The following is a 57,671-nucleotide window of genomic DNA, read 5'->3' as shown; positions in this document are numbered from 1 at the left end:
CACGATACAGCGCATAGTGAAGCGACACAAATCAATCATCAAACGAGCCTTAGCCATTTACAACAAGGATTACAGAAATTAACTCTCACCACTTATCCAACACAAACTAATTTTGTCTGTGTCGATCTAAAAAAAGCAAGTTTGCCTCTTTGCCAACAACTTTATAAACGAGGGATTCGCGTTCGCTCGCTTGATGATCACGGAATGCCAAATCATCTCCGTATTTCAGTGGGCTTACCAAGACAAATCTCTTATTTTCTAGAAGTTTTACAACAGATTCTTATTTAAACTCTATTTATATAACGCCTATAAAGTTTAATGTATTATTAAACACCTAAAACAGCCAAGATTATTGAACATTTTAAATTTTTATTAATCGCCCCGACTAAAGCATCGATTCATAGTCAATACGCTTAGACCTTGTTTATTCAGAATTCGATCATGTCTCTTAGTTTTTTATTCCAAATAAACCACGTCTCAATAGAAAAAATCGCGAAGTTGCGCGCGCGTAACCCGTATAAATAAAGCCATCTAAATTATTAAAAATAGCTCAAAGTCTTTGTGGTAATTTAAATAGATTAAATAAGCGTTCCAAAAAAGAATACGGTATAACACCCGCGATCAATAAAAAATAGTCAAAGCTAACCAAACAAGATTAGGGCCATAATGGTAAGCCCAGCTCACATCATACCACATCGGTAATTTATTGGAGAAAAATCCATAATAAGTTGAATAATGGCTGAAGGAAGGCAAAGAAGATTTGTTATAGAGATAAGGAACGATAAAGCAATACACATTGCAAAAACAGCTAACCAATGCTGAAAAAGATGGGTATTAAATCACGCCGATACTTGTCAAGTAGTTAGCAAAATAAAGCTAAGGAATGGTAAGCAATAAAGGTAATCCAATATTATGTATATTAAATAAACCATGCGGTCCCCATACCGCGTGTGTATTTTCTGGAGAAGGATTCGCATGATAAAGAGCCAATCCTGCTATAAATATTTTTCGAATGTCTGATCACGGATGAGACCTTGTGTCATCACTAAATAATGTGGCTCATTGCCCGTAATCGGGTAAAAATTCCTTTTATTCCAGATAAAGAGTGTTATCAAACGCTAAAATAAGATAAATCAAAACTAGGCGCGATACAGTGTAAGACTTTATAGACTTATTTCCTTGTCTTCTAAATAAATGAACCACACAAATTAAAGGACTTCCTCTCTTTCTCGGCCAGGTATCTTATGTCCATTTTTTGCTTTAAACTGTAGCACTAACTTTTATTGAGTTTCATCTTTTTATCCGTGAAGCGATTACCAATCCTTTAGGGATCGGGGCCTTGGTACCGAGCTCTAAACGACTAGCACATACCATCGCCCAACAAATCACACATTATCCTTTTCAGCAAGAATCGGGGCTCATTGTCGAATTAGGTGCGGGAACCGGCGCAATTACAGCGGCACTCGCTCAACAGAAAAATAGCCAGCAAGAACTGATCATTATTGAAAAATCGGTCAAAATGGCTCATCACCTGAAACAGCGCTTTCCAACGCTCACCACGATTCAAGGTGACGCGCAGGTATTACAACAACTACTCAGTCCCTACCAAACCCCTGTACAAGTGATTATCTCGAGTTTACCTTTGCGCTCCCTACAAAAAACTATCGTGCAACGTATTGGAACTGAAGTTGAAAATCTCCTCAAAACGGGAGGTCTTTTTGTCCAATATACGTATAGCCTGTGGGGCAAACCAACGGTACTTTCCGAACATCTAAAGCTGGTTAACCAATACTGGGTTTGGCAAAATCTTCCTCCGGCACGAATTGATGTCTATCATTATCAATAGTTTTGCGAATAAAGTGATGTCTGAACATAGCGCTTGATTCAAATTATCTTTTTTATAGCTTATGGTAAAATATACCCTACAAAATACAGACACTGTTAATCCGCCTACTTTTGCCGTAAGCTTTTCAGAAAATACCTTACAAGATCGTGCAAAAAATTTAGCGGAACAACTCGTCCTACCTCTTATCTCTGTAACAGAAGCCTGTCATTTTACCTTTGTTTTATTATTGACCGAGAATGGTTTACATTTACAAATGCCGCAACATCCAGAAATGAAGGATTTAAAAGTCGATTTTTTAACAGGTGAAATGGGCTATCGTCTGCGCCACCTTAAAAATCAAACTCAATTACTCGCCAAAGCCATCAAATTAACCCCTCCAAACACCACTGTCCTGGATTTAACCGCTGGGTTAGGGCACGATGGTTATGTGTTAGCACGACTCGGTTACAACGTAACGTTATTAGAACGTTCCCCGATTGTTGCTGCACTGCTGCGCGACGGTCTAAAACGTGCGGCAACCGTTCAATCCAATACCCACGTTACTTTAATAGAAGAGGATGCACACACTTATTTAATAGCTATAAAAGAAGGGGGATTAAAACCAAACGTTATTTACATTGACCCAATGTATCCGACCCATCATAAAAAAGCGCTGGTCAAAAAAGAGATGCGTATTCTTCGCCAAATCGTAGGGGCCGATACCGATGCGGAAACACTGTTACCGTTGGCCATCGCGTGTGCTCAACAACGTGTAGTGGTTAAGCGGCCACGCTGGGCGGATCCATTCGCCAAACAAGCGCCGCATCACTGTCTCTTCGGAAAACAACATCGCTTGGATATTTATTTAAAAATAAACTAAGAAATTCATTATTTCTACATTCACTTCAGCTGTCATCTTCACAAAATGTGCTCGAATAACGCGATTAAACCGTTGCAAGTGGTATATCAAGGTTCGTCGATTCGCTCTGGATAGGGCTCATCCCTTCATCTCTACCTGATTCTATGTAAAAAATATTACATTACACAATTGACGACCTCAATACACAATTGACGGCCTCAATATTCTGTTGGATTCCTTTTTCTGTTTTTTGACAACTATAAAAACCTCCTCTAATCATTGGCTGAAATGATTTATGTAATAATTGATCACTATCCCCATTTTCTTTTATAGTTACAGTTTGACCCAATTCATCTAACTCTTCAGGTAAATCAGGGTAAAGAGTTTCTACTGGAGGAATATTAGGCTGGTCTAACGTTGAGGCAATCTCTTGTGTAACAACTTTATTTGTCGATGTAGACAAATCAGCCCTTGTTTCTTGGGCAAGGTTTTGTTTCTCTAAGTCAACTACAACTTCCTTCTCAGAGTCTAAAGGCTTTGTATCAGCCCAAGAATTCTGCCTCTGCACAGGTGTTTTTTCTTTAGATTGTTCATCAAGCAAACGATAGTTTTTCCAAACATCCCAGGCACCGTAAAGTAAACCACCCACCACAAGAAGACCAACTACTGCAATTCCAATATATGCCGCGGGAAACCATGCAAGCGCTACACCCATTGCTAATAACTTCAAGAAAAGAATACCGCTTCCCGTCGCAGTTAAGAAAATGAAGGCCAATTTAACTTTTAACCAGAATGAACCCTTGCTTTGTTCCGGTTGTTGCTCAGGATTCAATTTAATTGATTTTAACTGATCAAACTTAAGAACAAGCAACTCGTTTAATTTTTCTATTTTTTCTTGGGGGATACCCGCTTCTTTTTCAATAAAGCTTCTAAAAGACTCCTTAAATTTCTCAACTATTTGGTCACTTTGTTCTAAACTGAGGAAAAGGTACACTTTCATTGCGCTCGTTTTGGAGCTTTATTTTGAGCGCCTCTTGCAAATCAGTGGAACTATTTTTTAATACTGAAGTACATTGCGCCTCAAGATCGTCATAAAATTTATTGATGACCCTATCGTATTGTTCCACTTTTTCATTATGGAATTTTTCTCGCAAACGATCGATATCACGTCGAGTTGCTTTACAATAATTAACAGCCTTATAAATACCGTAGCCAATGGCTATAAAAAGCACTGCTGTCGTTAATATCGCGGATACAAAGGGATTGATTAATACGGCTATACCAAAAAAATACGAGGCCACCCAGCCTGCCATGGTTGTAGAGAACCATAAAATGAAAAAAGGCGCTAAACTACCACGAACAAAACCTTCTAAGATCGAATCAACATAGATCCAAGTTTCCTTACGTTCGAGCATTTGTGCTCTTACAGATTTTAATTCTAAGAGTTGATTTAATTTCGCGATTTCTTGATCTAAAGTCAAAGATTCTAATTCTTCAGAACGCCATTGCGCTCTAATTAATTCGTCCTTTATCTCTTCGTCGGATTTTTTACGAGCATTTAAACGTCTAAAGTAGTTATATAATTTTGATGTCCAAGTTGCAACAAGATAAATACTGGCTACCGTTACGGCGATAGGGGAGGAAGCGGTCGCACAAAGTGCCAAGAAGTAACCTATCCAAAAAACAAAACTCGCAGTAGCAATATCTCGGATGAGGTGATCCTCAATAAAACCACCCACCACCCTCATCCATCCTCGATGAACTTGCTTATTTAACTCAGTAATTTCACGCTCTTTTATATCACAAAGCGCTTGAATATATGCCAGCCTATTACACGCAGCTTTACTTTCCTGATCCTTACTTTTTTGTGTTTCTTTATTTAATCGAGGTAACTCTCTTTCAGAAAATGATAATGATTCTGTTCTTAATTGATATTGGTAATCATTCTTATATTTGTCTAATTGACTTTTTGCCTCCTCAATCTTTCGTCTTAATGTCTGGCGTTCATCTTCACTATTTTCGGCTTGTGCCTTATTAAATGCTTTCCCTAATTTTTCATCAAAGGCTTTTTCTGTCATTGTAACGTTAGGGTTACCATTCTTAACGTCAACAAACCAAATACCTGGCTCTCGTTGATTACGGAACGTAACTATCTTATTAAGAAGTTCAAAACGCAAATCACCTAACGATAATTGTTTAAGTGCTGCTCTCGCCTCTTCAAACCCATTTTTCCCAAAAAAATATCCCTTTAAAAACCGAAACTTCCGAATGAGCCAATGCACTGAGTCGTTATAGTAGTAGGCAACGCCATACAGATGGAGATGTTTTTTTCTTTCGCCTTCGTCATATAGCTTGTCGTATATGTGGGTAAACAGATATTGATCACTTTCCTTTTCCCTTGCGCGCACTTGCTCATATTTATTAAATAAATAATTAATAACAACAATTGGGATAATAAGTAAGAATGTCTTAGAAAAAGGACTTTCATGCGGATGATTTTTGCTAGGAAAAGGATTTCCATACGGATGATCCTCATTAGGGGTAAAATGATACTTAGAAATATCCCAAAAAGAGATGATATTATTTAAGATCGTTGCTAGCCAGCTATCAATTGGGACGACAACATTAGTGATAACCCAATCATACCAAGGCGTATAATCATTTGTTGGCATAAAAACACCTTAAAGCTTATTTAAAAGCAAGCTTTTTCCCATTATATCCGATTTTCAGGCTCTTTTTATTAAAAAAAGCTTAACACTACGGGCTAATTAATTTATAATAAGATAGACAAAAAAAGATAGGCTTACCGCGGAAGGATGAAATCTTTTATAAAGTGGACAGGAAGTAAATACCGGATTATCGAAAAAATAAAACCTTATTTTCCTGCCGCTCATCGGTTAATCGAGCCTTTTGTCGACTCCGCTGCGGTATTCCTCAATACCACCTATGCTTCCTACCTTCTGGCCGATACCAATCACGATTTAATTCACTTATATCAATATCTAAAAAAAGACGGGCGGATCTTTATTAATTATTGCCGATCTTTTTTTAGGCCTGAATTTAATGATCCAGAAGCGTTTTACCATTTGCGTTCGGTTTTCAATAACAGCAATAACTCACGAAAAAGAGCGGCATTGTTGCTTTATCTCAATAAACATTGTTTTAATGGCCTGGCACGTTTAATCAAAAAGGACAATTTAATACGCCTTTTAGCCCTTACAAACAACCTTATTTCCCTGAAAAAGAAATGCTTTTCTTTTATCAAAAAGCACAGTACGTCACCTTGCTACACGCCGATTTTCATGAGACATTAAACTAAGTTCGTTCTGCAGACGTCGTTTATTGTGATCCGCCCTATGTGAGTCTCTCAAAAACCGCTAATTTTAATGGTTATACAGCCCAGGGATTTAGTCCGCGACAACAAATTCAGTTGGCTAATATCGCAAAACAACTTGCTGAACAAGGTATCCCTGTTGTGATTTCAAACCATGATACCGAATTTACCCGCCACATTTATCAGGATGCGTTATTACTTAATTTCTTCGTGCAAAGAAATATTAGCGGAAAAAACACAGGCCGAAAAAAAGTAGCTGAAATTCTAGCCATTTTTAACAAATCTTTAGCAAGCAAACATATGGCCGACTAGTGAAGCAGGCTTGAAATCACTTTACATATCAGGCAAAGCATTTCTGCTTGGCTAACTGATCAATACTTAAGATCAATGAGGTTATAAACCCATTGCGCGCTCTAAACTTTGTTTGGTTTGTGAGCCCGTTAAAAGTCGTTTAAACCGTCCATCTGGACCAATTAAAATCGCAGCAGGCAAACCATTAATATGTACCCGCACCGGTAAATAAGGCCGTGGATCATAAGCCAGAGTCGGGAACATCGCGCCACTTTGCCGAATGTGTTCAGGCAATGCGTCGGCAGAACCATCTTGGTAATTGACGCCGAACATAACGACTTGATCGCGATGTGCTCGATAAAAAGCATTGAGATGCGGAATTTCATTCATACAGTAACCACACCACGTCGCCCAATAACTGATGAGTACCCAGTGACCACGGTATTTCGCTAACGAAATAGGTTCACGGATGATCCGATGCTCGGGAAACGAAGCCGCTTGCGCGAGCAAAGAAAAAGAAACAAGGATACTGATCCCTAGTAATAAACGAAGTGCTTTTAACATAAAATCCCCAATGTAAGCGATTCAATCGATTCACGCGCGTTTTTTAGGATAGCTTATTTCCAAATAAAAAACACAACGAGCGCAGAGATAAACACCTTCTCTAATTCTACGCTGTCTTCAGAGTTTTTGCATACTTTTTGATAAAAAAGTTGCTTCTCACCGTTACCTTGTTAAGATATTATATAAAATAATAAATTTAATTCAAAAATAAAAAATTAAAGGGCCCGTTCTTCATCGGACTTAAGGTTAGACTCGCGCAGGAAAAGAGGTTATGTCAGCGCCCGCTATTTTTATAAAAAAAGCTTGCTTATCCCGGCAAGGTCAATGGCTGTTCCGCCAACTGAATTTTGACTTACCCGCGGGCGACACCACCTGTCTACTGGGGCCAAGCGGTGTCGGCAAAACCAGCTTACTGCGCTTGATAGCCGGATTAAACCCCGACGTGGATGCTACGCTGCAAACGAGCGATGGTCTTTCTTTATCTGGACGAATGGCTTATATGACACAAGCCCATTCGCTTTTGCCCTGGCTAACTGTGCTCAACAATGTATTACTCGGTTACCGCTTGCGTCGTGCAAAAAATCTTCCGCTCAGCCGTGCATACACTTTACTTGAACAATTCGGTTTAAAAAACGCTTTACAAAAAAAGCCCGCTCAACTCTCTGGCGGAATGCAACAACGCGTCGCTTTAGCGCGTGTTCTATTAGAGGATCGTTCGGTACTGCTGATGGATGAGCCCTTTTCTGCGCTCGATACGATTACCCGTTTTCAACTCCACGAAATAGCAGCGGATGCATTACGAGGTCGAACCGTACTTTTAGTCACGCATGATCCATTAGAAGCGTTGCGTTTAGGGCACCATATTGCGATTATGTCGGGACATCCCGCACAGATCGAGCACCTTAAATTGCCTTTTACCACCGATCCACCGCGTCCTTATGATCAAGGAAACCTCCTTCAACAGCAAAGTACACTCTTAACACGACTTCGTGAGCGTGCACAATGAATGGTTTTCTCCGTAGCTTAACAGTCATGCTGGTTCTAATCGGTTTATGGCAAGGGCTTATTCTACTCTTTCATCCCGCCCCTTATTTATTCCCCGCACCGTGGGACGTATTCAAAACACTGCTCACTCAATCTGCATTAATTGGACAGCAGCTTCTCCCCACACTTATTGAAATCGTCACTGGGCTCGTATTAGGTGTTGCTTTAGGAATGGGGTTAGCCCTTATTCTGTGTCACTCCAAAACATTGTATACCTTTGTTTTTCCACTTTTGTTAATTAGCCAAGCGTTACCTATTTTTGCGATAGCGCCTTTACTGGTTGTCTGGCTGGGTTATGGATTGCAAGCCAAAATCTTCACAACGATGCTGATGTTATTTTTCCCGGTGGCAAATAACTTATTAACGGGACTAAAAGAAACACCGGCTGAATATTTAGATATGGCCAAGCTGATGAACGCTTCAGAACGACAACAACTCTGGCAAATTCGATTTCCAGCTTCTTTGCCGAAGCTCGCCGCGGGTATTCGTTTAGCGACTACTTTTGCACCCCTGGGCGCAATTATCAGTGAATGGGTAGGCAGCAGCCAGGGTTTAGGATTTTTATTGCTGAGTGCGAATGCGCAGATGAAAATTGATTTGATGTTTACTGTGCTTTTTGTTTTGGTCTGTTTGAGTCTCACACTTTATTTTTTGGTGAATAAGCTTTTGTTATTTTTTTTAACCTGGCCATTCGAAAAATAAATTAAATTATCGAATATTACCTCTTTTTTTGATCCGCTAACTCAGTCATTCTAATCATTTTATGGTTAAATCTATTATGCAAAAAATAAGTTCACTTTTTTTTATTTTATTTATTCTACTCTACGCACCGGCAAGTCTTTCCCAAAAAAAATCACTCACCCTGATGCTAGAATGGCTTGCTAATCCGGATCATGCCGTTCTGTTTATTGCCAAAGAGAAAGGTTTCTTTGCAAAAGAAGGGCTAAATGTAAAAATTATTGCCCCGCTGATCCCGATGATGGCGTTAAACTCGTCGCCGCCGGGCATGCGGATTTAGCCGTGACCTATCAACCGCAGTTTGTCCGGCAAACCGCGCAGGGCCTACCCTTAGCGCGAATAGCGACGCTCATTGATAGACCGCTAAATTGCTTAATTGTTCGAAAAAACGAAGGTATTCAACAATTGGCTGATCTAAAAGGAAAGACCATCGGCTACAGTTCACAAAGCGAGGGAACGTTGGCTTTAAGTCAACTGTTAGCAAGTGCCGGCTTGAAACTAAGTGATGTCCATCTCATTAATGTGCAATATAATCTCGTGCAAGGTTTACTCACTCGCCGTTTGGATGCGGTCATTAATGCCATGCGCAATGTCGAGCCGCTGGAATTAGAAGCATTGGGTCAACCGGTCACGGTGTTCCCGATTGAACCCGCTATGCCGGCCTATGACGAATTAATTTTAGTTGTCCATCAATCCACACTTCACGCGGCATACTGGCCTCACCTCCTAAAAGCCCTGCAAGCCGCTACCCACTATGTGCTTGAGCACCCTGAGCAAAGCTGGCGTATCTTTGCTCGCCATCATCCCACATTGAACAATGATCTCAACCATAAAATTTGGTATGCCACCTTGCCTTATCTTGCTAAACATCCCGCCACTTGGGATAAAAAACGAGAGGAAACCTTTACGCAGTTTTTAAAAGAACATGGCCAACTAACCTAATTAATAGCGATCATCCTAGGTTGTGAAGTATTACACTCTCTTCCTCAGCGCTTCGCACTCTAAAAAAATACTTCTTTCAACTTATAAAGGAAAAAGAATTATGTTGATCAGATTACCTGATAGATTTTGCAAAAATATCCATGCATCCTGTTGAAAATTTGGTTACAATGCCTCCCATGCCGGATCATCCTTTACTTCAAACTCTCAACGACGCACAAAAAAACGTCGTCCAAGCACCACTTGGACACTTGCTCATTTTAGCCGGAGCAGGAAGTGGTAAAACACGGGTATTAGTACACCGTATCGCTTGGCTGATTGACGTTGAATCCATTCCTCCACAACAAATTCTGGCGGTAACGTTTACCAACAAGGCCGCAGCAGAAATGCGCCATCGTTTGGAAACATTGGTCGAATTACCGATAAAAACGATGTGGGTCGGAACGTTTCATGGGATTGCACACCGCTTACTCCGTCATCACTGGGAAGCAGCGGGCTTACCACAGGCGTTTCAAATTATTGATAGTGATGATCAACATCGAATTATCAAGCGCTTACTCAATCAACTCAATCTGGATGAAAGGCAGTGGGCGCCGAAAAAAGTACAATGGTATATCAATCAACAAAAAGATGAAGGGCTGCGTCCGCATCAAATTCACGCGACGGCAGATCCTTATACCAAAACCTTAATTCGTGTTTATCAAGCCTATGAAGAAACCTGTGCGCGCAACGGCGTTATTGATTTTGCAGAAATTATTTTGCGTAGCTATGAATTATTACTCAAAAATCCAGAACTGTTAGCGCACTATCAAAATCGTTTTCAACATATCTTAGTAGATGAGTTTCAAGATACAAATACGATTCAATATGCTTGGCTAAAATTACTCGTTGCTCAGCAGAATTATCTAATGATTGTGGGCGATGATGATCAATCGATTTACGGTTGGCGGGGAGCTAAGGTTGAGAATATTCAACGTTTTGTCCAAGACTTTCCGCAAAATCAAGTGATTCGTCTTGAACAAAATTACCGTTCAACCGGGACGATTTTAGCCGCTGCCAATGCGCTGATTGCCCATAATGACGGTCGTTTGGGTAAAAAATTATGGGTGCTTTTAATGATTTAGATGAAGCGCGTTTTATTGTTGAACAAATCAAGCAAGGACTCAATAAAGGACTGGCTTATCGCGATATGGCCATTTTATATCGTTCTAATGCACAGTCACGCGTGCTTGAAGAAGCGTTAATTCGCGCACAAATTCCATATCGTATTTATGGTGGATTGCGCTTCTTTGAACGTGCTGAAATTAAAGATGCCTTAGCTTATTTGCGCTTAATTGCTAATCGCAAAGATGATCCAGCCTTTGAACGCATCGTCAATACCCCAACGCGTGGTATTGGTTGACGCTACACACTCTCCGTCAAAATGCACGCACACGTGGTGTTTCTTTATGGGAAGCGGCGGAACATCTTCTTGAAAATCCGATTTTTGCGGCACGTGCTGCCAACGCATTACGGGCCTTTTTAGAGTTGGTCGAAAAAATGGATGCCGATACCCAAGCTCTGGGTTTGGCTGAGTTAACCGAACAAGTACTTTATAGCAGTGGTTTATTTGCTTATTTTAAAAAGGAAAAAGGTGAACGTGGCCAAGCACGGATTGAAAACTTAGAAGAACTGGTCCATGCGACCCGCCAGTTTGTACCCGAAGAAGATACGGCTTCCCCCCTATCGGCCTTTTTAGTGCACGTTGCACTCGAAGCTGGGGAACAACACCAAAATACCGAATCGACGCAATGTGTACAATTAATGACTTTACATTCGGCGAAAGGTTTAGAATTTCCCTGGGTTTTTCTCTGTGGCTTAGAAGAAGGTTTATTTCCACATCATATGTCGCATGATGAACCAGGACGTCTAGAAGAAGAACGTCGTTTGTGTTACGTGGGGATGACCCGCGCGATGCAAAAACTTTACTTGAGTTACGCAGAAGTCCGTCGCTTACATGGGACTGAAAGCCATCATCGACCCTCACGTTTTATCAGTGAAATCCCAAAAAATTTATTTGCCGATCTTCGCTTACGCACACAAAATACACGTCCTATTTCCACACAACCGTTAAAACCGAGTACGCAAAAATCCACCACGATTGGTGATACCGGATTACGCTTGGGACAACGTGTCGCCCATCCTGCCTTTGGCGAAGGTGTGATTGTCGATGCAGATGGACAAGGCAGCCACGCGCGAATTCAAGTCAAGTTTACGCGTGTAGGGACAAAATGGTTAGTCGCCAGTTTTGCTAAACTAAGCGCCTTAAATTAATCAATAAAAATTATTTTTTAACGGCGCGCCTGTCAACATGTTTCAACCCTTGCACAATGAGGCCTGAAAGTTTCTTCGGTGCAACTATTTTCTAAGCACAGATTAAAGTTACAATCATAGTAATCAGGCGTGGGCACTCTTTGATAAGCTCTTTTCAATTCGCCAGTTTTACGTACATCCTTTTCCTTTTTTCACAACTAAATACGATACGTTTCATTGGTTATCTTATTTAACTCGTTCTATTACTGAATTACCTACATAGTTTTTAATATAAATTTCTTTCAACTCTTGATCAAGTTACTTTAATTTTTGCATTGACTCAGGAATGGATCTACATAAGTTAGCATTTTAATAATTATTTAATTTTATCCTGTTATTTTATATCTAAAAATACATGTCATTAACGTTTTAATATAAGAATAACTAATGAAACATCCTAATATTGACTCTATATTAGAAATCCTTCAGAAAATAAACTTGCAAGCATAGAAAACATAAAATGGATTACAAATCACCCTGACTCGGAGATGTTGATCACGACACTCGATAAACTCAATAAGGTCAACCTTTTAAATAACGAATACATAAATTTTATCAAACAACTGAATACTTTAAATAAAAGTATCGGTTTTAGAAAGTGAAAAGCACGTTAACTGTGAATATTGACTAGACACTGGGAAAAATTTTAGTATATTATACTAATCATAATCTTCACAGTTAACTGTGACTAATTGATAAAGATTTTATTTACTACAAAATACCAGTTACCAATAACTTGTTGAATTACATTCCTTAGATGCCGTGACAAACTGATTGAACCAACTTTGTTAAACGATACCAAATAATTAAGAAAGTTAGATTAGATTGCAATAAATAATTAAGTATTCAATGTACTTTATATGTAACGATAGAGGTGAAAAACTCTATTTATCAATTTAGTTATTCAAATCACTGTAACTATAAAACTTTATTTTTCTAGACCTTAATATAAGCTTTTCTTATTCGCCAAACGTTTATAACCTCACCTCTAAAATGAAAACAAACGTTTAGTTTTACGCAAAAATTTCAACTTACCCTATTTTTCATAAACAAAGCACTTAGTTTAGCGCTTTGTTTTCTTTTTACGAATCTGCATCTCATTTTCTTTATAATCTACCGTAATCGTATCATTAGGTAAGAATTGTCCTTCAATCAAACCGCGGGCAATCGGATTTTCTAAAGATTGCTGAATTGTGCGCTTTAAGGGGCGCGCACCATACACCGGATCGTAACCTAACATCGCTAATTCATTGAGCGCGGCTTGACTCACTTCTAAAGCAATCTCTCGCTCACTTAATCGTTTGCGCAATTGTTCGAGTTGAATCGAGGCAATTTTATGAATTTGTGTTGAAGTCAATGCATGGAACACAACCACTTCATCCACCCGATTAATAAATTCTGGTCGGAAATGCTGCGCAATTACTTCCATCACTGTATTTTTCAAGGTCGTGTAATCTTCCTTAGGTGCCAATTCTTGAATCAATTGTGAACCCAAATTTGAAGTCATGACAATCACCGTATTCCGGAAATCAACGGTTCGACCTTGGCCATCGGTTAAACGGCCATCATCCAACACTTGTAGCAAAATGTTGAACACATCCGGATGTGCTTTTTCAATTTCATCCAGCAAAACCACCGAATACGGTTTACGACGTACCGCCTCCGTAAGATAACCCCCTTGCTCATAACCCACATAGCCCGGAGGCGCACCAATCAAACGGGCAACGGAATGCTTCTCCATAAATTCCGACATATCTAAACGAACCATTGCGCTTTCCGAATCAAATAAAAAGTGCGCCAAGGCTTTACATACTTCAGTTTTACCAACCCCGGTTGGCCCGGAAAAAATAAATGAACCAATCGGTCGTGCGGGATCCGATAACCCCGCCCGTGAACGACGAATCGCATTCGCCACCACTGCAATCGCTTCATCTTGGCCAATCACCCGCCCATGAATTTCGGCTTCCATATTTAATAATTTTTTACGTTCACCCTCAAGCATTTTTGAAACTGGAATACCCGTCCATTTCGAAACAATTTCAGCAATTTCTTTTTCAGTCACTTTATTGCGAACCAGATGTGTTTCTTGCTGTTCAGCCTGTTGAACCGCTTGCAATTGTTTTTCAAGTTTAGGAATTGTTCCGTACTGTAATTCCGACATTTTGTTGAGATCACCCGAACGACGTGCTTTTTCTAATTCAAATTGAGCTTGCTCTAAATCACTTTTAATTTTTTGTTCACCCTGTAAGGTCGCTTTTTCTGCTTTCCAAATTTCATTTAAATCCGCATATTCTTTTTCTAATTGGCTAATTTCTTCTTCTAAAGTTTGGCGGCGTTTTTGCGACGCTTCATCGGTTTCTTTTTTGAGAGCTTGACGTTCCATTTTCAGTTGAATGAGACGACGATCTAGGCGATCCAATGCTTCAGGTTTTGAATCAATTTCAATACGAATTCGGCTCGCCGCTTCATCAATGAGATCAATGGCTTTATCTGGTAATTTTCTATCGGCGATATAACGATGTGATAACGACGCCGCAGCGAGAATCGCCGAATCGGTAATATCCACTCCATGATGAATTTCATAGCGTTGCTTTAAACCACGCAAAATTGCGACGGTGTCTTCGACATTAGGTTCTTCAACTAATATTTTTTGGAATCGTCGCTCCAGCGCGGCATCTTTTTCGACATATTGACGATATTCATTCAGTGTTGTCGCACCAATACAATGTAATTGGCCACGTGCTAAAGCGGGTTTCAGCATATTCCCCGCATCCATCGCTCCCTCTGCTTTTCCTGCGCCCACCATCGTGTGCAATTCATCAATGAATAAAATGATTTGTCCTTCTTGTTTAGCTAAATCATTGAGCACCGCTTTGAGACGCTCTTCAAATTCACCCCGATATTTTGCTCCTGCAATCAGTGCGCCCATATCTAAAGCGAGCAAGCGTTTGTTTTTTAAACCCTCAGGCACCTCACGATTGACAATACGTTGTGCTAAACCTTCCACCACGGCGGTTTTACCGCAATACTGGATTATTTTTTTGTGCGCCGTTGTAACACTTGAATAGTACGACGAATAACATCGTCACGACCAATGACGGGATCTAATTTTCCTTTTTGCGGCTTGTTCGGTTAAATCAATCGTGTACTTTTCAAGCGCACGACGTCGTCCCTCTGCCGCCGGATCCGAAACGCTTTCTCCGCCACGAATCGCTTGAATAGATTGCTCAAGCATCGATTTCACGGCACCGGCTTTCTTGAGTAACCGACCTAATTTGTCCTTATCCTCTACCGCGGCCAAAACAAATAATTCACTGGAAAGATATTCATCTTTACGTTGTTGAGCAAATTTATCGGCAACATTAAGCAGCTGAATTAAATGTGGGGAAGGATAAATTTCACCTGGCTTCGCCGCTTCGACCGTAGGCAAACGGTCAATTTCTTGATCAAGATCGGCCAATAATTGTGTTACGTTGACACTCGCTTGTGCAAGTAATGGTTTAACGGTTCCGTTGTCTTGGGTTATCAAGGCTTTCATTAAATGAATCGGCTCAATAAACGCGTGATCACGTCCTATGGCTAACGATTGTGCTTCCGCTAACGCCGCTTGAAACTGGCTAGTCAGTTTATTTAGACTCATGATATCCTCTTCATTATAAAATCGTTTCTTCTCAATAAGGGACACTTACTTGATTGATAGTGTAGTCAAATTCGAAAAATTCAAGCATCGAAACAATTTACCTTTACGTCTTTCGTGCTAACAAAACATAAACCGCTCCGCTTCCCCCTGCTTGTGGCCATGCTGAAACAAAAGCCAATACCCAAGGAATTTGCCTCAACCAAGCATTCACATGATTTTTTAGTTTCGGTCCGGCGGTACTCGAATGACCTTTACCATGAATCACCAAAACACTACGATGATCTTGCATATAATGTTTAGCAAGAAAAGATAATAATGTTGCGCGTGCTTGTTCTACAGTTAAACCATGTAAGTCTAAACACTCTGCTGGATAAAATTCACCACGCATTAATCTTTTCATTACTTTATGCTGCAATCCAGGACGTTTAAAAAATAATTTTTGATCCGCCTCAAGCGAGCAAATTGTCGGATCTTGTAATGAAATATGTTCAATTTGTGTCAGCCACGCCTCTTTTTTATTTTCAATCCTTTCTTGTGGGCTCACTCAAGGTTTCTCACCGCTGCTCAGATGAACAATGGACCACATCCCCAAATTAACATAATCGATACCACAACAGAAGCTTCGATTGAAGCGGCTTATCATAAAGCGCTTTCACAAAAAGCACAGCTTATCGTCGGTCCTTTACTGCGCGCACAAGTCCAACGTATCGCCGAACTTGATCTTAACGTACCGGTCATCGCACTCAATTACGTTGACCCCAATGTGCGAACCGCGTCTAATCTGTACCAGTTTGGTCTTTCACCCAGAGACGAAGCACGACAAGCTGTACACGCTGCATGGGAACAAGGTTATCGTCAAGCCTTATTGCTCGCGGTGAGCACCGCTTGGGGAACACAGCTTGCGCAAGCATTCCGTACCGAGTGGGAGCAATTAGGTGGCCACATCGTTGAACAAGCCTCCTTATCTCCTCGTCCTCGCGATCTCACTGCACAAATACGACATCTTTTGCAATTTACAAAGCCTAACCAGCGAAGAACTGACTTCGATGTCATTTTTCTCGCGAGCGATAAAACGATTGCCCGCCAAGTAAAACCACTTTTAAAATTCTTCTACGCGGGCGATGTGCCAGTGTATGCAAGTGCCTCAGTTTATGAAGTGAATTCGAGTCGCCAAAGCAATAATGATTTGAATGGCCTGATTTTCTGCGCCGCGCCCTGGATGCTCGGCCAACGTACCGCTTACGCAAATGTCTATGCGCAATTACAAACGACGACCCCAGCGGTTTTATTAAATCGTTATCGTGCCTATTATGCACTCGGCGTCGATGCGTTTGTACTGAGTCAAAATCTCGCGTCGCTACATGCTACCCCCGAAACATCGTTATCCGGGGCCACGGGCCAACTACGGTTAACCGCGCAAAGATCCGTGACACGTCAGCTACCTTGTGCCCAGTTCAAACAAGGGCGTCTTGTCACGCTCAATCGCAATTGAGTTGATGAATAAAAAAAAGTGTGGCCAACTTGCCGAACAATTTGCTTGCGTTTATCTGAAAAAACAAGGTTTATCCCTATTAGCACGGAATTATCGTTGTCGTTTTGGAGAAATCGATTTAATCATGCAAGAACGTGAGCAAATTGTTTTTATTGAGGTTCGTTATCGTGCTCGGAGCATGTTTGGCTGTAGCATTGAAACCATTCATCGTGCCAAGCAAGCGCGCTTACTCAAAACAGCAGAACACTATTTGCAACGACACACTCCTTATGATGAACCCCCTTGTCGTTTTGATGTCATAGGCCTTTCCCCTACAACTACTCAAACTGATTTTTCTATCGTCCGTGCTTCCCTCACTTTCTCTGCTCAAGTAGAATGGCTCAAAAAATGCATTTTCTAGGTGAATCATGGATTCTATTGAGCGTATTCGAGCGAATTTTTTTAAAAATAATTCTGTAAATCAATCCGTGATTGAGCGTATGGGAACGCATTTTGCAGAGAGCATTCGTGTTAAGCAGCAAACGTTAGCCGAATTAGCCCCAGAAATAGCGATTGCCGGCGAACTCATCGTGCATTGTTTTTTAAATAACAACAAAATTCTCGTTTGTGGAAACGGCGGCTCGGCAGCCGATGCACAACATTTTGCCTCGGAAATGATCAACCGTTTTGAAAAAGAACGTCCGAGTCTTCCAGCAATGGCGTTAACAACCATCCATTGCCAATGACTATCGTTATGAAGATATTTTTGCCAAACAACTTCGTGCCCTAGGTCAAGCGGGGGACTTATTGTTTTTAATTACGACTACGGGCAATTCTAAAAATTTAATTGAGGCGTGGAAAGTAGCGGAAAAACGCTCCTTATATACCCTAGCTCTCACCGGAAAAGATGGCGGCTTACTCGCACAGCTGTTGAATCCAGCGCGCAGCATCGAACTCCGTGTGCCAAGTCATTCAACCGCCCGTGTTCAAGAAACTCACTTACTGATTATCCACTGCTTATGTGACTTTATTGATCAAAAATTATTTGATTCTTGTCAAACAAAAAGCAAATCGAATACTGAATGACAATAATCTACTCTGTCGCGATAGCAGTATAATATCACTTAAAAGATAATCTGCATTCTCACCACATCCTAATAAAACCCAGGCGCTACATTTTATTGTGGCGGAATTTGACCGTAAATAATCTTGGACTGCTCAATACCCGTTCCCCATCCTAGAAGCGTATCGACACCAATGACATTCCCCCATGGTATAGGTTGGACTTTGTGACAAGGTATAGAAAAGTCGGTGTGAATTTCGACTCGATAATTGACGTAAACACGTCGTTGCACACTCTCCAGCACCTTGATCCAAACTCAAGATGTAGGGCGTATTTAACGTACACAATACGGTAACACACGCAATACTTTCTGTTGAAAACCGAGAATGTGGTCGACGACATCAACGGGAACAGCTAAAGATTGCACTTCTGCAAACGTAACCGGGCAATAAAATCCTGAACAAAAAACAATCAGAAAAGAATATTTCGCTAAACAACGCATGATGGATCTCCTGTTGCACAATAGTTGACCATTATAATAATCGGATCCTTTTCTTTTTCGTTTAGCTTCCCTAAGAATAAGCCTATGATAAGAATTCAATATTATCTAATTTTGTTATTATCAGTCTGATTAAAAATAAATCATTTTCTCTAAACTTTCTTTTAATTGAAAATAAAACAAAATGTCTACAAAACAGATTGGCAACAAAAACTTCCAATACAGTATTTTTAACTATCGAAAGCATTCAAATCACAAGCTTTTAATAAATGCCTAGATTGGTGAAGATAGCCTGCTACTTAAGAGTTGTTCTGGTTTTTTATTCCAAAAAACGAGTTGCCATTTTCCCTGAGTATAGGTTAATAAACTAATCTGACCGGTTGCAACTTTAAAGTTTTGATCACGTACGTGCTGCGCAAAAGCACCGGGAATTAAGTGTAAAAAATAACGCAAGCACCCATTGCTCGCAACCACAAGAAGAGTATCCTTCTCGGCATGTTTTTTACGGAGATCCTCAGCAAACGCATGGGTTTGTTCGATAACTTCCGCCTCAGACGCACCCCAACCGGCCTCGAGGGGCCATTGACTTTGTTTTTCCCAATTTAATAACGCTTCACCTTGACCTTGCTCTTTAATTTGCTGACTACTTAACCCGGTCCAACGGCCATAATCGAGTTCAATTAAGCGAGAGTCCACGATCGGTTGCGGAGCATGATCTAAAGACTCAACAACTATCTGCGCATAATCCTTGGTTCGTTTTAACGGCGCGCAATAAACGCCGTGTAAGGTTATGTTTGTTTCTCTTAAGGAATGTGCCAGCCGTTGTGCTTGCTCCACACCGGCCGTGACTAAAGGTAAGTCTTGTTGTGCACCCACCCAGACGGCAGGTTGAGAAGGTTCAAAGGTGTTACCGTGTCTTGATAAAATTAAGTGCATGCTTTATTCGCCTTTATTTTCAGGAAAAGAGATTAACTCACTTTCTTGTTCAATAAGCTGTTCTACAAACGTTACATCACGTGGGCTGTCGATAGAAGCGTGTGTCCGGCCACGATAATCAACAACCGTCACATGAATCGGAATTTGATTTTCTAATGCGCGTAACTGTTCTAATCCTTCGACCTTTTCCAGGCGAGAAGGAGGCAAACCGACATACTTTTCCAAAACCGCCATTGAATAGGCATAAAGACCAATGTGCCGATAACAAGGCAAGGCTTCATCCCCAGCTTCTCTTAAAAAAGGAATGATACTTTTTGAAAAGTATAATGCGCGCGCCGCGTTATCAAACACAACCGTTGTCCCACCGACACATCCCTCTGATTTAGTCGCTTGCAGCGCCAACATACTGTCTTTGGTCATCTGTACCGCGAGGGTATGGATCACCGAAGAAGTCATGCGGTGTCAGCACCGCATCTCCCTGCAGATTAATCACATAATCTTCCGCTTGCAGACCTAATGTCGTGGCCGCTGCAAACACGCGTTCCGTACCATTAGGATGATAGCCGGTTGACACCACTCGCGCGCCAAAAGTCGCAGCGTGTTGTGCGATGTGTGGGTGATCCGTCGCAATATACACTTCATCGATTTGTTGAACTTGTTTTGCAATCGACCACATTCGGTAAAGTAACGTTTGTCCTTTTATTTTAGCTAACGGTTTACCCGGAAAGCGGCTCGAATCATAACGTGCAGGGATGATAATAACCGTTTTCATAGTGTTTGCTTTTTATCATCCGCTTTTTGTAATGCTTGCAAGGCTGAAAAATCTTCTAAGGTTGAAACATCTTGTTCAACCTGCCGATCCATCGCGACGTCCCGTAGCAAGCGTCGCATAATTTTACCCGAACGAGTTTTGGGCAATGCCGCCGTAAATATTAATGATTTTGGTTTTGCTAAAGGACCGATAGTATGACGGACTTGCTGGACAATTTCCGCTTTGAGTTTCTTTGAAGGAGAAGCACCATCTTTAAGCGTCACAAACGCAGTGATGGATTGCCCCGTTGTCTCATCGGGAATCGCCACCACCGCTGCTTCGGCAACGAGCGGATGACTTGTCAACGCCGCTTCCACTTCTGCAGAGCCCAAACGATGCCCAGACACTTTAATCACATCATCGACACGACCGACAATCCAAATATCGCCGTTTTCATCGTATTGCGCACTGTCTCCAGAGAAATACGCATGGGATACCGGCTGCCAATATTGTTCTGAATAACGTTTGGGATCATTCCAAATCCCGCGTAACATACTCGGCCAAGGTTGGCGAATCACAAGTGATCCCCCTTTTCCAAAGGGCGCCGGTTCGCCGGTGACCGGATCAATAATATCAATAACCACGCCTGGGAGCGGCTTGGCAACGGATCCGGGTTTTGTCGGCGCCGTTGCACCGGGGATCGGTGAAATCATAATGGCTCCGGTTTCGGTTTGCCACCACGTGTCGACAATCGGACAACGTTCTTTACCAATTTTTTTGGAATACCAGTTCCAGGCTTCGGGGTTCAGGGATTCACCCACACTCCCTAATACACGCAAAGAAGACAGATCATATTTATCGACCCATTCATCGCCCCATTTCATAAAAGAACGAACCGCTGTGGGTGCCGTATAGAAAATATTGACTCGGTAGCGATCAATGAGCTGCCAAAAACGATCCGGGTTCGGGCAATTAGGCGCTCCTTCATAAATGACAATACTCGCCGCATTTAATAAAGGGCCGTAAATCACATACGTGTGTCCAGTAATCCAACCCACATCCGCGGTACACCAATAAATATCGCTGGGCTTCAGATCAAATACTACTTTAGAAGTATAGTAAGCGCCCACCATATACCCGGCTGTCGTATGATAAATTCCTTTCGGAGTCCCGGTTGAGCCGGAAGTGTATAAAATAAATAAAGTATCTTCACTATCTAAGGGTTCCGCCGGACAGTGTTCGCTCACGCCTTCCAACAAGGTATTCCATGCAATGTCTTTGGGTGAAATAACAGAACACGGTGTTGGTAATCGCTGATAAACGACCACTCTTTCAACGTCTGGGCACTGCATTAACGCTTGGTCAACCACCAACTTAAGAGGAATAATTTGACCACGTCGATACCCCCGTCACCACGACGCGACTTTTCGAATCACGGATTCGTGATGCTAACGATTGTACAGAATAACCGGCAAAAACGACGTTATGAATCGCGCCGATGCGTGCGCAAGCCAATACTGCGATAATTAATTCTGGTAAGAGCGGCATATAGAGCGTGACACAATCACCTTTTTTTACACCAATCTTTTTTAGGCCATTCGCAAACCGGCACACTTCATGATGGAGTTGTTGATAACTAAATTGACGTTGTTCACCGGGCTCCCCTTCCCAAAATAAGGCAATCTTATCGGCAAACTGTGGAAGATGACGATCCAGACAATTAAACGCCAAATTGGTTTTCGCTTGTGCAAACCACGTGGCAAACGGTTCCTTCCAAGTTAAGACCGTTGTCCAAGGTTGAAACCAGTGCAAATCACTCGCGACTTCTGCCCAAAAGGCTTCGGGCTGCTCAATCGAGTACCGATAAATTTCTTCGTAATCAGCGATTGAATTCATTGTAACCTTCGCTTTTCTTTTTTCTGGCTTTTTCAGCACAGTGCTCTTTTTTATAGGAAACTTATTTCTAGGTGCTAAATTATCAGACATCCAACTTTTGCGCAATCGAAAAAAGACTTAACCCGCATTGTTAGCAAAATAACGTTTTATACTGATTGTATGTGCCACGTTTTACCTCCATTTATCTCCCTTATATCGAGATACCTTCTGATTCATTGTTCCACTTAAACTCATTTCACATAAAAAAATAACCAACTTGCGACTCTTTCATTCGTCAACTACCCTAAAACTTGAGTCAACTTGTGAAAAGGAGATAACTCAATGTTAACTTGGGCCTTTATATTTTTAATCATTGCCATTATTGCCGCAATTTTCGGATACACGGGTGTTTTTGTGGCCGCTTCGGGTATTGCAAAAACAATTTTTTCATTTTCGTTGTACTCGCCATTATTTCGTTTATTGCCTCGTTATTTCGGAAAAAACATTAAAAGTCATTCTGAGCATTCAAGAATCGATGCACGCATTTGGTCACACACGGCCTGCATCACTGTAATATTGTGAATACAAGCGAGTTGACTATAAAAAGACGATCGTTGTTTAAATAAAAAATGTAAATAAGCGCGGGTAAAGTGCCGGCAAGTATAACATACGCAACCCTCTAAAATAGGCCGGTCGTCTTTTGCGTAGTGGCTTTTTTTAATGAGAATTCGCCCATTTTTTTCTTCGCTCACAAAAGTGAACCAATCGTCTGTACGAACCAAAGTCCCGTGATAAAGTGCGCCATGGCGCGCGTTGCGGGTCGGAGCAACACAGTCGAATAAATCAATTCCCTGGCGCACGACTTCAACTAAATCTTGCGGGTTTAACCCAACACCCATCGTATAACGGGGTTTATTTTCTGGTAATAAGGGCCGCACCCAATCAATCACTTCCACCGTTTGTTGAATATCAAATCCAATCACTTCGCCTCCGAGCGCAATCCCATCTAACTCCGCGTCGACAATCACTTGCCCCCCCTGAATAATGCCAAATAAGGCTTGTTTTTTTCCGTAAGTCGAATACGGCGAGGCTTCGTATGCGGCTTTTGATTCAAGTAACCAACGATGAGTCCGTGCCATCGCCGCCAGTGCCGCCGCTCGACCGCCTTGTTCTGGAGTACATTCATCAAAGGCCATAATAATATCCGCACCAATCACTCGTTGAGCCTGAAGTGAACTTTGCGGAGTTAAATGCAAGATTTTACCTGTCAGCGGATGTTTAAAGTGTGCGCCTTGTTCATCAATTTTACAAATTTTACTGTTTTTAGAAAGACTGAATACTTGATAACCACCGCTATCGGTTAACATCGGTCCCTGCCACGCCATTAAACGATGCATTCCACCGTTGGTTTCAATCACTTCCACCCCAGGACTGACTAACATATGGTAGGTATTACCACCCAAAATAATTTGGGTATGGGTATCCTGTAAATCGTGTGGCGTCATATGATTGACAAAAGCACGGGTCCCTACAGGCATAAAAGTCGGTGTGGTCAACGTTCCATGCGGTGTAGTGATTTCAAGTACACGCGCCGCATTGTGCGAATTGGATTTAATCAGGCGAGTTGTAAACAGATTGGCATTCATTCTCTTTCTCTTTGCTTTGCCCCTTTACCGAAAAAGCGATTTTTTTCTGAATAGCGCTCAAAATACCGCGCAATAGTTTAACTTCGATTGTTTCTAATTCGACACGACTGAACAAACGACGTAAACGTCCGATAATTTGTTGACTCCGTCGTGGTTTTAAAAAATCCACTTCATCTAGAACCGTATTAATATGTTCATAAAGTAGTTCTAACTGATCAACCGCAGCCAACACTTTTGGTTTGGTTGCAACCATCACTGGCGTTTGCAACGCCAATTGCAATTCGTATGCGACAATTTGTACCGCCGCTGCAAGATTGAGGGAACTGTAATCTGGATTGGCTGGAATGGTCAACTGAAAATGACAACGTTGTAATTCTTCGTTAGTTAAGCCGTGTCGTTCTCGACCAAAAAGCAACGCAATTTCATGCTGTGGGACCCATGTCGCGACTTTTGCGGCGGCCGCACGCGCGGTGCAGGAAACCCAATTTAATTCTCGCGGGCGCGTACTGGTTCCTAATACAAAATGGCAGCCTTGCAGCGCCTCATCCAGTGAATCGACAACGATAGCCTCCGCTAAGACATCCAGTGCGCTACTCGCACGTAAAGAGGCTTGAGGATGAGGGAAGTGTTTGGGATTGACTAAATACAAGCGGCGTAAGCCCATGGTTTTCAGTGCGCGCGCGACCGCCCCAATATTGCCGGGGTCTGTGGTATTAACTAAAACGAAGCGTATTTTTTGTATTAAATCAGAACAAAGCATCAGTCGTATTATTTATACCTCAATAACTTATGGTATCATTCCTGATGCCTTAAGAACATATAATTACTTTCTTATTGGCTTACGTCGCTTAGAACGTTCTCGATTTTGTGGAATACAAAACGCTTATCAACGAGAATTTTGTAGGCGTTTTATCTACCCTATTTTAATGATAAACGATAATGCACCCATTTTTAACGATTGCCGATCGTGCCGCACGTCAGGCTGGTAAAATTATATTAGACGGCCTGGAACGTTTAGATCGACTGAACGCACAACAAAAAAAAGATAACCGTGGCGTGGTCACTGAAATCGATAAACGCGCCGAACATGCAATTATTTCCATTGTACAGGATGCCTATCCCCATCATGGTATTTTTGCCGAAGAAAGTGAACCGACCACAGGAAAAGAATATACCTGGATCATTGACCCATTAGATGGCACTTCCAATTTTATTCACGATTTTCCGCATTTTGCCGTCAATATCGCGATTCGAAATGAAGAAAAAGGGATTATTGAACAGGCCTTAACTTACGATCCACTACGTCAAGAAACGTTTTTAGCGACGCGCGGCCAAGGCGCTTTTTTAATGACGGCACAACGTTTTATGCGGCGTTTACGGGTCAGCAAACGGAGTCGGATTGAAGAAGCCTTACTCGGCATCGCCATCCCCTCACGCGGCTTAGGGGTTTTAACACCTCCTTTAAATAAAGAAGCGTTACGGCACACCATGGCCCAAGCAAGTGGTATTCGGCGCACTGGCTCGGCAGCGTTGGATCTCGCTTATGTTGCCGCCGGCCGACTGGATGCCGCCATTGAACTCAATCTTGAAATTTGGGATATGGCCGCCGGAATTCTTTTAATTCGCGAGGCCGGGGGAATCGTTTGTGATTTACATGGTGTTGAAAATTACTTCGCAACATTGCGCAATGCCCGACCTTAAATTAAGGACGGGTATCAATTTCTTTGGTCGAGGGCAATAGATTTTCTCGCGAGAGTCCCAACGCCACGGCTAAGGCTCCGGCTACATAAATCGACGAATAAGTCCCCACCACAATCCCAATAATTAATGCTAACGCAAAACTGTGAATCATCGGCCCCCCGAATAAACACAACGATAACACGACCAGTAATGTCGTTGCGGAAGTCATAATCGTTCGCGACAAAGTTTGGTTAATCGAAAGATTAACCACTTCTTTAGCATCGGCTCGACGTAACTTCCGAAAGTTTTCGCGAATACGGTCAAAGATCACGATAGTATCATTTAAGGAATAACCAATCACCGCTAAAATCGCCGCCAAAGCGGTTAAGTTAAATTCGATATTAAATAACGAAAAGATACCGAGAATCAAAATCGGATCGTGAACCAAGGCAATCGCGGCGCCCAGAGCAAAACGGTATTCAAACCGCAAAGCAATATAAATCATGATGCCGATCAACGCGATAAACACAGCAAACGCGCCTTGTGTCGCTAATTCATGGCCGATTTGCGGACCAATAAATTCTAACTGAACATTTGGGTCGCTAATTCATGTTGCGACGTTTGGGTCGCCAGACTAATCAAGACATCGTGTGAAGTACCATAACTTTGCACCAAGGTATCTTTGAAGCCTGCCTGCTGTAAATTCTGCCGAATTTCAGACAGATTTGCAGGCGTGTCAAAATGAACTTGTAATTGACTGCCTCCTGTAAAATCTAAACCCCAGTGCAATCCTTTTGTTAAAAGCGCCGCCACCGAAATCAATAAAAGTAGCAAAGATAAGCCTACCGCCCAGCGTTGCAGCCCTAAAAAATCAATCGTCGTTTCTTTTTTAAAAAATTCCACAGTTAAATGCTCGTTACGTTAGATACCAATCGGTAGTTTCTTGAGACGACGCCCACCATAGAAAGCGTTAATGAGCGCTCGGGTAAGCATAATTCCAGTCAACATCGAGGTCAGTAACCCTAAAGTTAAGGTCACAGCAAATCCTTTAATTGAACCGGTGCCCATGCCAAATAACACTAACGCAGCAATCAAGGTCGTCACATTTGCATCAATAATCGTTGCCAACGCGCGATCATAGCCCGCATGAATACTGGCTTGTGGCGCAACGCCATTACGAATCTCTTCACGAATACGCTCGAAAATTAACACATTTGCATCCACCGCCATGCCAACGGTTAGGACGATTCCAGCCATACCCGGTAAAGTCAAAGTCATACCGAGTAACGAAAGGAGGGCCACCAATAAGATTAAATTGACGGCTAAAGCAATGTCTGCGATCCAACCAAAAATACCATAATATATTCCCATAAATAAGACCGCTAACAAAAAGCCAACCACAATCGAAATCAATCCTTTGTGAATGTTTTCAGCACCCAGTTGCGGACCAATGGTTCGTTGTTCCACCACATAGATCGGTGCAGGTAACGCCCCAGCACGGAGAAGAAGCGAAAGATTCAAGGCTTCTTGCGGATTCGTGAGCCCCGTTACTTGAAAAATTTTGGTGGAAGTGCCGTTTGTATGGTCGCAATATTGATAATTCGCTCCACTTTATGAGGAATATACGCCGTATTTCCAGAAATTATTTTTTTGGTAGCCTTGGTTTCAACATACACGATCGCTAACGGTTTCCCGATATTTTCCCCCGTCACCCGGTGGAAATAACTTTCACCACCACCTCCCAAGCTAATACTGACTGCCGCACGGCCGGTTTCATCAAAACTGGTTGACGCATCGGTGATCGAATTTCCGGTTAATATCACGGTTTTATTGAGTAAAACTGGTTGCCCCTGATATTCAAACAATTGTGAACTCACGGGGGTAATACCCGATTTTTGAGCCACTTGTGGATCATGATTTAAATCAACCAAACGAAACTCAATGGTTGCCGTCCCACCTAAAATTTGTTGGGCACGTGCAATATCTTGTACACCGGGTAAATCAACGAGAATACGATTTCTACCTTGTTGTTGAACAATCGGTTCCGCAACACCCAGCTCATTAATGCGATTACGCAAGGTGTTCATTGTTTGGTCTAAGGCGGTTTGTTGGAGCGCCATGCGTCCGGCTTCTGTCCAGGTTAAAACCAATTGGTACCCAGGTTGGGTGGTCACTGTGAACTGCGGAAATTGGGGTTCAAGGAGATGACGTGCGCGTTCAACGCTGGGTTGATCCCGAAAAACGACGCTTAGCTGCCTTTCATTCGGGTGCAATTCCGTGTAGCGGAGGCGTTCTTTTTGTAATTGTTCACTGACATTCTTAACAACGCCTTGCATGCGCTGAGCAAAGACAGTCTGCATGTCTACTTCTAAAGCAAAATGTACACCACCACGAAGATCTAAACCGAGCTTCATCGGCACCGCGCCTAACGTCTGTAACCAGTGCGGCGCAGAAGAGACTAAATTGACGGCCACGGTGTACTCATCGCCCAGCGCTTCAGCTAAGATATCTTTTGCTTTGAGCTGGGCGTCGGTATTTGAAAAACGCAGTAATAAAGTTTGATGATCAACACTTTGTGAAAGTGGCGCTAAATTTTGTCGTTGTAAACTTATTTTCACTTTCTGAGCTAAATCATCCAAGTTTACTTGGCTCAATGGGTTCGCTGGAGAAATTTGCACAGCAGGTTGTTCTGGAAATAGATTCGGAATGGCATACACCATCCCGATAAGAACCAGCAAAATAAGCAACACATTTTTCCAACGCGGATACTGATTGAGCATATTGTTTTTGCCTTAACTGCGGTTACATCGTTCCTTTTGGAAATACATTCACGATTGCGGCTTTTTGTACTTTTATGTCGACATTCTCAGCTATTTTCAATGTCACAATCTCTCCTTTTATTTCAACAATTTTTCCTAAAATCCCCCCGGTTGTACTGACCTCATTACCGATAGCCAAACTTTCCATTAACTGGCGATGTTCTTTCGCGCGCTTCGCTTGTGGACGCCACAAAAGTAAGTAGAAAATCACGACAAAACCTAATAACACGAGAATTTGAGATAATCCTCCGTTTGGGGCCGCCGCGGTTGTTGTTGCGGCATCCGCCCACGCTTCATTAATAAAAACACCCATTGTGCTCTCCTTTGATTAAAACAAAACACAGATGCCATGCAATTTACCTGGTTCGCTGCAGATTCGCAAATGGGAATATGGGTGGTTTATCCTGCATGATAGGGGTGGTTTATCCTGCATGATAGCCGTAAACACTGCGCTTTCTAAGCAAACTAAACCACTTCCACATTACCTAACACCTCATTCTGTTAATCGATCACCGATATTCATTCATCCAAATCACTGAGTTTGGATCAATTTTTCTCATACCTAGGTCACTGACTGCGCTTTGGATTATAATTATGTTTAAATTATTCTCTACTTCAAGGACCGAATTTATGCCCAACTTTTTTTACCAATTACTTCCCTTTCTAAGATGCATCAATCCCTATTCTCGGTTAATTTCCAGACGAAGACGCCATAGTAGCGGAATCAGTGTACAAGAATTTGCAGGGACAACTTGTTCTCCGATAAACAATACAATTTCTTTACCGCCCCCAGAACAGCAACCGGTATTCACCCGAATCAACACTCAACCCCGATCCACACCAAGTCCTCGATCGCAGCAATATATTGATGATAGTTTGGCACGCTTTTTCAGCCCGAATCCAAATGGTTCGCCACGGATTCCGTACGCGCAGGTCTGTCCAAGTGCACGGCTTAATCGTCCTGAAAACATGGAGAGTGGCTTGGGAGACTCATTAAAATTAGGCGCTTAGGTGGTCTGCGCACGCTATCCACATTGCGTCCCCATAACTAAAAAAACGATACCCTGCAGTGATCGCTTGTCGATACGCATTCATCACCGCGTTATGCCCTGCAAAGGCAGAAACTAGCATCAACAACGTTGATTTAGGCAAATGAAAATTGGTTATGAGCGCATCAACGCATTGAAAACGAAAACCAGGATAAATAAACAGACGAGATTCACCCTGATACGGCCGAATTTCACCTTGCAGACAAGCGGTTTCCAAGCTACGAACGGTGGTCGTTCCTACGGCAATGATGCGCTTCCCTTGCTGTTGTGTACGCTTTATTTTTTCACATAACTCAGCGGAAACCGTCACCTGTTCGGCATGCATAAGGTGATCAGTTAAGCGAGTCACCCGAACCGGTTGAAACGTGCCCGCGCCGACATGCAGGGTGACAAAATCAATCTCAACTTTTTTGTCGCGCAATTGCTGTAAAAGTGACTCATCAAAATGCAGGCCGGCGGTCGGCGCCGCGATGGCACCCGGAACCTGGGCATAAACCGTTTGATAGCGCTCTTGATCTAAGCCCTCCTCATCTCTTGCCATATAAGGCGGCAAAGGCATATGCCCGACTTCATTTAACACATCAAGAACCGGCTGATCGTGCTCGACGAGTTGTAACTGAAATAAGTTTTCCACACGCGTTTGGATCCGAAATTTTTGGCCATTTTCGAGTAACAGCTCGGTATCCGGTTGTAATGATTTATTCGCTTTCGGATGCGCCAACACAAAGCCCTTTTTCTAAAATACGCTCAATCAAAATCTCGACTTTGCCCCCGGTATTCTTCTGGGCAAACAAACGTGCCGGAATGACTTTGGTATTGTTTAAAATTGTTTAAAATCAACAAATCCCCAGGTTGAATAAACGAGAGAATCGCTGAAAAAGAGTGGTGTGCAATCTGTCCTGTGTCTTTATCCAGACAAAGCAAGCGACTTTGCGTACGCTCCGGCGCGGGGTATCGTGCAATCAACTCTGCGGGTAACTCATAATCAAAGTCATGAATCGATAAAGGGGGATGGGTCATGAATCTGGCTCAGAAAACGGATAATTAAAGAGACAGGCATCATAATCAACTCTGTTTTGTATAGCAAACCGAATCAGGCCGTTTTTTCAGATAAGATTGAATACGATAGGTTTCTCTCCAAGCGCCGTTCTAAAACCCCAATAAATATATGTTCACAAACTCGTTTATTCGACAGAAGGTTGATAAGTACGCTTTAATTTCGCTTGACGGGTATAGCGAGCCATGGCTAACTCCAGCAATCGACTTAACAAGTGAGTGAAAGACAATCCTGAAGCTTCCCATAATTTTGGATACATACTGATTTGGGTAAAGCCAGGAATCGTATTGATTTCATTGAAATAAAGGGCATCGGTCTGTTTGTCGATAAAAAAATCGATGCGCGCCATCCCCTGACAAGCTAACGCTTCAAAAGTACGCTGCGCAAAATCCTGTAATTGCACAAGCTGTTTTTTCGATAAATGAGCCGGAATGACAAGTTTTGCCCCGTTGGGATCAAGGTATTTGGCCTCATAAGAATAAAAAGCATGGCGGGGAATGATTTCACCGCATACACTCAATAACGGTGACTGCCCCCATTGTTGATTTTCTAGAACCGCGACTTCAATTTCACGTACTGACAAGGCTTGTTCAACAAGCACTTTACTATCGTAAAGCAACGCCGTTTCAATTGCCGAGGCAAGCGTTTCAGGAGAAACGACTCGCGTAATCCCAACACTCGAACCTGTATTCACCGGTTTAACAAAAAGAGGATAACTCAGCTCTTGATGAATTTTTTGTGAATAATAGGGGGCATTTAACTCCCATTGTCCTTGATTAAACGCTACAAAAGGCACAACTGGCACGCCACTTTCTACCACGAGACGCTTGCTCAGCACTTTATCCATAGCGACTGCGGAACCTAAAGTATTTGCTCCAACATAGGGAATATCTAGAAACTCAAGTAACCCCTGTAATGTTCCGTCTTCACCATAGGCACCATGTAACACAGGAAATATGACATCACAAAAATCAAGATTTTTTTTAAGCGTCGCCGCAAAATACAAGTTTTTTTCCGGAGAAAGCAACATTTTTTTCTCTGGCGAACCCGGTTTACTATTACTGAGGGAATCTGCTGCGAAGAGCCACTGACCTTGCGAATCAATTAACACAGGGGTCACATCAAACCGTGATCGATCCAAATTTTGCATCACTACCGCAGCAGATTGCAGTGAAATAGCGTGTTCGCTTGATCGTCCACCCGATAAAACCACCACATTTATTTTTGAATGGGTCATGCTAACATGTCTTCCGCTTTGAGATAGATTGAACTTAGACAGTAGCAAAAATTTGCTGTCTCGGGAATAGTCAAGATTTATTCGGTATTCCTATCACAAAGATAAACCATCCTCCTTATCACAAAAATTAACATTAATCGTTTAGATAAGGTACACAAATATGATAGCGATAAGCCCATTTTAACTGCAAATAAAGCAAACTATATTCATAGTTGTGAGTACCATTCCTCTTTTCTTTAATAAATTATTACAATACCTATCCCATGAAAATTTACTAAAAAAACAAATAAAAAATAACTGAATTTATTGAAAGCCAAGTGGACAAAAAACGCTATTTATTTGTCTTTACAGCAGGAATTAATTCTTTTCCATAAAGCGTTGACGGATGACTCTCTTTTTCTTTTTCAAAAAAAGTGAGGGGTTGGTGTGTGGTTTTACCGATCTCATTTTCCGATTTATTTTCTATTGAAAAATAGTTCACTTGTTTTTTATTGTTTACAGATAATTTTTCGCTATTTTAAATTGGAGCCTCTCTTTTAAAGACCCCAAGTAAAGTGGAAGCGGCTTCAACAATAGTAAGGCTCGCCAACATTGCTAAACCATTTGCTAGGTATAAATAAGAATTTATATTTGTCGTAAAAAAGATTAAAAAAAGGGTGAATATGTGATGAATTAATAAAAAAATAAAGTAGTTAATATCATTAAGAATAATAGTTTTATTGGAGTAAACATTGAGATAAAGTTTTTTTAGCTTTGGGTTTTTCCTTCGAATTTTTAGCTATCGTCACTGAAGCTTGTTCAATAATTTTTTACATTCGTTATCTTGCAGTAAACTTATATAATTATATCGATACAATAAACTGATACCAATAAAATTAAATATAAGATAAATAAATATCTAGAAGCGACTTTTCTATTGTTTACGCTCTGAAGTTTATTATTTTTTACAAAACAAAATTGAAAATATATAAAAATAAAAAATGATAAAAAATTGTGAATTCTTGAAACTCAAATTATTCTTAAGATTTTTATATAGTTATAACGATCTTTGTAAGATTAGCTATTTTTGTTTTTCCGTAAAATCAATATCGCACAGAAAAAAATCAAGGGAAAATAGCACTTAGTTAAACAACGATTAATCGATAATTGTGTATTTTTTAACGATTAACAAAGAGGGTCGTGCTATCAAAGCGAATTCGCGTGATGGGTTGTATCTTACACTGAGAGTATACTTGTTTACACTGAAATATATTATGTCTAAAGTGATATGCTAGTACGCTTATACAACGTTACATACGTCATAGCGAGATGGCGGCGCGCCACTCTTTCAATGCCCTTATTTTCGCAATACACTCTCTTTTTCACTGCAAAAAAAACACATTCTAAACCTAAGAAAAAAATAGTTTATCGCTAAAAATCTGTTAATAATTGCTTATTTCAAAATCTTACTTAATTATAAGATTATTAATCTATAATATTTTTCTGACACAGAAAAATTATCTATTTTACGGTAACTTAATTGCGAAAAAAGGAAGGGAGCGGCAATTCTACTTATAAAATGAACAGCTGGTTATAGCCATACAACCGTATTAAATCCATGATAAGTAAATTATTTAGACAATATTCGCTATTTACAGAATAATCACTCAATAATTTACATTTTTATAATCAACTAACCCGTCACGATCGCTTTTAACTTAAATATGCTGAATGCTTAGTGCGCAGAAGCGAGACAAATAGATTTTAGATTTTTCGCTCGGAAACATGCTCTTGTGCCTTTCTTCTGAGCGATAATTCAATTACCTAAACAAAAAACGACTTCTCTACGAGTAGTGACCAAACGAAGAAACACTGACGTGGTCTAGAGACTCCGACGCATCAGAATCTGAGTCTAATGATAATCGATGCCCAGAGGAATGATGGTTAGCCGTCTCTTGGGACTGTTGCTGCAGAGGCTCGGAAATAGGCTCCACAGGCTGCGCAGTAGAGCTCGCTGGAAGCGTTTTTTGACTTATTTTTTCCTGTATTTCTTGTAGCCCATGGACTACCTGCTGAACAATGATTTAACTTTACTGGACCATGATTTAACAAAACCACCGACTCGGTCAGAAAATAGAGCGCATCCTAACAAACCTAAGACTCCAACACTTATAGCAAGCATGCATAATGGATAATAAGCCGCAATTGTCGCTGCGCCAGCGAACAAGCAACCGATAATAGCCACAAAACCAAGGGCCAACAGCGCTACCCAACCACCAGTCGAATATTTGGACTTAAATAAAACCTGGATGGGCATAAATAAAAACTGGGCGCCCTTTTTTAGGGCTGACCAAGTTTTATTTCCTTTAAACTGCTTTTCAATTTCCTTCAGACCAGAAAGTGTATTTTTTACTAACTGCTCATCTACCTGTTGGTCTTCATTTAATAATAGTTCTTCATCTTTTCGGTTTGCAGTTAGGTGTTCAATGATGCTCTTTAGATCATCTAGTTGCTCTAATAGTCTTTCATCCTTTATCTTTTTTAGCTCTTCATCAATAAGCCTGCTTATTTCTTTCAATTTACCTATAGTTATATTGCTCATAATTATACAATTTGTTGTTTTATAAGTAGGATTAACAAAAAATTATACTGTAATTTCTTATTAAAGCAAACTAACATTAAGATAAAAAATAAAATTAATAATCCAGAATGTACATGATAAGCACTCGCTCAGCAAGCCTATAGAAACTTTCTTCGAAAAAATCTCTTTATTCGAACCTTCCTAGAAGCCAACCCACTTATTAGGGAAAAACAGTTAAAATAATTGGTATATATTACATTCAATATAGTTTTTTAATTATCCAAAATCTTTCTTTATATGGTTCATCAACTCTTTGCCTTAATTTCTAATAACGGATAAATAGCCCTCGTTTTTTATGTAAGACAAAAAACTTTCACCTAAGTCGAAACCGATAATTAAAATTTAAAAACATATTTTTACCTTTAACTGACTAAAAACAGCATAGCAAGTTGCCTCTTTTCAAACCTAATTTTCCTTAAACGGACATAATGCGTTCAATTAAATCAAGTTTCTAGTATTTTTATATCTTAAAAAGATTTTATAAGCTAATGTTTTATCTATATAGCGTGTTTTACACGGAGGGTATCCATGCAACTTAAACGGCATTATCTTGCAACAATCGGATTCACAGCATTATTCTGTGCTACACCCTCGCTCGCCGATAAACCTCAACCTCGTTTCTCAGCCAATGGCTATGTCAGTGATTATGCGGTGGATGAAATGGATTTAATGCCCCCCCTTTCAGGCGATCAGCTCCGACACACGTATTTTAATTCCGCTATCGCCTATGGTTCCTCGGTCATCACTGATACAGAATAATAAAACTCTGCTCGGCGTTTATCTCTTTGGTGGTTATACCCGCTCCGAATACCACGCTCATTTATGGGTTGCGAATCCCGGCCTCGAGGTCATCGGTCGACGTTGGGATGCTCATCTCAATGGCTATCTATTGATGGGCAATAAACATTATCACTACTTCGATGGCTTACAAGATATGGCTTTTTTTCGTGGTCATAGTCTCTTGGCTTCTGAACAACCTTTTAATTTCGTTCATTACACTGGAAATGGCGCCGACCTCAAATTGGCTACCAACTTTTACCCACGTACCCCTTCGTGGTTATATCGGCAGCTATTATTTTCATGCCCACGCAGTGAATAACATTGGTGGTGGCGCTGTGGGTTTAGAATATTGATTCGATGATCACATCAAGACTTTTGCTCATTATACTTACGATAATGTGCATCATAGTACCGGAGCGATCGGTTTAGGCATTGAACTCGGTGGCACACGTTATCATCGTAGTGATCCTTGTATTGAGGAACGTCTGACGGATCCGGTCGAACGTTATCTCGCTAAATTGGGTCATGGCTCGGCCCTTCCAGGTAAAACAAAAGAAAATCTTATCGGAAATCCTTTTACAGTTGAAATCCTCAATAATATTACCTTTTTCAGTCAAACCGGATCACCCAACGATAGTTCAACACGGACACTTGCAAGCTGTGCCTTTGAAGCGCCCTGTGGACCGAGCGACTTCATTCAAACCAGTGTCGATCAGCTGAATACGTTACTCCCAAATACAATAATGTATTTTAATGCTGACGACTACCCTGCTCTTAACTCTACATCGGATTGCACAATTATTTTACTATAGAATCAAAGTATTTACTCACAGAATAGTGATTATTCGCTGCCTGCCATAGCCAGCGAGTGCTCTCATTTCTTAGGTGGGTTTTTGTTAGAGGGAAACAATATATTAAGCCGTATTGTCCTTCTACCGACTCCTGAAATAAAACCTCAGGGGATTTTTTATAATGATATACTTTTGAGCAATACTTGTAATATCTTAATTGAGCATAGTCAAATCGGCGGCCCTTCTAATCTTTTTGAGATAGGAATCGATTTAAATGGCCCAGGTTTTAATTATTTTAATGATAACAAAGTATTTTCTAGTTTTCAGGCAGTCGCTGCTGGTAATTCTGCTAATTTTTTAATTGAGAATAGTATTTTAAATGTGATAGATCGTACAGTAGATACTGCTACCACCACAGTCGTCGCAGGTTCAGGCGCATCCGTACAATTAAATAATGTTAAACTAAGCACCACTGGCAATTTGAATGGAGCACTGACGGGATTCCTCACTCAAATTGGGACGATTACCGCTAATAATGTCGATATTTATACAAATAATCAATTGGTCTCTTCTTTTGCCATAAACAATACAGGACTAGGTGGTTCTGTTTCAATAAATAATAGCTGTTTAAACATCAACGGCCAACTAGATACAAATATATTCACCAATGATCCAGTTTCATCTGGGGTTACAATTACCGACTCAATCTGTCAATTAAATGGAGGATTCGTGTCTTGTATTTAATGAATTACAATCGCTAAATATTACATTACTAAAAAAATAAACTACCTGCTTGCTTTTAGCAGCAAGAAAACATTTCAACAAAAAGTTGCTGGTCGAAAAGATGGAAATCCTATATGACCATTCATCCTCCTTTAAGCAAGGAGGCTCCTTTATGGAAACGTAGTCTAATTGAAACTAAGATGGCTTTTGTTATTTTTTAGAATATCTTTCCAAGTATAAGTTTTTTCTATGCCCCATTCCCCTGTAATTGCTAGACTTGCGGTGTTTTATCTTTTAAAAAATGCTCTATTATTTTTTTAATATCTTTTAATTTGGTAACTTTGTTTCCAGGCATTTATTATCCTTAATTTAATGTAAATTTTATTAATTCCGATAAAAAAATTATCGTTAGTTATATTTTCCTCAAAAAATCCGTTATTTTTGACTATTTTATAATAAAAAAGAAGGGTGGCTATAGGGCGACGTAAACCAAGCCAGGGGTTGCTTTGGCATACTGATAGAGGCAATCAGTATGCTAGCGATTTTCATCGGCAAATACTACAGCAATATGGTATTAGACAAAGCATGATCCGTAAAGGTAATTGCTGGGATGATGCTGTATCAGAAAGTTTTTTTACACGATGAAAACAGAATAGATTTATCATTTTAACTTTGAAACTAAAGAGGAGGTAAAACAAGTCATTTTTGAATATATTAAAGTTTTTTATAATCGTTTAAGGATGCACTCTGCCAATGATTGTTTATCACCGGTAGAATTTGAGAAAGCTCATAAATTTAATTAAATTTTTGTCCGGATTAGTGTTGCCAGGTCAACCTATGTTAACTAAACTGTTGATAGAAGCTATTGAAGAGAGTTTATTAAAGGAAGATTCATAAATAAAAATTATTTATTCAGTAAAAATTTTACAAAATAAGTTAAAGCCCTATTAGGCAGTTAAACAGGCGGTTAAAAAGTATGTTTTTTATGGAAAGGAGAGTACATGAGAACAGAAATCTATAATTTAAATGAACTTGATGGAAAACATATTGATTTTAAGAGTAGTGAACTTGTTAACAATGCTCTAATTATATTGTTTGATAATGAAATAAATTTAGTTGAAATAACTCATAAATGTAATAGAAAAATCAATAATGAGCTCTATTTACAATCACGTGAAGAAACTTGGAATAATCTTAAACAAGAGTATTCGAATAAGTTGTGGAATGGGATCGTTTATACCATTGAATCTCTAAGGTTCAAAAAGCAGAAGCTCATTATTGAAATGGGTATATGTGAATATAAGGATATTATTCTTAAAAATAAACTTGGTTTTAAAAACATAAAGGCTAAATTTGGAAATGATGCTATAGCTATTCATACATTTACAGCTGGAATGCCAGTAACTCGAGATGGCGATTTAGCTTTAGGGATAGTTGGAGAGGGTACCTATCAAGCACCAGGCGAAGCAGATTTTATAGGTGGTACATTAAATGTAGATAGTCTACAAATTATTAATATCAATGACATTAAAAAATTTACAGCGCAAGAATTCGAAGAAGAATTAGGTCTGGATATTCCCTACTGTGATTTTAGATTATTTTCATTGAATTATTATAATGGCTGCTGTTTTTTCTTATTTAAGCTTATTATTCAGGATAGAAATGTATTTTTATCTTTTAAAGAAAATAAAGAGATAAAAGATATACTCTGGGTCCCGTTTGAAAAGTTGAATATTTGCTCCCCTGTTACTAATGATGTTCGCTTTTTTATGGAAAATTTTCAACGTATTAAGGATAAATGCCATGTATACAATACCAAGCTTTAAATCCTCCTATACACAAGCAGATGTAGATGCATTATTAGCTGTTGTAAAACGCTCAATGTTTTGGGCAGATAGTCCAGAGATAGATGAACTCGAGCAGAACATGGCATCCTATTTAAATATTAAGCATACCCTTTTATTTAATTCAGGAACCTCCGCATTACTTACTTTATTGTTAGCACTAGATGTTAGGAATAAGGAAGTTATATGTCCAAGTTTTACGTTTATTGCAACCGTAAATACCATTGAATTAGCAGGGGCGATACCTGTATTTGCGGATTCAGAATCTGAAACGTTTGGCTTAGATGCGGAAGATGTAGAGAAAAAAATATCGGATAAAACAAAGGCTATTATTACAATTAATTATGGAGGCTGTATTTGTCGCGATGTGAAATTATTACGTGCGCTAGCAGATAAAAACGATTTGGTATTTATTGAAGATGCCGCCCAATCATTTTCAGCTACCGTAGATGGGAATCATGTTGGTTCATACAGCGATGCTGCAATTTTTAGCTTTTGTCAGAATAAATTAATTACCGCGCTTGGAGAAGGAGGAAGTATAGTAACTAACGATAGAAAAGTGTATGAAAAAACAAAAGGCTTACGTTCTCATGGGCGTGTTGATTTGCCTGGAAATAAGCACTTTGATAGCGTTGAAGATAATGACTACCTTTACCCGGGTTATAACTTCAGAATGCCTAGTGCTTCTGCGGCATTTCTCAATTCTCAACTGAAACATATAGAGAAAAATTTATCTAAAAGAAGAGCTATTGCAGAATATTATAATAGAGAGCTTTCCAGTATTAGAGACATTAGAACTCCAAAAGCACCTAAAAATTTTACACATATTTATCAAATGTACACTATACGATTACCTTCAAATGAAATACGGGAAGGATTAAAAAACCACTTATTAAACCAAAGCATTATGGTGCGTTGCTATTTTGAACTTGTACATATTAAGCATTATTTTAAGAAAAAATATGCTGATTTATATTTACCGATTGCACAAAAACTTAGCCAGGAAGTGTTGACGCTTCCTATGTTCCCGCAACTCTTGGAAGATGACCTGGTATATATTATCAAATCGATTAAAGAATATTTTAGCCACTAAGGAGTGTGATATTAATATGGACAACATAGTAGTAATAGGTGGTGCAGGATATTTAGGAAGCGTTCTTTGTACCCGCCTTGTTGAAATGGGGATGAACGTTTTAAGCTTAGATACGCATTGGTTTGGAAATAACTCATTATCACACTTGGATAAGTGCCCAAATTTTTTCTAGTACAATTACGAGACTATTTACATGGTGCCGATGCAGTCATTAATTTAGGTGGAATTGTTGGTGATCCCGCATGTAACCTTGATCTTGAATTTACTTCACATTGTAATTATAAATCTACTGTTGCTTCGGCGAAAATTTGCAAAGAACTACGTATTTCTCGTTATATATTTGCATCTAGTTGTAGTGTTTATGGGAAAACTGAAGTAGCTAAAGCCTCAGAAGAGGCTTTAGCTTTTCCATTATCTTATTATGCTAAGGATAAGTTAGAATGTGAACAAAGTATTCAATTATTAGCTGGAGAAAATTTTTATCCGACGATACTTCGATTAGGAACTTTATTTGGCTGGTCTTATCGTATGCGTTTTGATTTAGTGCTCAATTTATTAGTCGCGCACGCCTATTTGAATGGAACCATTGATGTTTATGGTGGAAGTCAATGGCGACCTTTTCTGCATGTTATGGATGCAGCGCATGCCTTTATTTTGGTTTTAAAAGCAAGTCCTTCTATAGTATCTAACCAGATATTTAATGTAGGCAGTAATAGTAACAACTACCAAATTACTAACATTGCAACATTTATATCTCAATCAATTCCCACGAAAATTAACTTAATGGATGATAAGGATAAAAGTGATAATAGGGATTATCAGGTTGATTTTTCAAAAATAAAAAACAGCTTGGATTTAAGCTTGGAAATTCTGTCACAGAAGCTATTTTTGAAATAAAAAATAAAATCATAACGTACAAGGATTTTAATTTAAAAAATCCTGAATATAGCAATTTACATGTGATAAAAAAACTCCTAACGAAAATAAATATGGTATCCGCTTCAATTGAGAATAGTTTTTATGAAAGTTAAATAAGTAATTTATTTCGGATTAATGAGGATTATAAACTATTTAACCCAACTCATATTATATCAATAATAGATCCTAGAATTGCTAAAGAGCATATACCAACGTTTCCCGAACAAATAAATTTATTACAGCTTTATTTTTATGATGATGACGATCTATCTTTGTAAGAAGAGCCTATCATTGACTATTTTATTAAAATAGTTCAATTTCTAGATACATATATCCGATTATCTAACGCTAAAAAATCAATTATGATTCACTGCCACGCTGGAGCAAGTAGAAGTCCTGCTATTTTATATCTTTTATATGCATTAAAATTAGGCCCTAATAGAGAGCAAGAAGCTTTTATAAAAATGCTAAAAAATACTAATAAACCTTGGCCAAGTAGATTTATAATCTCATTGGCAGATACGTATCTTCAGCGTAACAGTAAATTACTGTACCCATTAGATGATTATCAACATTTATTCCCTAACCGCTATAAGGCCTACATGCGATTAAATCGCAAGCGAAATTTAAATAAGTTTTTAGAGGCTCCCTAAAAAATATAAATTTAGAACGGTCTATACCAATTAAATATAGACAATTGTTAATTCTAATTTAACTACGGTAAGAGGTTTACCACAGCATTTTATTAAGAACTAGGATACGAAATTAGCAGAGATAAAAAAGCTTTGAGATGTGTAGCAAGCCGTTTTTACAAAAAGATTTGAAAAAGATGTGAAGCTATCTCTCAGAAGAGGAAAAAATATAAAAAGTTAAAAATTATTATAGATTTTTTACTAGAAAGAGAAAAATTGCCAGTTAAATATAGAGATCATTGTTTAATGGGTAATTATAAGGAGGGTTGCCAATGGAATATAGACTGCTAATGTGGTTTGTAAGATAATATGGGGTGGTTTAGGCAAGATTGTGCAGATAGCTTGAAAAAGAGAGCGTTTCTGGCCTTGAAGATATTTACAATAGGGAGGGTAGGGTGCCTTCGTTAGCTCATTAATGAAAATAATTTTTAGTGCTTTCTAATAGGTATAAACTTTCTAATTTCATGCAATTTTTTTAGGTTAATCTCTGCATAGACAATACCTGAGCCTGCTTCTGTACGTTCCGCAATAACAGAACCCCACGGGTCTACAATCAATGTATGGCCGTATGTTTTTCGTCCATTATATTTAAAGGCTTAACTACGGGGAAAATAGGGCTATTTTCAGAGCTACTTCATACCATGAATGAGCGTTATATCAAAAATTCTCGAAAAATTAGGCGTAAAGAAAATATCAAATTACTGAATGAAGCGGTATTTCAATTAACCACCTCTCTGTCTGAATTTCATCCTTATGTGTTAGGCCAAAACGATGCGGTACTTGGATTTAGCGAATTACTGTCTTATGTGAGCTTATTTTTTAACGGTGGAGAAAAATTGCAGCTTAACAATAAATCCCATCACTTCTCTATCGAAAAAACATTTGAAAAAACAAAGAAAATGGCATCTCTTTATCCCAATGGTAATGTAGGGCAGTATTTTACTGCAAAAAGAATTTTTTTTGGCGATTTTATTCAGTTTTAGGGTGCATTACCTGAAGATTCACGTTTTGGTGCGATGGTTGCTATTAAACGTTATGCTGCTGAAACAGCCAGTATTATGTTGAATCCACTTTAAAAAATATATTAATTTAAAAAGTAACAATCTTCCTCTGTTTTTTGTTTGTATCATAAAAAACATGCTCGGGCGAAGAACTTTCTAGCTATTCTTAAAAAAACGAGAGGCTTTTAGAGACTTACTCAAGCAATTAAGCAGAGAACCTCGCCGTTATGTGGTAAAATTCGTAATAAAGAAAACTTAGGATGAAAATGACCCCGATGCGGTCGATGAGTTTATCCACATTCTCACCACTGACTTGCCAGAGGATAAAGATATTATTATGACATTTGCACAATAACTTGAACAAAAAGGGCTACAAAAAGGCCTACAGCAAGGCAAAAGAGAAGAAGACTTGGTTATTGCAAAGAGAATGCTGGATATGGGCATCGATCATGAGATTATTAAGAAAGCGACCCGGCTTTCTGGTCAAGATTTACTCAGCCTAGAGGATTAATATTTTCAAAAGCCGGTGGCCGGTGTAGCCTTGAAGAAGGCTTATTCGCCAGAAAAATCAAAAGAATCACCAGCTATTCAATCAGTGAGCTTGATATCTCTTCTATCCACCACTCACCACGGCTGAGTAGTTTTGGAGTTGAGTGAGCCTGCAAGCTCGGTCGAGAAGCTGGAAATCGTATCTGAAAATTCATCCTCCTTTAAAGGTGCGGTATTAATGGCCACCAAGATAGAAGAAGTTTTACCATTCTTAGCCGATAAGCTCAATCTTCCAAGTAAGCTCATGAAATCCAAAAAGGAGTTGGCTAATTTTCTACAGCATATGGCCCAATAGATTCAATAGTCACAAATGCCTAAGCCACAATTGCCAACACCGCAGACCAGTGCCAGTCCAATTGCCATTCTTTCTCCTTCACAGGTACAGTTCTGATGTTAGAAAAACTAAATCATTTACTGAGCAAAAAAAGATAGATAAATATTAGTACGATTTATTTGTGTTATTTACTCAGGCACAAGGTTCTGAATTTTTTAGAAATCAATTAACACGGATCGCGTTTGAAGAATCACCCACAGCCACCGAGCCTGGTTTTGCTTGGGCGGATGGTCGACGTTCGGTTTGGCGCGATATTTAAAATACACTGAATTTTATTTATCAATTGTTAGAGGAAAACAATGGAAACAATGAATAGTGAAACAGAAAATCGAGTCACACAAGTAATAATAGTGACCGATCCCCCCAAACTCTATGCTAGTAAATACAAATCAGTAGAAGAGTTAGAAAAAGCGTATAAAAAAAGTGCAACAGTGTTTAACGAAAATAAAGCTTTACAAAAGAAGCTAAAAAGTTTTGCTATTCCTGAAAACTATCAATTACCATAATCAGTTTCATTATCTGAGCGGGAAATGCAAGGTTTAGTTAGTACCGTTAAGCAGGTCGGTTTAAAGCAAACTCAGTTTGAGAAGACACTGGCTACGCTGCAAGCGCAGCAACAAAACGACAAACGCAATTATCTGAATGTAAAAAACAACTGGTGAACAGTTTAGCAAACCTATTTGATCCGTATGAAGGTCGAGCCGAGATCCTTAAAATAGTGGATGAATATCGTAAAAATCCCACAGAGAAAAATCGACAGGGTATTAAGCTTGCGAATGAAGTCGCTGAAGCTAGGAAAAAATATTTTTTTATATTATAGTTTTTGTAAGAATAAAAAATATAAGAAGCCACCTTCATGGTATCTAAAAATTTTTTAGGTACGCATTTTTGAGTAAAGTTAGCTTCTAACATAAGGGCTAAAATTATGTACTCTTTTTCAGATCACAGAATATTAAATAGATTCATGAAAAATCCAAAATACCGAATCACGACTAAAGAACAATTAAATTCTGTATATAATAAAAAAAAATTTTTAACTGATTTCACAAGAATGCAAAAAGAACTCAGCGTTAATGGCCAATCACTAAAGGATTTAAATATAAATGTTAATGCTCCTGATGCGGTTGATTTAATATTTATAAAACTTTTTGAGCCTTATCCAAATATAAATAAAAAGAAAAGAGAACAGATCGAAAAATTTTTAATGCTATTTCTTCATCAAGAATTTCTTCACACTCACATGAATATGTTGGTAGAGAATGTACGGAACAATACAGCTGAGCAATGGACTATTTCAAGCAGCCAAAGAAAAATAGATATAAGATTAAGTGAAAATGAGTTACTTATTCAAGTTAGCTTTCTTTTCTGTATATTAGTCATATCTGATACTGAAAAAAGTGGAAATATTATAATAAGAGAAGTGGATCAAGAAAAAGATTTTTTTGTTAAAGGAAAATCGACATATAAAATTAATACTACTTCACACAAAAATGGATGTGGATGGATAGCAGAGTATGGTTTAGTGGACTCTAGTATTGAATGTAAAGATGAATTTAAAGGTCTGTTGGATACCAGAAATCTCTTAGAAAAACTTATAGATTTTATTACTTCAATTATTGAAAAGATAACTGCTGATTTAAAATCAAATCCAAGTTTAAAATCTAAACCTATTTTTTTTGTATCAGAAAATGGTAAAATATTAGATAACGAGCTTATTAATCCATCAAAAAAGTTACTTAAAGAGATAACTAGATAAAGTACCTGTCAACGCTATTACTAGAAGCTATAATAAAACTATCCATCTAAAAAGCTGATAGGATGCTACCTTTATTAGATTTATCGAAGCCTTATCAACCCTGTAGAGATAGGCAATCTGATCGATGAAAGAGAATTCAGTTTCATTTTATTTATTAGGTTGTCTTATGTTTGATGTCAGTAGTTTAAAAGCGACCTGTCAGTTATTTGACACGGGAGTCGCTACAATACTAAAACGATTTAAAGCTCAAAGATACCATCGAAGAGCGTCATGGTTTACGCGGAACCGTATTAAATGTACCGGTTTCGGATTTAGTGGAAATGAATCAAACCCACTTTGCGTCAATGGACATTTTTATCACACCGGTCAATGAAACCAATATTCAAGCCCCAACGAATGATTACTATTTGAAAACCGTAATCGATAGAGGGGAATATAAATTATATAATTTTGATAAGTTCCGTGATCATGCCAAACTTTATGCCAAAGCTGCGGCACGATTAACCGATTACATTAAGATCCTTGCGATCTTCAGTGATCCTGCTTTTATTCAAGGTGAGATTTATACTGTACCTTTAAAGGTTGGTATCAACACAGGTTTAAATACGCCTTAGCGATTGCCTATTTAGAAAGCCAGGGCATGGAGTGCACGATCTTCAAGTGAGCGCTTGAGCCCGGCATTGATTAATGCCTTCTTTGTATAGCGATGAGAAAGGCTTATTTCATCAGGTACTTATCACTAAAAGCAGTGCTATTCTATGTAACCTTTAGAAAAAATTAATACAAAAGGTGCAGAATTTTATAATCCTAAAAAAATACTAGCGCGTCATCACTAGCGTCTTATTCATGTTATTTGATAGAAAAGTAGAATTTTTCAGCATTTCTTTGCTTTTGAAAAATTTAATTTTCTGTAGGATAGTTCTCAGAAGTAAAAGAAAACCTATTTTAAATCAGCTGTATATGTCTGATTTTCTTTTCTCCAGAATGATGCCTCAGACTTTATCTACAGATCTCGATTGTTATTGTTTGACAACGACCATTTTTTCAAATAGCCAAAAGAGATTATTCAGTGTCTGGTTGGCATGATCAGAAAAAACAAGTGTGGTCATGAATTGTTCAATTATTTAGTGTATTATATGCTGATAGCAGATAAAATATTGAAAATAGGGGTAATTAGCAATTAAAACCGAGATCAATTGAAGCGTATGAAAGAGGATGTAATTCATCCAGAACAATCGCTTAGATGCAAGAAAGTTTTCAGAAGCTTGATATGCAGGTCAATGCCTAAAAATAGATTTGTGGTTGCTTTATATCTTCATCTGTTAAGCAAGAATTCTCTGTTTAAAATAATAAAGAAATAATATAAATATAGGCTTTTCACTTAGCCTAGAATTTTATGCAAGAATAAAAGAAGACTTAAGGAAGTGGTATCGAAGAAAAGTAAGGAAAATGCTCTTATCCTGATAAAAAAATCTGCTATATCTTTGCTAATCGAAGTTGTTTGCGTTTAAGACGATCGGCCAAAGAAATTAAATTAATTAATAACCGTTTAATCGATGAGTTTTATCTTTTCTTTTATCTAATATCACTAAATTAGTAAATAAGGTAATTTAGTTTATTTACTATGGTTTAAACCAATGTTTTCTTCTTCATTGCTGTGCAGGATAAACATGAACAAATTTTTTATAAACTGAACGAAGATGTTTAAAGTCTGTATGTGACAAAAAGTGCCCACTTATCAACATTGTTATATCTTTGTAAGGCTATAAAGATTTCATAATAATATTCTTTTTTCAATAATTTATGATATGTATACTTATTTTCGTACTTTTTGTTTTCTATGTCCTATCGAGTATGCCAATGGATGACGTTTCAATTAAAGCTAATCTCCTTAATGAGCCGGGATTATGTAGAACTTAAAAAAATAAGTACTTTATCTATATATTTTCTACATCTAATTATAACATATTGTTGTATGATAAAAGTACTCCTATAGTTTTATGTTGAATATATAAAAACAATAATAAAGGGTTATTTATGAGTAAATCCATCTTGCCTACACATAACCTTGAAAATATTTTTCATAAAAGTCAAAAACTAGAGATTCCTCAAATTTGTTACTTGAAGGTAACACACCATAAAGTGATTCCATACGCGCATATTTCAGAAATATTAGATAAGTATGGTCTATCTATAATTACTTTAAATTATCAAGATAAGAGCGCTACGTTTAAAAAAATTATTAATACTTTAGGTCATCCACACCTTCATAAAGAAGAGAATAGCTATCTATGGGATATTAAGGTAGTAAGGGGTAAAAAAATGACCCAACCGCTTGCTCGATCACATAAAGATGATGAATTTCATTTTCATACGGATTGTTCTTATGAAGAAAATGTTCCTGATTATTTCGCTTTGTATGTATTACATGCCGATAAAAAATTGGGTGGGAACAATTTAATTCTCGACGTTAAGTGGTTAAAAGACGCCTTATCTCATAAATCACTCAAAATATTGAAAAATATTCCTATTACTATAAATGTGCCTAAAGAATTTTTCAAAGGAATTGACTTTATAAAAGCATGTATTTTTGATAAGTATTTTAATATTCGCTATCGGCGTGAAATTATTAATTTTGATCATCTAACCTCTGAGCAATTCAATGCAATAAGCGAGCTAGAACATTTAATATATTTACCCAAACTTTGTCGAGGATTCACGTTAAGAGATAATCAAATACTTATATTAAGTAATAAAAGGTTTCTTCATGCAAAAACTCAAATAAACGATCCAGAAAGACATTTGCAACGTATTCGATTTTTTAAAACCTCATCGGCCCTTTCTTCTGCTGATCAGAAAAAAAACAACAACTTCTTGGTCTAACTTAAGTAATAACAAGATTTATGTTGCCTATAAAACAGCTTCTACCAAAACGTTCTACAAAACAGAGTCAATTTCAAAAAGACCAGTCTAATTTAATTAGAAATTTAAATAAAACTTATCAGCCAATTCAGTTTGATAAATTTAATATTAATCCTTATCCATTACTTTTTAGTAAAGAACTCATTTATCAGGTAAATGGTTGTCATACTTTATTAATAGAGGCAATACATAAGATTGTAAGCAGCTTTTTTGATGATCCTATCCTCCAAGAGATGATTTCACTCAACGATACTGTGCTTAATTTATTATATCCATTGAGAGATAAACCTTATGCAATAGGAGCTATTCGTCCTGATTTTCTTTTTAATGAAAATTATCAGTTAAAAATATGTGAAATAAATACACGGTTCCCATTAAATGCATTTCTTTTTTCACAGTGCCTCTATACTGAAATACATAAAAATTTTGGAAATAATAGTTTCTATTTTGATAGAGAATTATTAAAAATTTCTAATATTATTAATAATTTTTTTGATTCTGATCGGCCTATCTCAATTTTATTGAATAAAGAAAAAAGCTTTGATATTTGCCTCTTACAAAATATTTTAGAAAAAATATCTAACTTAACTGTGAAACAAATTAGTCCATTTAATAATCAGCAAAGCGATCATGTTTTTCAAACAATACTTAATTTACATCAAGAAGAATTAGTTTGTTTAGACTCAGACTTGTTTAAAGAAATAACAGCACAACCTTACTTTAACGATATAAGAACAATATTTATAGTACATGATAAAAGATTATTAGCGCTATTATCGAATAAAAAAATTATGTCCAAATATATTTCTTCTGAAAAATGTGATCAACTAGCAAATTATATTATTCCAACTTATACGTTATTAAATGATCATACCGTACAAAATATTAAAATGAATCCTAAAAACTGGGTTTTAAAAAAGAGTTTGACAGGGAAAGGGAAAGGCATGTATATTGGAAAAGAAGCTCAATTTTCTGAAATATTAACCGTGCTGAATGAAAAAAAACTTGATTATGTTGTCCAGCCATTTATTAATCAGCCTCTTTTTCAACTTTTAAATGAGGCTTCTTCAAATAGTGCAGCGATGCCGAGTAGCGGCTATCAAAATATCTATTTAGTAGGTTCTATACTCAGTTTTAATAACATTTTATTAGGACCCGGAATCATAAGAGGTTCATGTAAATCAATTATCAATATTGCACAAGGTGGAACTACTGTCTTTATGCCAATTTGTTAAATTTAAGAAATGATCAGCCATAAATAATAAAATTTAAAGTAATCGAGATAGCTTAGAGTGAGTGTTATTTAGATTTACTTCTAATCTGACTATAATAATCAAATTATATTATTTTTTATAATGATCATAGAAAAACTTGCAAACAAAGATCATTAAAAATTAGATAAAAATCTATTTTTAATTGTTCTTTTGGGAGATTCAGTTTTTTAAAATAGAGTATAAATTCTATGGTAGTTTTACTTTAGGTTTAGCTTCCCATGGATTCTTTACCAGACTATAAGTATTAAAACGAGCCATTAGGTTTTAATTAAAAAAGTTTTGACTATTTGTATTTTATAAATTAAAATTATATCTAAACAATATTAATTGTTAAGGACAATAATTAGCTCTTTAATTACTTTTTGTCCCGATTATGCCTACTCCTGACATCGATAATAACACCCCTTTTTTTTATCAAGGATTATTGGATTCAGCAATATACCTTGAAAATAAAGGATATTCTATTTGTTTAATAGATGAGGCTACGGATCTAAATGATCTAGATAATGCCAAGCACCATCATTTAAATGAGCCAGTATATATTGCCGAAGTCTTAGGAGATGGGAATTGTGCAACGAGCGCGATGATGCTGGCCTTCTTAAGGCAAGGTATTACACAGGGTAAACAGTCGTTTGTTGCGGATAAGTTATGTCAGATTGTTGAGAGAAATGAAGACCAGGTCAAAAAAGAGTATAAAATAGCTTGTCCCTCAGATTTTCTTGAGTTTATTAAGCAATATCGTGCTTTAACCCCAGAACAATACAACGCTTTTTTTGAAAGATTTTTTCTAAAAAATGACCCCATCCCTAAATTTTTAAGTGCTTGTGCTCGTCAGGACATGTGTAGGTTTTTTACTAGTGATACTTTTGTTGCGAGTCATGCTTATAATGAGTTAGTTAGTAAATTTGATACAAAAGAATTATTTGATAAAAATTTACAAGAACTATTTTATCTAGGCTTACATATCGATGCTGAGTTTCTTCGTTGTTACTTAAATAATTATCATCAAATTAGCATTAATGTTTACCAGATTTATGAGGATAAAATAAAAGATTTAGATAGTTTATGTTCCCATAATCAAGAGTATAACTTGCTTCAAGCACAACAATCAGAAAATTTACATTTGAATTTAATTTTTTTTAAAAGACATTTTGATACTTTAATTTTTAAAAAAGATATTGATCAATATCTCGAACAAAATAAAGATAAATGGTTACAAAAACAACCAGACTCTCTGTAAATCAAAGTTCTTTTATCAATAGACAAGATACACAGATTACGACCAGTCAGGATTTGATAAAAGAACAAGATAAGTTGAAGGATCAGTCACGGGAGTATTCATTTGAAACATTAGAAAAAAATGAAAGTGAGCGGTTAGATAATCAACTGAATGAAGCGTATCAATCAAGTAATGATTCGGTTATAAATAAAAAAGATAAACAGATTGTAATCGATCAGGATTTGATACAAGCAAAAGACAAGTTGACGAGTCAGCCATCACCAGGTGTTTTTGAATCAGAATCAGAGTATCAATTATTAGAAGATTCAAAAAAAACAAAAGAAATAAAAATTAAACAACCTAAAAAAAATCAAAATCAATTGTTAAAAAAACAATTGGACCTTCTTACAGAATGTTTATTCAGTCATGACACTACTGTCAATGAAATAGGTCAGCAGAATGCATTCCTGCATTTAATAAAAGAGTTAAAAGATGCACTAACTGATCCATTATCTAGAGCTTCTTTAGATCACCTAGATAAAAAACTGCTGAACGATACAAGATTGATTTTAAATCAATCGATTGCTTCAGAAAATTATTTACTAAAACATTCGAAAAATTTAAAGAAAATATTGATAGAACACCAAAAAAATAAATTAAATTTTTATTCTAAACAAAAAGATAACAAGAGATTATTAAAGAGATTAGACCTTATTGAAGGATGTCTTAGTAAGCTTGATGACCTTAATCAAGGTGAAAAGTCTGCTCTTTATTCTATAAAAAAATGTTTAAAAGCGAAGCAGGTTAGCCAATCCTGGCGCGATTCTTTAGATAATCTAGATAAAGAATTGCTTGATAAAGCAATTCTTATTTTGAATAGAACAGGTGGATCCGAAGAGCAACTACGAAAAGATTCAGCAGAATTAGGAAAAATCTATAATGAGTACAAACAAAAAAATTAACGCGTTCTCCTGGGTTATTTAGTAATAAAAATAATTACTCCTGCCGTCTGCAGGAGAATCAAAACGGCCTCAATACAGATTCAGTGACTTGTCCTTTAGTATATTAAATGAATGGCTTTAAGGCATGATCAAGGTTGTACTGAATCATGCTTTATTTGCTGTATTTTGGAGTACCACCAGACTTTTTAAAACATTGAACGCTTCAAATAATTGATAATCGTTTCTTAAAAGTTCATTTGTTTCAATAGCGGAAGAGGGCTTTAGGCTCGTTTTTTGGTTAACGGGTTGATTTTTATTATTGCTAAGATGACCTTTTAATTCGGATTCGTGTAAATAAATAGCATCTAACCCCCGCTCGTCTAAAAAATTAACCTTTAATTCATTGAGTGTAATGTCTGGGACAATCCCGGCAGCTTGAATCGAGCGGCCAGACGGCGTGTAATAAAGCGCTGTCGTTAATTTAAGCGCACTGATTTCATCTAAAGGAATGACACTCTGTACGGAACCTTTACCAAAACTTTTTGTTCCTACTACGACCGCACGTTTATTATCCTGCAACGCACCCGCTACAATTTCAGCGCCAGAAGCAGTCCCCTGATTGATCAGCACAACCAGGGCCCCTTTATACTTTTGGTCATGATCTTTTGCGACAATTCTCATGTTCGCTTGCGGGGTATTTCCTTGGGTATAAACTAAGAGTTGTTGATATTGCATTTGTTTGGAATCTAGAAAAGCATTCGCGACTTCCGCAGCAGTAGTTAATAATCCACCTGGATTATTACGTAGATCTAAAATCAGTCCTTGTAATGAATTGTTTGGATTTTCTTGTAATGCATGCAGAAACTTATCTAAATCTTTACGGGTAGTTTCTTGAAAACTACCGATGCGAATGTAAGCAAAATGTGGAGAAAGCCATCGTCCTTTGATACTTTGAACTTGGATTGCTTCACACTTTAATTGTACAGTAAATGGTTTACGTAAGCCTTTACGAAATAAAGTTAAATGAACGACTTTACCTGTGTTGCCACGCATTTTATTTACGGCTTCGCGGAGCGTTAGGCCTTGTACCGGTTGATGATTGATACGAAGAATCCAATCCCCGGGTTGAATACGGAGTAATGATATGTAATAAACCTTCTTCCATTGCCACTTCTAAGCCCAAACCACTAAATTGACCGGTCGTAGCGGTTTGTAAATCTTTTAAATCTTCTGCATCTAAAAAACCGGAGTGTGGGTCGAGTCCACTCGCCATACCTTGCATGGCATTACATAACAATTGATGATCCGATGTAGGATGTACGTATTCTTTTTTAATAATTTGTAATTCTCGATTAAAACGTAAAACATCTTTTGATAAAGTCGATTCGGTTTGTGATTGGGGTGAAATCGGTGGAGTTGTTTCGGTTGCAAAACTGACGGCTTGAACGGCCGATAACCCCATGACAATGAGTAGGCGCGATAGCTGACATAGCTGGCTCGCCCCCCTTATTTTATATGAACTTCTTTTTTTCAGAAGCCAAGGGTAATAGGATGATTTGAGTCACAAAAACAGACACTAACGATCTGTTTTCCGTCATTTTTTATGAGAATCTTCTTTTAGTGTAATGGACTTTAATGAATTTGCGAGTTTAGCGAGCCGATAAATGGTAATTTATTGTTCAAAAAAAATATTTAATTTTCTTCTTACAACGCATTTATCTTAAAATAATATCTAAGATTGACCGTTATCTTAGCGGTGTATCTATTTTATAACGTTATTTTAATTTAATTAAATTAACACCAGTCATTTCTTTTGGTTTGGGTAAGCCTAGTAAAGCGAGGACAGTTGGTGCGACGTCCGCTAAAGTACCGGTATGCCCATCAATCATTTTCGCACGGCGTCCCACATACACAAACGGAACTGGCTCTGTTGTGTGAGCAGTATGTGGTTGCTGAGTGGTTTCATCATACATACATTCAGCGTTACCATGATCGGCTGTAATAATCATTTCTCCAGCAATACAATGATCAATGCAAGTAATCGCTTGTTCTGTGGCTTGAGTATTACCGGTGTGACCGAGCATATCGGGATTTGCAAAGTTACAGATGATTACATCATACTTTTTATGTTCGATGGCATCGGAGCAGTTGTTTTGTAATATCCAGCGCACTCATTTTGGGTACTAAATCGTAGGTCGCTACTTTTTTTGAAGGAATTAAGAGTCGTGTTTCATGAGGGTTGGGCGCTTCAACGCCTCCATTAAAGAAAAAAGTAACATGGGCATATTTTTCAGTTTCGGCAATTCTTAATTGTGTCAAATGATGTTTCGCAAGGTATTCACCTAAACCGTTGACAAATGATGCGGGTGGAAAAGCAATTTGACTATGAATATCACTGGCATAATGTGTCAAAGAGACAAAGGCACCTAAGCGGGGATGTAAGATGCGTTTGAAATTTGAGAAATCAGCATCTAAGAGACCGCGGCTAAGTTGTCGTGCACGATCCGCTCGAAAATTCATGAAAATGACGCAATCACCTTCTTCAATTTTAATGGACGGTTTATTCGCTTCATGAATCGTCGTGGGTTTAACAAATTCATCGGTTTCACCACGACTATAGGCTTGTTCCAAGCCACTGAGTGGATTGTCAGCGTGATAAGGTGCTTCACCCATCAACAAACAATCAACCGCTGCTTGGGTACGATCCCAACGCTTATCCCTATCCATGGCATAGTAGCGACCCATTAATATGAAGATAACAACGAGTTACCCCAATTTTTTTCGCCAATTCGAGCAATGCATAAATATGTTGTTCGTGACTATGCACGCCACCGGGAGAAAGTAACCCTAAAATATGAATCGCTTTATCAGTATCTTTCGCTTTTTGTAAGGCCGCACATAAGACTTCGTTTGAAAAGAATGAGCCGTCTTCAATTGCTTTATTAATCCGCGTGAGATCTTGATAAATAACACGACCGCCCCCTATGGTTAAATGACCCACTTCGGAATTACCCATTTGTCCTTCAGGCAAACCTACTGCTAGTCCAGAAGCCTTTAAAAGAGTATGCGGATAATTCGCCATTAATTCGTCCCAGCAGGTGGTCGGCGCTTTGGCAATCGCATTATAACGATCGTCTTCGCGATAGCCCCAGCCATCTAGAATCAAAAGAAGAAGCGGTTTGGGTCGTCGTTTTGATCTCAGCATAAGTTAACCTAAAAAATAGTCCCGTATTTTCCGATGATAGCGCCAAATCAGTAAAGGCGTTCCCAGTAATTGGCCCAGTAATGTTGCCCACCAAATCCCATAGCCTTGTAATTTAAAAACAATACCAAGTAAATAACCTAGAGGTAAGGTGATTCCCCAATAAATTAAAACAGAAATCCATAAAGTAAATTTCGTATCTTTGAGTCCACGTAATGCACCACAAAAAGAAAACCGTAGCGCTTCAATGATTTGCACCCAAGCTGCTAAGGCTAAAAACTGCTTCGCTAAAAAGATAATTTCACTGTTTTCAGGTGTGGAAGCAAAATCAAGATGAATTAACTTTTCAGCAAAAACCCAATAAAGTATGGCTGCAAATAGCATGAAAGTACAGGCATAAAACACACCTAAATACGTAGCATAATGAGCAGATTTTTGGTTATGGCTTCCAAGAATATATCCAATCCGGATCGATAAACCTTGCCCTAATGCAAAGGTAACAATCGAGAATAACCAATAGAACTGTAAGGTCACTTGATTCGCACTGAGCGTATTTTCACTGATCCAGCCCATAACAACCGTCATCGCCAGAAAAAACCGACTTCAACACAATACATAAGACCTAAAGGAAAGCCGACTTGCAGAATCTCTTTTAATGCAGGATAAATCGGCTCAACTCGGGATCGTTGCCAATAAATTCGGTAGTTGGGATTGAGTAAAAAATAAAAAATAAAGCCCGTTGTCATGATCCAAAAAGCCAATGCTGCACCCCAGCCAATACCCGCAATACCCAAACAAGGTAGTCCAAACTTTCCAAAAAGCAAACTATAATTAAAGAAAATATTTAAAGGAACGAATAATAAACTAAACACTAAGTTCGTTTTTGTGCGTCCTAATCCTGCAGAAAACTGTAATAAAACAGTAATCAGAAAATCAGGAATAATGGCCCAAGCTAAGCCATGTAAATACGGTTGAGCTAAGGTGACAACACTCTGTTTTTGACCGAAAAATAAGAAAATAGGGGCCAAGTTCCACATTAAAATCATTGCTGGAATCATAAGGAGAATGGCTAGCAACAAGCCAGCATATAATACCGCGCGAATTTGTAGCGGCTGATTGGCACCATAATAGCGGGCAACTAAAATAGAAATCGCCGAAAAGACTCCCCAGATAATAACCATAATCGTTGTGAATACCCAACTGACTAAGGCCCCTGCAGCAAGACTTTTTGCGCCTAAGTGCGCTAAAAAAAGGTTTGAAAAAAAACCAATCGACGTTTCAATGACGCTACTTAACACCAAGGGCAAAGCCAATGCCAGGAGAGCGTAACTTTCAACAAAAAACCTTGATTGCAGAGCACGTTGGGGTGTCTGGGGTGTAAAACTCAAAGGAACCTCATCTCTTAATATCATTGACAGTCGATATCGCTAACGATTTTCGTTATTTTTGCAAAATCGATCCTAATATGAGAATAGTGTATACCGTAAACTGGCATACACTATTTAAACAGATTATACGGCAGAAAAATAATTTTTCATGAACTCAGCCCTTGTTGCGAGGGATGATAAGCACGGTACAGGAGAAAGAGACCGACGACAATCATGGGTAAAGAGAGCAGTTGCCCCATCGTCAACCAATTCCAAGCAATAAAACCGAGCTGTGCATCCGGTTCCCGAAAAAATTCAAGGAAAAAGCGAAACAGGCCATATAATAAAGAAAATAAACCCGAAACGGCCATTTTAGGTCGTACTTTGGAAGAGTAAACCCATAAGCAAATAAATAAAATGACTCCTTCACAGAAAAACTCATACCATTGCGAAGGGTGTCTGGGGAGTGAATCGGCGCGTGGAAAAATCATTGCCCAGGGCACATCCGTTACGCGTCCCCAGAGCTCGCCATTAATAAAATTACCAATACGTCCTGCACCTAAACCAACCGGAACAAGCGGTGCAGCAAAATCAGTTATTTCAAAAAAGATTTCCCTGTCTTACGGCTGTAAGCATAAATCGCAACCAATACACCCAGTAAACCACCGTGAAAAGACATGCCTCCTTGCCAGATTTGAAAAAGGGTCCAAGGTGCGGCGATAAATTGAGGAAAATCATAAAATAACATATATCCCAATCGACCACCGATAATCACACCTAATGCAACATAAAAGAGTAAGTCGCTCACCTGATCCGAATTCCAGCGACTACCCGGTTGTTTTGCACGATAGCTTGCTAAAAACCATGCGCCAAGAAAACCTACCGCGTACATTAAGCCATACCAATGGATTTTAATGGACCCTAACTGTAAGGCAATCGGGTTGATGTGAGGATAGCTGAGCATAGGTTAATCCTGGTGAATGACAACATAGCGATGACGATATGGATAATACCGATGACTGACGGTAAAAACACAATAAAATAAATCAAGGATAACAGAGGGGGGGGTATCGTGCCCAGTCTCATTTGAAAAGGAGTGGCCATTAAACGGCGCATGAGAAATAAACATCCCATTAGACTGAGTAAAACAATGAAACTTAAGGAGGCACTCCAGAAGATGGCGAACATATTGTGCGGGGTGATGTGTGAACTGGGAATTAAACTTAACGGAATGTTGGTGAGTAATAAAAAAAAGGCCAAGGTTAAAAAATAAAAAAATAGGATAATTGCCTTGTTTCGCATAATAAAATAATTGTAAAAAGGGTAGACTTAAAAACGGGAAATAGTAGAGCCATCCTAGAGGCGAGATTAATAACATCGCGACGAGAATCATCGAAAATTCTAAATCTACTTTTCTTTTGTCATCTAAGCGCGCGTCAGAGCACGAATGAAAAAAATTAATTATTCCGCCCAATAGAAGCAATACTAGAATCGAATAGAGAAGTGGCAAGATCTTGGGTAAGGAAAAAAGCGCCGCGTTACTTTCCGGTCCACCGAACAAACGAAGTAATACTCCATACAGGGAAACATTCCAACTGGATGCGGCCCAGGTAATGTGATGCAAACCCTGTAAATACGCATGATAATCCGCGGCTCCTAAAAAAAAGACAGCGAATAAAGCACAGATTCCGCCAGTTAGAATAAAAGTAATCAACGCACGATATTCTTTACGTAATAAAAAATAAAGAGCAAACAATCCGATAAAAGGTTTTAAACTTGCAGCGATCCCTAACCACATGGCCACTTGAATCGATTGGTGGTTACGTGCCGACTGCCAGCTCAAGACGAGTAGTGGCAGTAATAAAAGTGTCACTTGACCTAATTGTAGTGAAGCAAAGGTTGGGAAATACGCAAAGAAAGCCAGTAAAATACTTAAGCGACTTTGTAGAGTCGGTTTGTTTTGCGGAGATAACGTT

At 38.6% G+C, this 57,671-nt stretch carries 58 protein-coding genes and 10 pseudogenes (3 of these 68 running past the window's edge); 39 read left to right on the top strand and 29 right to left on the bottom strand.

Going from position 1 to position 57,671, the window contains the following annotated elements; translation table 11 throughout:
- Positions 1-17 carry the end of a pyridoxal phosphate-dependent aminotransferase gene (locus S3O_RS14140; protein ID WP_192805902.1) on the top strand. The gene continues 682 nt to the left of window position 1, outside the view, so 17 of the gene's 699 nt are visible here — the last part of the coding sequence; the start codon falls outside the window, past its left edge; it ends in the stop codon at positions 15-17.
- Positions 1-288 carry the 3' portion of an aminotransferase class I/II-fold pyridoxal phosphate-dependent enzyme gene (locus S3O_RS19675; protein ID WP_192805901.1) on the top strand. The gene continues 39 nt to the left of window position 1, outside the view, so the window shows 288 of its 327 coding nt (coding positions 40-327); its start codon lies beyond the left edge, outside the window; it ends in the stop codon at positions 286-288. Before S3O_RS14140 ends, S3O_RS19675 begins: the two co-directional genes overlap by 56 nt.
- Positions 289-1,339: 1,051 nt before the next feature.
- Positions 1,340-1,846 carry a class I SAM-dependent methyltransferase gene (locus S3O_RS0106420; RefSeq protein ID WP_010598257.1) on the top strand — a complete coding sequence of 169 codons (507 nt, stop codon included), beginning with the start codon at positions 1,340-1,342 and terminating at the stop codon, positions 1,844-1,846.
- Between the two features lie 61 nt (positions 1,847-1,907).
- Entirely contained in the window at positions 1,908-2,705 is a 798-nt protein-coding gene (locus S3O_RS11870; RefSeq protein WP_010598256.1) for a class I SAM-dependent methyltransferase, read from the top strand.
- A gap of 160 nt (positions 2,706-2,865) precedes the next feature.
- Here S3O_RS11870 and S3O_RS0106410 read toward each other — a convergent pair whose 3' ends face one another.
- Complete coding sequence (locus S3O_RS0106410) at positions 2,866-3,678, bottom strand: hypothetical protein (protein WP_192805900.1); 813 nt, start codon at positions 3,676-3,678, stop codon at positions 2,866-2,868.
- The gene (locus tag S3O_RS0106405) at positions 3,647-5,356 is read right to left on the bottom strand and encodes a hypothetical protein (protein ID WP_010598254.1); all 1,710 of its coding nucleotides are present in this window, start codon (positions 5,354-5,356) and stop codon (positions 3,647-3,649) included. Before S3O_RS0106405 ends, S3O_RS0106410 begins: the two co-directional genes overlap by 32 nt.
- A gap of 144 nt (positions 5,357-5,500) precedes the next feature.
- On the opposite strand from S3O_RS0106405, the gene S3O_RS19670 reads away from it, so the two are divergent.
- Both S3O_RS19670 and S3O_RS19665 read left to right on the top strand, forming a co-directional pair.
- On the top strand, positions 5,501-5,998 hold the full coding sequence (locus tag S3O_RS19670) for a Dam family site-specific DNA-(adenine-N6)-methyltransferase (RefSeq protein WP_010598253.1): 498 nt from the start codon (positions 5,501-5,503) through the stop codon (positions 5,996-5,998).
- 44 nt (positions 5,999-6,042) lie between these two features.
- The gene (locus S3O_RS19665) at positions 6,043-6,330 is read left to right on the top strand and encodes a DNA adenine methylase (RefSeq protein ID WP_010598252.1); all 288 of its coding nucleotides are present in this window, start codon (positions 6,043-6,045) and stop codon (positions 6,328-6,330) included.
- An 81-nt stretch (positions 6,331-6,411) separates the two neighbouring features.
- On the opposite strand, the gene S3O_RS11860 is transcribed toward S3O_RS19665, so the two are convergent.
- Positions 6,412-6,873, bottom strand: a complete 462-nt coding sequence (locus S3O_RS11860) for a TlpA family protein disulfide reductase (RefSeq protein WP_010598251.1) — start codon at positions 6,871-6,873, stop codon at positions 6,412-6,414.
- A gap of 271 nt (positions 6,874-7,144) precedes the next feature.
- Between S3O_RS11860 and S3O_RS0106390 the strand changes: the two genes are divergently transcribed.
- From S3O_RS0106390 to uvrD, 4 genes and pseudogenes are all read left to right on the top strand, one after another.
- On the top strand, positions 7,145-7,879 hold the full coding sequence (locus tag S3O_RS0106390; protein ID WP_010598250.1) for an ABC transporter ATP-binding protein: 735 nt from the start codon (positions 7,145-7,147) through the stop codon (positions 7,877-7,879).
- Complete coding sequence (locus tag S3O_RS0106385) at positions 7,876-8,619, top strand: ABC transporter permease (protein ID WP_010598249.1); 744 nt, start codon at positions 7,876-7,878, stop codon at positions 8,617-8,619. The genes S3O_RS0106390 and S3O_RS0106385 overlap by 4 nt, the downstream gene beginning before the upstream one ends.
- Positions 8,620-8,680: 61 nt before the next feature.
- Positions 8,681-9,597, top strand: a pseudogene (locus tag S3O_RS14130) (ABC transporter substrate-binding protein).
- Between the two features lie 167 nt (positions 9,598-9,764).
- Positions 9,765-11,907: pseudogene (gene uvrD, locus S3O_RS14125) on the top strand (DNA helicase II).
- Positions 11,908-13,009: 1,102 nt separating this feature from the next.
- Here uvrD and clpB read toward each other — a convergent pair.
- Together clpB and S3O_RS11840 are read right to left on the bottom strand one after the other, a co-directional pair.
- Positions 13,010-15,586, bottom strand: a pseudogene (gene clpB / locus S3O_RS14120) (ATP-dependent chaperone ClpB).
- A gap of 103 nt (positions 15,587-15,689) precedes the next feature.
- Positions 15,690-16,130 carry a Smr/MutS family protein gene (locus S3O_RS11840; RefSeq protein WP_010598241.1) on the bottom strand — a complete coding sequence of 147 codons (441 nt, stop codon included), beginning with the start codon at positions 16,128-16,130 and terminating at the stop codon, positions 15,690-15,692.
- Here S3O_RS11840 and S3O_RS0106360 point away from each other — a divergent pair.
- Genes S3O_RS0106360 through S3O_RS20675 form a run of 4 tightly spaced genes read left to right on the top strand, consistent with a single transcriptional unit; the run spans position 16,071 to position 18,143 of the window.
- On the top strand, positions 16,071-17,078 hold the full coding sequence (locus S3O_RS0106360; RefSeq protein WP_083827683.1) for a penicillin-binding protein activator: 1,008 nt from the start codon (positions 16,071-16,073) through the stop codon (positions 17,076-17,078). The genes S3O_RS11840 and S3O_RS0106360 overlap by 60 nt on opposite strands.
- The gene (locus S3O_RS11835) at positions 17,056-17,478 is read left to right on the top strand and encodes a YraN family protein (protein ID WP_010598239.1); all 423 of its coding nucleotides are present in this window, start codon (positions 17,056-17,058) and stop codon (positions 17,476-17,478) included. Before S3O_RS0106360 ends, S3O_RS11835 begins: the two co-directional genes overlap by 23 nt.
- Positions 17,479-17,485: 7 nt before the next feature.
- Complete coding sequence (locus tag S3O_RS20680) at positions 17,486-17,803, top strand: SIS domain-containing protein (RefSeq protein WP_010598238.1); 318 nt, start codon at positions 17,486-17,488, stop codon at positions 17,801-17,803.
- Positions 17,793-18,143 (top strand): D-sedoheptulose-7-phosphate isomerase, encoded by a 351-nt coding sequence (locus S3O_RS20675; protein WP_456238853.1) that lies wholly within the window; start codon positions 17,793-17,795, stop codon positions 18,141-18,143. Before S3O_RS20680 ends, S3O_RS20675 begins: the two co-directional genes overlap by 11 nt.
- Positions 18,144-18,235: 92 nt before the next feature.
- Here the strand turns inward: S3O_RS20675 and S3O_RS17370 are convergent, their stop codons facing one another.
- The 7 genes from S3O_RS17370 to S3O_RS19650 form a co-directional block, all read right to left on the bottom strand.
- Entirely contained in the window at positions 18,236-18,412 is a 177-nt protein-coding gene (locus S3O_RS17370) for a hypothetical protein (protein ID WP_156792797.1), read from the bottom strand.
- Positions 18,413-18,454: 42 nt separating this feature from the next.
- Positions 18,455-18,622, bottom strand: a complete 168-nt coding sequence (locus S3O_RS17365) for a hypothetical protein (protein ID WP_156792796.1) — start codon at positions 18,620-18,622, stop codon at positions 18,455-18,457.
- 270 nt (positions 18,623-18,892) lie between these two features.
- Positions 18,893-19,555 (bottom strand): histidine phosphatase family protein, encoded by a 663-nt coding sequence (locus S3O_RS0106340; protein ID WP_010598236.1) that lies wholly within the window; start codon positions 19,553-19,555, stop codon positions 18,893-18,895.
- Positions 19,556-19,558: 3 nt separating this feature from the next.
- Positions 19,559-19,975 carry a cytidylyltransferase domain-containing protein gene (locus tag S3O_RS19660; RefSeq protein WP_202798020.1) on the bottom strand — a complete coding sequence of 139 codons (417 nt, stop codon included), beginning with the start codon at positions 19,973-19,975 and terminating at the stop codon, positions 19,559-19,561.
- Positions 19,938-20,327, bottom strand: coding sequence for a cytidylyltransferase domain-containing protein (locus S3O_RS19655; RefSeq protein WP_010598234.1), 390 nt, complete (start codon positions 20,325-20,327; stop codon positions 19,938-19,940). The genes S3O_RS19660 and S3O_RS19655 overlap by 38 nt, the downstream gene beginning before the upstream one ends.
- The gene (locus tag S3O_RS14105) at positions 20,324-21,676 is read right to left on the bottom strand and encodes an acetate--CoA ligase (protein ID WP_083827748.1); all 1,353 of its coding nucleotides are present in this window, start codon (positions 21,674-21,676) and stop codon (positions 20,324-20,326) included. Before S3O_RS14105 ends, S3O_RS19655 begins: the two co-directional genes overlap by 4 nt.
- A gap of 4 nt (positions 21,677-21,680) precedes the next feature.
- On the bottom strand, positions 21,681-22,202 hold the full coding sequence (locus S3O_RS19650) for an AMP-binding protein (RefSeq protein ID WP_010598232.1): 522 nt from the start codon (positions 22,200-22,202) through the stop codon (positions 21,681-21,683).
- A gap of 321 nt (positions 22,203-22,523) precedes the next feature.
- Here S3O_RS19650 and S3O_RS16535 point away from each other — a divergent pair, with 321 nt between their 5' ends.
- On the top strand, positions 22,524-22,763 hold the full coding sequence (locus tag S3O_RS16535; protein ID WP_456238851.1) for a DUF1328 family protein: 240 nt from the start codon (positions 22,524-22,526) through the stop codon (positions 22,761-22,763).
- Here the strand turns inward: S3O_RS16535 and tgt are convergent.
- A complete protein-coding gene (gene tgt, locus S3O_RS0106325; protein WP_010598231.1) occupies positions 22,694-23,827 on the bottom strand; it encodes a tRNA guanosine(34) transglycosylase Tgt in 1,134 nt (377 codons plus the stop codon). The two genes, S3O_RS16535 and tgt, sit on opposite strands and share 70 nt — an antisense overlap.
- Entirely contained in the window at positions 23,793-24,587 is a 795-nt protein-coding gene (locus S3O_RS0106320) for an RNA methyltransferase (protein ID WP_010598230.1), read from the bottom strand. The genes tgt and S3O_RS0106320 overlap by 35 nt, the downstream gene beginning before the upstream one ends.
- A gap of 179 nt (positions 24,588-24,766) precedes the next feature.
- On the opposite strand from S3O_RS0106320, the gene S3O_RS11815 reads away from it, so the two are divergent.
- Positions 24,767-25,528 (top strand): inositol monophosphatase family protein, encoded by a 762-nt coding sequence (locus S3O_RS11815; RefSeq protein WP_010598229.1) that lies wholly within the window; start codon positions 24,767-24,769, stop codon positions 25,526-25,528.
- A 1-nt stretch (position 25,529) separates the two neighbouring features.
- On the opposite strand, the pseudogene secF reads toward S3O_RS11815, so the two are convergent.
- The 3 genes and pseudogenes from secF to yajC form a co-directional block, all read right to left on the bottom strand.
- Positions 25,530-26,410: pseudogene (gene secF, locus S3O_RS14100) on the bottom strand (protein translocase subunit SecF).
- An 18-nt stretch (positions 26,411-26,428) separates the two neighbouring features.
- Positions 26,429-28,287 (bottom strand): annotated as a pseudogene (secD, locus tag S3O_RS14095) (protein translocase subunit SecD).
- A gap of 22 nt (positions 28,288-28,309) precedes the next feature.
- Positions 28,310-28,639 carry a preprotein translocase subunit YajC gene (gene yajC / locus S3O_RS0106300; protein ID WP_010598226.1) on the bottom strand — a complete coding sequence of 110 codons (330 nt, stop codon included), beginning with the start codon at positions 28,637-28,639 and terminating at the stop codon, positions 28,310-28,312.
- Positions 28,640-28,956: 317 nt separating this feature from the next.
- On the opposite strand from yajC, the gene S3O_RS17355 reads away from it, so the two are divergent.
- Positions 28,957-29,337, top strand: a complete 381-nt coding sequence (locus S3O_RS17355; protein WP_156792795.1) for a hypothetical protein — start codon at positions 28,957-28,959, stop codon at positions 29,335-29,337.
- Here the strand turns inward: S3O_RS17355 and queA are convergent.
- The 4 genes and pseudogenes from queA to S3O_RS0106280 all read right to left on the bottom strand — a co-directional run bounded on the left by queA (position 29,326) and on the right by S3O_RS0106280 (position 34,250).
- A pseudogene (gene queA, locus S3O_RS14090) lies at positions 29,326-30,395 on the bottom strand (tRNA preQ1(34) S-adenosylmethionine ribosyltransferase-isomerase QueA). The gene S3O_RS17355 and the pseudogene queA overlap by 12 nt on opposite strands.
- A gap of 164 nt (positions 30,396-30,559) precedes the next feature.
- A complete protein-coding gene (locus S3O_RS0106290) occupies positions 30,560-31,669 on the bottom strand; it encodes a D-alanine--D-alanine ligase family protein (RefSeq protein WP_010598223.1) in 1,110 nt (369 codons plus the stop codon).
- Positions 31,670-32,000: 331 nt separating this feature from the next.
- Positions 32,001-32,150, bottom strand: a complete 150-nt coding sequence (locus tag S3O_RS17350; RefSeq protein ID WP_156792794.1) for a hypothetical protein — start codon at positions 32,148-32,150, stop codon at positions 32,001-32,003.
- Positions 32,151-33,713: 1,563 nt separating this feature from the next.
- A complete protein-coding gene (locus tag S3O_RS0106280) occupies positions 33,714-34,250 on the bottom strand; it encodes a hypothetical protein (RefSeq protein ID WP_010598222.1) in 537 nt (178 codons plus the stop codon).
- Positions 34,251-34,817: 567 nt separating this feature from the next.
- On the opposite strand from S3O_RS0106280, the gene S3O_RS0106275 reads away from it, so the two are divergent.
- The 11 genes and pseudogenes from S3O_RS0106275 (at position 34,818) to S3O_RS20450 (ending at position 41,421) form a co-directional block, all read left to right on the top strand.
- Positions 34,818-35,048 (top strand): hypothetical protein, encoded by a 231-nt coding sequence (locus S3O_RS0106275; protein WP_010598221.1) that lies wholly within the window; start codon positions 34,818-34,820, stop codon positions 35,046-35,048.
- Positions 35,017-35,388, top strand: a complete 372-nt coding sequence (locus S3O_RS0106270) for a hypothetical protein (protein ID WP_010598220.1) — start codon at positions 35,017-35,019, stop codon at positions 35,386-35,388. Before S3O_RS0106275 ends, S3O_RS0106270 begins: the two co-directional genes overlap by 32 nt.
- A 79-nt stretch (positions 35,389-35,467) precedes the next feature.
- Positions 35,468-35,881, top strand: a complete 414-nt coding sequence (locus tag S3O_RS0106265) for a hypothetical protein (protein WP_010598219.1) — start codon at positions 35,468-35,470, stop codon at positions 35,879-35,881.
- Between the two features lie 81 nt (positions 35,882-35,962).
- On the top strand, positions 35,963-36,604 hold the full coding sequence (locus tag S3O_RS0106260) for a hypothetical protein (protein WP_010598218.1): 642 nt from the start codon (positions 35,963-35,965) through the stop codon (positions 36,602-36,604).
- 444 nt (positions 36,605-37,048) lie between these two features.
- Positions 37,049-37,219 (top strand): annotated as a pseudogene (locus S3O_RS16530) (DDE-type integrase/transposase/recombinase); the annotation flags it as partial.
- A gap of 20 nt (positions 37,220-37,239) precedes the next feature.
- Complete coding sequence (locus S3O_RS20455; RefSeq protein WP_083827747.1) at positions 37,240-37,386, top strand: IS3 family transposase; 147 nt, start codon at positions 37,240-37,242, stop codon at positions 37,384-37,386.
- A gap of 198 nt (positions 37,387-37,584) precedes the next feature.
- The gene (locus S3O_RS0106245; protein ID WP_010598217.1) at positions 37,585-38,409 is read left to right on the top strand and encodes a hypothetical protein; all 825 of its coding nucleotides are present in this window, start codon (positions 37,585-37,587) and stop codon (positions 38,407-38,409) included.
- Positions 38,387-39,520: a DegT/DnrJ/EryC1/StrS family aminotransferase gene (locus S3O_RS0106240; RefSeq protein ID WP_010598216.1), complete on the top strand. Its 1,134-nt coding sequence runs from the start codon at positions 38,387-38,389 to the stop codon at positions 39,518-39,520. The genes S3O_RS0106245 and S3O_RS0106240 overlap by 23 nt, the downstream gene beginning before the upstream one ends.
- 153 nt (positions 39,521-39,673) lie before the next feature.
- Entirely contained in the window at positions 39,674-40,417 is a 744-nt protein-coding gene (locus S3O_RS14080) for an SDR family oxidoreductase (RefSeq protein WP_010598215.1), read from the top strand.
- A gap of 383 nt (positions 40,418-40,800) precedes the next feature.
- Positions 40,801-41,091, top strand: coding sequence for a putative protein tyrosine phosphatase (locus S3O_RS11785; RefSeq protein ID WP_010598214.1), 291 nt, complete (start codon positions 40,801-40,803; stop codon positions 41,089-41,091).
- A gap of 186 nt (positions 41,092-41,277) precedes the next feature.
- Positions 41,278-41,421 (top strand): type II toxin-antitoxin system YafQ family toxin, encoded by a 144-nt coding sequence (locus S3O_RS20450; RefSeq protein WP_083827746.1) that lies wholly within the window; start codon positions 41,278-41,280, stop codon positions 41,419-41,421.
- A 137-nt stretch (positions 41,422-41,558) separates the two neighbouring features.
- Here the strand turns inward: S3O_RS20450 and S3O_RS20445 are convergent.
- A pseudogene (locus S3O_RS20445) lies at positions 41,559-41,702 on the bottom strand (nitrilase-related carbon-nitrogen hydrolase); the annotation flags it as partial.
- Positions 41,703-41,771: 69 nt separating this feature from the next.
- Between S3O_RS20445 and S3O_RS0106225 the strand changes: the two are divergent.
- From S3O_RS0106225 to S3O_RS0106165, 11 genes are all read left to right on the top strand, one after another.
- A complete protein-coding gene (locus S3O_RS0106225; RefSeq protein ID WP_010598213.1) occupies positions 41,772-42,113 on the top strand; it encodes a hypothetical protein in 342 nt (113 codons plus the stop codon).
- A 1,022-nt stretch (positions 42,114-43,135) separates the two neighbouring features.
- The gene (locus S3O_RS17345; RefSeq protein WP_156792792.1) at positions 43,136-43,273 is read left to right on the top strand and encodes a hypothetical protein; all 138 of its coding nucleotides are present in this window, start codon (positions 43,136-43,138) and stop codon (positions 43,271-43,273) included.
- Between the two features lie 40 nt (positions 43,274-43,313).
- Entirely contained in the window at positions 43,314-43,520 is a 207-nt protein-coding gene (locus S3O_RS0106205; RefSeq protein ID WP_010598211.1) for a hypothetical protein, read from the top strand.
- 24 nt (positions 43,521-43,544) lie between these two features.
- Complete coding sequence (locus S3O_RS19645; protein ID WP_268869441.1) at positions 43,545-43,676, top strand: hypothetical protein; 132 nt, start codon at positions 43,545-43,547, stop codon at positions 43,674-43,676.
- A complete protein-coding gene (locus S3O_RS18875) occupies positions 43,673-43,834 on the top strand; it encodes a hypothetical protein (RefSeq protein WP_235776208.1) in 162 nt (53 codons plus the stop codon). Before S3O_RS19645 ends, S3O_RS18875 begins: the two co-directional genes overlap by 4 nt.
- A 144-nt stretch (positions 43,835-43,978) precedes the next feature.
- The gene (locus S3O_RS0106190; RefSeq protein ID WP_010598210.1) at positions 43,979-44,770 is read left to right on the top strand and encodes a hypothetical protein; all 792 of its coding nucleotides are present in this window, start codon (positions 43,979-43,981) and stop codon (positions 44,768-44,770) included.
- Between the two features lie 320 nt (positions 44,771-45,090).
- Positions 45,091-45,384, top strand: coding sequence for a hypothetical protein (locus tag S3O_RS16495; protein ID WP_010598209.1), 294 nt, complete (start codon positions 45,091-45,093; stop codon positions 45,382-45,384).
- 1,423 nt (positions 45,385-46,807) lie between these two features.
- The gene (locus S3O_RS0106180; protein WP_010598208.1) at positions 46,808-47,653 is read left to right on the top strand and encodes a TauD/TfdA family dioxygenase; all 846 of its coding nucleotides are present in this window, start codon (positions 46,808-46,810) and stop codon (positions 47,651-47,653) included.
- 20 nt (positions 47,654-47,673) lie between these two features.
- Positions 47,674-48,927, top strand: a complete 1,254-nt coding sequence (locus S3O_RS0106175; RefSeq protein ID WP_010598207.1) for a hypothetical protein — start codon at positions 47,674-47,676, stop codon at positions 48,925-48,927.
- Positions 48,928-49,390: 463 nt separating this feature from the next.
- Positions 49,391-50,206, top strand: coding sequence for a hypothetical protein (locus S3O_RS0106170; protein WP_010598206.1), 816 nt, complete (start codon positions 49,391-49,393; stop codon positions 50,204-50,206).
- Positions 50,176-51,147, top strand: coding sequence for a hypothetical protein (locus tag S3O_RS0106165; RefSeq protein ID WP_010598205.1), 972 nt, complete (start codon positions 50,176-50,178; stop codon positions 51,145-51,147). Before S3O_RS0106170 ends, S3O_RS0106165 begins: the two co-directional genes overlap by 31 nt.
- Positions 51,148-51,291: 144 nt before the next feature.
- Here S3O_RS0106165 and S3O_RS14075 read toward each other — a convergent pair whose 3' ends face one another.
- The 7 genes and pseudogenes from S3O_RS14075 to S3O_RS0106140 form a co-directional block, all read right to left on the bottom strand.
- Positions 51,292-52,230, bottom strand: a complete 939-nt coding sequence (locus S3O_RS14075; RefSeq protein WP_235776229.1) for a S41 family peptidase — start codon at positions 52,228-52,230, stop codon at positions 51,292-51,294.
- On the bottom strand, positions 52,181-52,588 hold the full coding sequence (locus S3O_RS15585) for a S41 family peptidase (RefSeq protein WP_050816855.1): 408 nt from the start codon (positions 52,586-52,588) through the stop codon (positions 52,181-52,183). The genes S3O_RS14075 and S3O_RS15585 overlap by 50 nt, the downstream gene beginning before the upstream one ends.
- 313 nt (positions 52,589-52,901) lie before the next feature.
- Positions 52,902-54,331 (bottom strand): annotated as a pseudogene (gene gpmI / locus S3O_RS14070) (2,3-bisphosphoglycerate-independent phosphoglycerate mutase).
- 3 nt (positions 54,332-54,334) lie between these two features.
- A complete protein-coding gene (locus tag S3O_RS15580) occupies positions 54,335-54,913 on the bottom strand; it encodes an MATE family efflux transporter (RefSeq protein ID WP_010598201.1) in 579 nt (192 codons plus the stop codon).
- On the bottom strand, positions 54,910-55,716 hold the full coding sequence (locus S3O_RS15575; RefSeq protein WP_192805899.1) for an MATE family efflux transporter: 807 nt from the start codon (positions 55,714-55,716) through the stop codon (positions 54,910-54,912). The genes S3O_RS15580 and S3O_RS15575 overlap by 4 nt, the downstream gene beginning before the upstream one ends.
- A 146-nt stretch (positions 55,717-55,862) precedes the next feature.
- Positions 55,863-56,659, bottom strand: a pseudogene (gene lgt, locus S3O_RS14060) (prolipoprotein diacylglyceryl transferase).
- Between the two features lie 3 nt (positions 56,660-56,662).
- A protein-coding gene (locus S3O_RS0106140; protein WP_192805898.1) for a glycosyltransferase family 87 protein crosses the window boundary here: on the bottom strand, positions 56,663-57,671 show its 3' portion. Its footprint extends 182 nt past the window's final position; only the last 1,009 of its 1,191 coding nucleotides appear in the window; the start codon falls outside the window, past its right edge — the gene reads right to left on this strand; its stop codon occupies positions 56,663-56,665.

Origin of the sequence: Rickettsiella massiliensis 20B, assembly GCF_000257395.1 — a bacterium.
In the GTDB taxonomy this organism is placed as follows: domain Bacteria; phylum Pseudomonadota; class Gammaproteobacteria; order Diplorickettsiales; family Diplorickettsiaceae; genus Diplorickettsia; species Diplorickettsia massiliensis.
The sequence above is the reverse complement of the archived record's forward strand: the minus strand, read 5'-3'. Positions and strand labels throughout refer to the sequence as shown.

Coding starts and splice junctions, on each gene's coding strand:
- S3O_RS11870 (WP_010598256.1), top strand. CDS start 1,908: ATGGTAAAATATACCCTACAAAATACAGACACTGTTAATCCGCCTACT.
- S3O_RS0106405 (WP_010598254.1), bottom strand. CDS start 5,356: ATGCCAACAAATGATTATACGCCTTGGTATGATTGGGTTATCACTAAT.
- S3O_RS19670 (WP_010598253.1), top strand. CDS start 5,501: ATGAAATCTTTTATAAAGTGGACAGGAAGTAAATACCGGATTATCGAA.
- S3O_RS11860 (WP_010598251.1), bottom strand. CDS start 6,873: ATGTTAAAAGCACTTCGTTTATTACTAGGGATCAGTATCCTTGTTTCT.
- S3O_RS0106390 (WP_010598250.1), top strand. CDS start 7,145: ATGTCAGCGCCCGCTATTTTTATAAAAAAAGCTTGCTTATCCCGGCAA.
- S3O_RS0106385 (WP_010598249.1), top strand. CDS start 7,876: ATGAATGGTTTTCTCCGTAGCTTAACAGTCATGCTGGTTCTAATCGGT.
- S3O_RS0106360 (WP_083827683.1), top strand. CDS start 16,071: ATGTTCAATTTGTGTCAGCCACGCCTCTTTTTTATTTTCAATCCTTTC.
- S3O_RS20680 (WP_010598238.1), top strand. CDS start 17,486: ATGGATTCTATTGAGCGTATTCGAGCGAATTTTTTTAAAAATAATTCT.
- S3O_RS17365 (WP_156792796.1), bottom strand. CDS start 18,622: ATGCGTTGTTTAGCGAAATATTCTTTTCTGATTGTTTTTTGTTCAGGA.
- S3O_RS0106340 (WP_010598236.1), bottom strand. CDS start 19,555: ATGCACTTAATTTTATCAAGACACGGTAACACCTTTGAACCTTCTCAA.
- S3O_RS19660 (WP_202798020.1), bottom strand. CDS start 19,975: ATGACCAAAGACAGTATGTTGGCGCTGCAAGCGACTAAATCAGAGGGA.
- S3O_RS19655 (WP_010598234.1), bottom strand. CDS start 20,327: ATGAAAACGGTTATTATCATCCCTGCACGTTATGATTCGAGCCGCTTT.
- S3O_RS19650 (WP_010598232.1), bottom strand. CDS start 22,202: ATGAATTCAATCGCTGATTACGAAGAAATTTATCGGTACTCGATTGAG.
- S3O_RS16535 (WP_456238851.1), top strand. CDS start 22,524: ATGTTAACTTGGGCCTTTATATTTTTAATCATTGCCATTATTGCCGCA.
- tgt (WP_010598231.1), bottom strand. CDS start 23,827: ATGAATGCCAATCTGTTTACAACTCGCCTGATTAAATCCAATTCGCAC.
- S3O_RS0106320 (WP_010598230.1), bottom strand. CDS start 24,587: ATGCTTTGTTCTGATTTAATACAAAAAATACGCTTCGTTTTAGTTAAT.
- S3O_RS11815 (WP_010598229.1), top strand. CDS start 24,767: ATGCACCCATTTTTAACGATTGCCGATCGTGCCGCACGTCAGGCTGGT.
- yajC (WP_010598226.1), bottom strand. CDS start 28,639: ATGGGTGTTTTTATTAATGAAGCGTGGGCGGATGCCGCAACAACAACC.
- S3O_RS17355 (WP_156792795.1), top strand. CDS start 28,957: ATGCCCAACTTTTTTTACCAATTACTTCCCTTTCTAAGATGCATCAAT.
- S3O_RS0106290 (WP_010598223.1), bottom strand. CDS start 31,669: ATGACCCATTCAAAAATAAATGTGGTGGTTTTATCGGGTGGACGATCA.
- S3O_RS0106280 (WP_010598222.1), bottom strand. CDS start 34,250: ATGAGCAATATAACTATAGGTAAATTGAAAGAAATAAGCAGGCTTATT.
- S3O_RS0106275 (WP_010598221.1), top strand. CDS start 34,818: ATGCAACTTAAACGGCATTATCTTGCAACAATCGGATTCACAGCATTA.
- S3O_RS0106270 (WP_010598220.1), top strand. CDS start 35,017: ATGGTTCCTCGGTCATCACTGATACAGAATAATAAAACTCTGCTCGGC.
- S3O_RS0106245 (WP_010598217.1), top strand. CDS start 37,585: ATGAGAACAGAAATCTATAATTTAAATGAACTTGATGGAAAACATATT.
- S3O_RS0106240 (WP_010598216.1), top strand. CDS start 38,387: ATGTATACAATACCAAGCTTTAAATCCTCCTATACACAAGCAGATGTA.
- S3O_RS11785 (WP_010598214.1), top strand. CDS start 40,801: ATGATTCACTGCCACGCTGGAGCAAGTAGAAGTCCTGCTATTTTATAT.
- S3O_RS0106225 (WP_010598213.1), top strand. CDS start 41,772: ATGAATGAGCGTTATATCAAAAATTCTCGAAAAATTAGGCGTAAAGAA.
- S3O_RS0106205 (WP_010598211.1), top strand. CDS start 43,314: ATGGAAACAATGAATAGTGAAACAGAAAATCGAGTCACACAAGTAATA.
- S3O_RS19645 (WP_268869441.1), top strand. CDS start 43,545: ATGCAAGGTTTAGTTAGTACCGTTAAGCAGGTCGGTTTAAAGCAAACT.
- S3O_RS0106190 (WP_010598210.1), top strand. CDS start 43,979: ATGAAAAATCCAAAATACCGAATCACGACTAAAGAACAATTAAATTCT.
- S3O_RS16495 (WP_010598209.1), top strand. CDS start 45,091: ATGAATCAAACCCACTTTGCGTCAATGGACATTTTTATCACACCGGTC.
- S3O_RS0106180 (WP_010598208.1), top strand. CDS start 46,808: ATGAGTAAATCCATCTTGCCTACACATAACCTTGAAAATATTTTTCAT.
- S3O_RS0106175 (WP_010598207.1), top strand. CDS start 47,674: ATGTTGCCTATAAAACAGCTTCTACCAAAACGTTCTACAAAACAGAGT.
- S3O_RS0106165 (WP_010598205.1), top strand. CDS start 50,176: ATGGTTACAAAAACAACCAGACTCTCTGTAAATCAAAGTTCTTTTATC.
- S3O_RS15585 (WP_050816855.1), bottom strand. CDS start 52,588: ATGGGGTTATCGGCCGTTCAAGCCGTCAGTTTTGCAACCGAAACAACT.
- S3O_RS15580 (WP_010598201.1), bottom strand. CDS start 54,913: ATGACGGTTGTTATGGGCTGGATCAGTGAAAATACGCTCAGTGCGAAT.